The sequence below is a fragment of the Rhizobium terricola genome, assembly GCF_012927355.1.
Classification (GTDB): Bacteria; Pseudomonadota; Alphaproteobacteria; order Rhizobiales; family Rhizobiaceae; genus Allorhizobium; species Allorhizobium terricola.
Genome location: NZ_JABBGK010000002.1, coordinates 373756 through 430316, shown reverse-complemented (window position 1 = coordinate 430316; position 56561 = coordinate 373756). Strand labels below are relative to the sequence as shown.

54 protein-coding genes and 1 tRNA gene (2 of these 55 only partly in view) are annotated in these 56561 nt (G+C 64.2%); 34 read left to right on the top strand and 21 right to left on the bottom strand.

Annotated features, from left to right (window positions below; genetic code table 11):
• Positions 1-803, bottom strand: partial view of an ATP-binding protein gene (locus tag HHL25_RS11825; RefSeq protein WP_169592822.1) — the 5' portion only. The gene continues 3118 nt to the left of window position 1, outside the view; 803 of the gene's 3921 nt are visible here — the first part of the coding sequence; it begins with the start codon at positions 801-803; its stop codon lies off the left edge, out of view.
• A 271-nt stretch (positions 804-1074) separates the two neighbouring features.
• Here HHL25_RS11825 and HHL25_RS11820 point away from each other — a divergent pair, with 271 nt between their 5' ends.
• Together HHL25_RS11820 and HHL25_RS11815 are read left to right on the top strand one after the other, a co-directional pair.
• Positions 1075-1521, top strand: coding sequence for a phasin (locus tag HHL25_RS11820; protein ID WP_205927852.1), 447 nt, complete (start codon positions 1075-1077; stop codon positions 1519-1521).
• Positions 1522-1659: 138 nt separating this feature from the next.
• A tRNA-His gene (locus HHL25_RS11815) sits at positions 1660-1736 on the top strand.
• A gap of 194 nt (positions 1737-1930) precedes the next feature.
• On the opposite strand, the gene HHL25_RS11810 is transcribed toward HHL25_RS11815, so the two are convergent.
• The 3 genes from HHL25_RS11810 to HHL25_RS11800 form a co-directional block, all read right to left on the bottom strand.
• Positions 1931-5131 carry an efflux RND transporter permease subunit gene (locus HHL25_RS11810; RefSeq protein ID WP_169590633.1) on the bottom strand — a complete coding sequence of 1067 codons (3201 nt, stop codon included), beginning with the start codon at positions 5129-5131 and terminating at the stop codon, positions 1931-1933.
• 129 nt (positions 5132-5260) lie between these two features.
• Positions 5261-6451, bottom strand: coding sequence for an efflux RND transporter periplasmic adaptor subunit (locus HHL25_RS11805; protein WP_169590631.1), 1191 nt, complete (start codon positions 6449-6451; stop codon positions 5261-5263).
• A gap of 61 nt (positions 6452-6512) precedes the next feature.
• The gene (locus tag HHL25_RS11800) at positions 6513-7310 is read right to left on the bottom strand and encodes an alpha/beta hydrolase fold domain-containing protein (protein ID WP_169590628.1); all 798 of its coding nucleotides are present in this window, start codon (positions 7308-7310) and stop codon (positions 6513-6515) included.
• A 140-nt stretch (positions 7311-7450) separates the two neighbouring features.
• Between HHL25_RS11800 and HHL25_RS11795 the strand changes: the two genes are divergently transcribed.
• The 10 genes from HHL25_RS11795 to paaZ all read left to right on the top strand — a co-directional run bounded on the left by HHL25_RS11795 (position 7451) and on the right by paaZ (position 17437).
• Complete coding sequence (locus tag HHL25_RS11795; protein ID WP_169590626.1) at positions 7451-8356, top strand: LysR family transcriptional regulator; 906 nt, start codon at positions 7451-7453, stop codon at positions 8354-8356.
• A gap of 140 nt (positions 8357-8496) precedes the next feature.
• A complete protein-coding gene (locus HHL25_RS11790) occupies positions 8497-9105 on the top strand; it encodes a TetR/AcrR family transcriptional regulator (RefSeq protein WP_169590624.1) in 609 nt (202 codons plus the stop codon).
• A 175-nt stretch (positions 9106-9280) separates the two neighbouring features.
• On the top strand, positions 9281-10156 hold the full coding sequence (locus HHL25_RS11785) for a PaaX family transcriptional regulator C-terminal domain-containing protein (protein WP_169590621.1): 876 nt from the start codon (positions 9281-9283) through the stop codon (positions 10154-10156).
• Positions 10157-10328: 172 nt separating this feature from the next.
• On the top strand, positions 10329-11534 hold the full coding sequence (pcaF, locus tag HHL25_RS11780) for a 3-oxoadipyl-CoA thiolase (protein WP_169590619.1): 1206 nt from the start codon (positions 10329-10331) through the stop codon (positions 11532-11534).
• Between the two features lie 17 nt (positions 11535-11551).
• Positions 11552-12550: a 1,2-phenylacetyl-CoA epoxidase subunit PaaA gene (paaA, locus tag HHL25_RS11775; RefSeq protein ID WP_169590616.1), complete on the top strand. Its 999-nt coding sequence runs from the start codon at positions 11552-11554 to the stop codon at positions 12548-12550.
• A 63-nt stretch (positions 12551-12613) separates the two neighbouring features.
• Complete coding sequence (gene paaB, locus HHL25_RS11770) at positions 12614-12898, top strand: 1,2-phenylacetyl-CoA epoxidase subunit PaaB (RefSeq protein ID WP_169590614.1); 285 nt, start codon at positions 12614-12616, stop codon at positions 12896-12898.
• Entirely contained in the window at positions 12898-13674 is a 777-nt protein-coding gene (gene paaC, locus HHL25_RS11765) for a 1,2-phenylacetyl-CoA epoxidase subunit PaaC (protein WP_169590611.1), read from the top strand. Before paaB ends, paaC begins: the two co-directional genes overlap by 1 nt.
• 10 nt (positions 13675-13684) lie before the next feature.
• The gene (paaD, locus tag HHL25_RS11760; RefSeq protein WP_169590609.1) at positions 13685-14206 is read left to right on the top strand and encodes a 1,2-phenylacetyl-CoA epoxidase subunit PaaD; all 522 of its coding nucleotides are present in this window, start codon (positions 13685-13687) and stop codon (positions 14204-14206) included.
• Between the two features lie 20 nt (positions 14207-14226).
• A complete protein-coding gene (paaE, locus tag HHL25_RS11755; protein WP_169590606.1) occupies positions 14227-15303 on the top strand; it encodes a 1,2-phenylacetyl-CoA epoxidase subunit PaaE in 1077 nt (358 codons plus the stop codon).
• A 70-nt stretch (positions 15304-15373) separates the two neighbouring features.
• Positions 15374-17437: a phenylacetic acid degradation bifunctional protein PaaZ gene (paaZ, locus tag HHL25_RS11750; protein WP_169590604.1), complete on the top strand. Its 2064-nt coding sequence runs from the start codon at positions 15374-15376 to the stop codon at positions 17435-17437.
• 95 nt (positions 17438-17532) lie between these two features.
• Here the strand turns inward: paaZ and HHL25_RS11745 are convergent, their stop codons facing one another.
• The 4 genes from HHL25_RS11745 to paaG all read right to left on the bottom strand — a co-directional run bounded on the left by HHL25_RS11745 (position 17533) and on the right by paaG (position 20794).
• Entirely contained in the window at positions 17533-18132 is a 600-nt protein-coding gene (locus tag HHL25_RS11745) for a TetR/AcrR family transcriptional regulator (RefSeq protein ID WP_169590601.1), read from the bottom strand.
• A gap of 95 nt (positions 18133-18227) precedes the next feature.
• The gene (paaK, locus tag HHL25_RS11740; RefSeq protein ID WP_169590599.1) at positions 18228-19538 is read right to left on the bottom strand and encodes a phenylacetate--CoA ligase PaaK; all 1311 of its coding nucleotides are present in this window, start codon (positions 19536-19538) and stop codon (positions 18228-18230) included.
• 27 nt (positions 19539-19565) lie between these two features.
• Positions 19566-19997, bottom strand: coding sequence for a hydroxyphenylacetyl-CoA thioesterase PaaI (gene paaI, locus HHL25_RS11735; protein ID WP_169590598.1), 432 nt, complete (start codon positions 19995-19997; stop codon positions 19566-19568).
• A gap of 2 nt (positions 19998-19999) precedes the next feature.
• On the bottom strand, positions 20000-20794 hold the full coding sequence (gene paaG, locus HHL25_RS11730; protein WP_169590596.1) for a 2-(1,2-epoxy-1,2-dihydrophenyl)acetyl-CoA isomerase PaaG: 795 nt from the start codon (positions 20792-20794) through the stop codon (positions 20000-20002).
• 107 nt (positions 20795-20901) lie between these two features.
• Here paaG and paaN point away from each other — a divergent pair, with 107 nt between their 5' ends.
• From paaN to HHL25_RS11695, 7 genes are all read left to right on the top strand, one after another.
• Entirely contained in the window at positions 20902-22554 is a 1653-nt protein-coding gene (paaN, locus tag HHL25_RS11725) for a phenylacetic acid degradation protein PaaN (RefSeq protein WP_169590593.1), read from the top strand.
• Positions 22555-22594: 40 nt separating this feature from the next.
• A complete protein-coding gene (locus tag HHL25_RS11720; protein WP_169590591.1) occupies positions 22595-23737 on the top strand; it encodes an ABC transporter substrate-binding protein in 1143 nt (380 codons plus the stop codon).
• A gap of 102 nt (positions 23738-23839) precedes the next feature.
• A complete protein-coding gene (locus tag HHL25_RS11715) occupies positions 23840-24712 on the top strand; it encodes a branched-chain amino acid ABC transporter permease (protein ID WP_169590589.1) in 873 nt (290 codons plus the stop codon).
• Between the two features lie 2 nt (positions 24713-24714).
• Positions 24715-25671 (top strand): branched-chain amino acid ABC transporter permease, encoded by a 957-nt coding sequence (locus HHL25_RS11710; protein ID WP_205927814.1) that lies wholly within the window; start codon positions 24715-24717, stop codon positions 25669-25671.
• Positions 25668-26453: an ABC transporter ATP-binding protein gene (locus tag HHL25_RS11705; RefSeq protein ID WP_169590584.1), complete on the top strand. Its 786-nt coding sequence runs from the start codon at positions 25668-25670 to the stop codon at positions 26451-26453. The genes HHL25_RS11710 and HHL25_RS11705 overlap by 4 nt, the downstream gene beginning before the upstream one ends.
• Positions 26440-27141, top strand: coding sequence for an ABC transporter ATP-binding protein (locus HHL25_RS11700; protein ID WP_169590581.1), 702 nt, complete (start codon positions 26440-26442; stop codon positions 27139-27141). The genes HHL25_RS11705 and HHL25_RS11700 overlap by 14 nt, the downstream gene beginning before the upstream one ends.
• 6 nt (positions 27142-27147) lie before the next feature.
• Positions 27148-29091 carry a 3-hydroxyacyl-CoA dehydrogenase NAD-binding domain-containing protein gene (locus HHL25_RS11695; RefSeq protein ID WP_169590579.1) on the top strand — a complete coding sequence of 648 codons (1944 nt, stop codon included), beginning with the start codon at positions 27148-27150 and terminating at the stop codon, positions 29089-29091.
• An 84-nt stretch (positions 29092-29175) separates the two neighbouring features.
• On the opposite strand, the gene HHL25_RS11690 is transcribed toward HHL25_RS11695, so the two are convergent.
• The 5 genes from HHL25_RS11690 to HHL25_RS11670 all read right to left on the bottom strand — a co-directional run bounded on the left by HHL25_RS11690 (position 29176) and on the right by HHL25_RS11670 (position 34930).
• On the bottom strand, positions 29176-30114 hold the full coding sequence (locus HHL25_RS11690) for an FAD synthetase family protein (RefSeq protein ID WP_169590576.1): 939 nt from the start codon (positions 30112-30114) through the stop codon (positions 29176-29178).
• 89 nt (positions 30115-30203) lie between these two features.
• Positions 30204-31136, bottom strand: coding sequence for a putative B6 ABC transporter permease subunit 1 (locus HHL25_RS11685; RefSeq protein WP_169590574.1), 933 nt, complete (start codon positions 31134-31136; stop codon positions 30204-30206).
• 14 nt (positions 31137-31150) lie between these two features.
• Positions 31151-32242, bottom strand: coding sequence for a putative B6 ABC transporter permease subunit 2 (locus tag HHL25_RS11680; protein WP_169590571.1), 1092 nt, complete (start codon positions 32240-32242; stop codon positions 31151-31153).
• Positions 32239-33810 (bottom strand): putative B6 ABC transporter ATP-binding protein, encoded by a 1572-nt coding sequence (locus tag HHL25_RS11675; protein WP_169590569.1) that lies wholly within the window; start codon positions 33808-33810, stop codon positions 32239-32241. Before HHL25_RS11675 ends, HHL25_RS11680 begins: the two co-directional genes overlap by 4 nt.
• 76 nt (positions 33811-33886) lie before the next feature.
• Positions 33887-34930 (bottom strand): putative B6 ABC transporter substrate-binding protein, encoded by a 1044-nt coding sequence (locus tag HHL25_RS11670; RefSeq protein WP_169590566.1) that lies wholly within the window; start codon positions 34928-34930, stop codon positions 33887-33889.
• A 77-nt stretch (positions 34931-35007) separates the two neighbouring features.
• Here HHL25_RS11670 and HHL25_RS11665 point away from each other — a divergent pair, with 77 nt between their 5' ends.
• Both HHL25_RS11665 and HHL25_RS11660 read left to right on the top strand, forming a co-directional pair.
• Positions 35008-35424 carry a hypothetical protein gene (locus HHL25_RS11665; protein ID WP_169590564.1) on the top strand — a complete coding sequence of 139 codons (417 nt, stop codon included), beginning with the start codon at positions 35008-35010 and terminating at the stop codon, positions 35422-35424.
• A gap of 276 nt (positions 35425-35700) precedes the next feature.
• Complete coding sequence (locus HHL25_RS11660; RefSeq protein ID WP_169590562.1) at positions 35701-36468, top strand: SDR family oxidoreductase; 768 nt, start codon at positions 35701-35703, stop codon at positions 36466-36468.
• A gap of 39 nt (positions 36469-36507) precedes the next feature.
• Here the strand turns inward: HHL25_RS11660 and HHL25_RS11655 are convergent, their stop codons facing one another.
• The 6 genes from HHL25_RS11655 to HHL25_RS11630 all read right to left on the bottom strand — a co-directional run bounded on the left by HHL25_RS11655 (position 36508) and on the right by HHL25_RS11630 (position 42879).
• Positions 36508-37224 (bottom strand): GntR family transcriptional regulator, encoded by a 717-nt coding sequence (locus HHL25_RS11655; protein ID WP_169590559.1) that lies wholly within the window; start codon positions 37222-37224, stop codon positions 36508-36510.
• Between the two features lie 535 nt (positions 37225-37759).
• The gene (gene ppaT / locus HHL25_RS11650) at positions 37760-38944 is read right to left on the bottom strand and encodes a pyridoxamine--pyruvate transaminase (RefSeq protein WP_169590557.1); all 1185 of its coding nucleotides are present in this window, start codon (positions 38942-38944) and stop codon (positions 37760-37762) included.
• A gap of 24 nt (positions 38945-38968) precedes the next feature.
• On the bottom strand, positions 38969-40324 hold the full coding sequence (locus HHL25_RS11645; RefSeq protein ID WP_169590555.1) for an MmgE/PrpD family protein: 1356 nt from the start codon (positions 40322-40324) through the stop codon (positions 38969-38971).
• 1 nt (position 40325) lies between these two features.
• Positions 40326-41222, bottom strand: a complete 897-nt coding sequence (locus HHL25_RS11640) for an NAD(P)-dependent oxidoreductase (RefSeq protein WP_169590553.1) — start codon at positions 41220-41222, stop codon at positions 40326-40328.
• A gap of 29 nt (positions 41223-41251) precedes the next feature.
• Positions 41252-42034, bottom strand: a complete 783-nt coding sequence (locus tag HHL25_RS11635) for an SDR family NAD(P)-dependent oxidoreductase (RefSeq protein WP_169590551.1) — start codon at positions 42032-42034, stop codon at positions 41252-41254.
• Positions 42031-42879 carry an N-acyl homoserine lactonase family protein gene (locus tag HHL25_RS11630; RefSeq protein WP_169590549.1) on the bottom strand — a complete coding sequence of 283 codons (849 nt, stop codon included), beginning with the start codon at positions 42877-42879 and terminating at the stop codon, positions 42031-42033. The genes HHL25_RS11635 and HHL25_RS11630 overlap by 4 nt, the downstream gene beginning before the upstream one ends.
• 182 nt (positions 42880-43061) lie before the next feature.
• Here HHL25_RS11630 and HHL25_RS11625 point away from each other — a divergent pair, with 182 nt between their 5' ends.
• The 9 genes from HHL25_RS11625 to HHL25_RS11585 all read left to right on the top strand — a co-directional run bounded on the left by HHL25_RS11625 (position 43062) and on the right by HHL25_RS11585 (position 52312).
• Complete coding sequence (locus tag HHL25_RS11625) at positions 43062-43463, top strand: carboxymuconolactone decarboxylase family protein (RefSeq protein WP_147181963.1); 402 nt, start codon at positions 43062-43064, stop codon at positions 43461-43463.
• Between the two features lie 59 nt (positions 43464-43522).
• Positions 43523-45013: a 4-hydroxyphenylacetate 3-hydroxylase N-terminal domain-containing protein gene (locus tag HHL25_RS11620; protein ID WP_169590546.1), complete on the top strand. Its 1491-nt coding sequence runs from the start codon at positions 43523-43525 to the stop codon at positions 45011-45013.
• 68 nt (positions 45014-45081) lie between these two features.
• Positions 45082-45471 (top strand): nuclear transport factor 2 family protein, encoded by a 390-nt coding sequence (locus HHL25_RS11615; protein ID WP_169590544.1) that lies wholly within the window; start codon positions 45082-45084, stop codon positions 45469-45471.
• A 4-nt stretch (positions 45472-45475) separates the two neighbouring features.
• Positions 45476-46894, top strand: coding sequence for an amidase (locus HHL25_RS11610; protein WP_169590542.1), 1419 nt, complete (start codon positions 45476-45478; stop codon positions 46892-46894).
• A gap of 11 nt (positions 46895-46905) precedes the next feature.
• Complete coding sequence (locus tag HHL25_RS11605) at positions 46906-48204, top strand: amidase (RefSeq protein ID WP_169590539.1); 1299 nt, start codon at positions 46906-46908, stop codon at positions 48202-48204.
• Positions 48201-48716, top strand: coding sequence for a flavin reductase family protein (locus HHL25_RS11600; RefSeq protein ID WP_169590537.1), 516 nt, complete (start codon positions 48201-48203; stop codon positions 48714-48716). The genes HHL25_RS11605 and HHL25_RS11600 overlap by 4 nt, the downstream gene beginning before the upstream one ends.
• A gap of 138 nt (positions 48717-48854) precedes the next feature.
• Positions 48855-49898, top strand: a complete 1044-nt coding sequence (locus tag HHL25_RS11595) for a 2,5-dihydroxypyridine 5,6-dioxygenase (protein ID WP_169590534.1) — start codon at positions 48855-48857, stop codon at positions 49896-49898.
• A 3-nt stretch (positions 49899-49901) separates the two neighbouring features.
• Entirely contained in the window at positions 49902-51431 is a 1530-nt protein-coding gene (locus tag HHL25_RS11590; protein WP_246701786.1) for a GMC family oxidoreductase, read from the top strand.
• A 221-nt stretch (positions 51432-51652) separates the two neighbouring features.
• Entirely contained in the window at positions 51653-52312 is a 660-nt protein-coding gene (locus HHL25_RS11585) for a peroxiredoxin (protein WP_169590531.1), read from the top strand.
• A 107-nt stretch (positions 52313-52419) separates the two neighbouring features.
• Here the strand turns inward: HHL25_RS11585 and HHL25_RS11580 are convergent, their stop codons facing one another.
• Complete coding sequence (locus HHL25_RS11580; RefSeq protein WP_246701785.1) at positions 52420-53073, bottom strand: HupE/UreJ family protein; 654 nt, start codon at positions 53071-53073, stop codon at positions 52420-52422.
• Positions 53074-53239: 166 nt separating this feature from the next.
• Here HHL25_RS11580 and HHL25_RS11575 point away from each other — a divergent pair, with 166 nt between their 5' ends.
• The 3 genes from HHL25_RS11575 to HHL25_RS11565 are packed head-to-tail and all read left to right on the top strand — an operon-like array spanning position 53240 to position 55186.
• Positions 53240-53845 (top strand): HupE/UreJ family protein, encoded by a 606-nt coding sequence (locus HHL25_RS11575; protein WP_246701784.1) that lies wholly within the window; start codon positions 53240-53242, stop codon positions 53843-53845.
• Between the two features lie 7 nt (positions 53846-53852).
• Positions 53853-54587, top strand: coding sequence for a hypothetical protein (locus HHL25_RS11570; RefSeq protein WP_169590529.1), 735 nt, complete (start codon positions 53853-53855; stop codon positions 54585-54587).
• Entirely contained in the window at positions 54584-55186 is a 603-nt protein-coding gene (locus HHL25_RS11565) for a DUF1007 family protein (protein WP_169590527.1), read from the top strand. Before HHL25_RS11570 ends, HHL25_RS11565 begins: the two co-directional genes overlap by 4 nt.
• On the opposite strand, the gene HHL25_RS11560 is transcribed toward HHL25_RS11565, so the two are convergent.
• Entirely contained in the window at positions 55187-56068 is an 882-nt protein-coding gene (locus HHL25_RS11560) for a LysR family transcriptional regulator (protein WP_169590524.1), read from the bottom strand.
• A gap of 410 nt (positions 56069-56478) precedes the next feature.
• On the opposite strand from HHL25_RS11560, the gene HHL25_RS11555 reads away from it, so the two are divergent.
• Positions 56479-56561 carry the 5' end (the start) of a CoA-acylating methylmalonate-semialdehyde dehydrogenase gene (locus HHL25_RS11555; RefSeq protein ID WP_169590522.1) on the top strand. The gene runs 1414 nt beyond the window's last position, so the window shows 83 of its 1497 coding nt (coding positions 1-83); its start codon is at positions 56479-56481; its stop codon lies off the right edge, out of view.

Sequence of the window (56561 nt, the reverse complement as noted above, 5' to 3'; positions counted from 1 at the left end):
GAGGTGACGCCAGCGGCGATCACCGGAACGGCTTCGGGCGCGACGCTCGGTTGCGGTTCGCGCTCGCCCAACGGGGCGGCCGGCTGTGTTTCGATCGCCACCGCATCCGCTTCAAAGCTGTCGGTCGGATCCATGTTGCCGAGAATGGTCTCGACGGCGAAGAGCAGGTGCAGCGCCGGATCGTCGGAAAGCTTGCCGATCGCCGCCGGCAGGTGGCCACGGCCCGTCGGGATCGGCCGCTTCAGCAGGTGGTCGGCATCGGCGGAGACGAGATGGACGAGTGTGCGCGCGGTCTGTGGCGTGACGCCGAGCGCGGCGAAGCGGGGAGAGGCGGCCACGACCGCACCGTCGCCGTCGAGCACGGCCATGTGGGTATCCGGATCGTCGAAACCGGTCAGCATGTCGGCGGCGCGTTCTCCGATCGTGCCGGCCTTGCCCGTCGCCGGGACGGAGAGCAGCACGGCGCGCTCGCCCTTGCGGATCTCGACCATTTCGGCATTGGCATTGACGGGTACGCGCTGGAAGCCGGAGGCAATGCGGAGCACCAGCGAACGGCTGTCGCCGACGGCGGCGAGCTGACGGGCCACGGTTTCGATCTGGCGGAAGGTCACGTCTCCGCGGTTCGGACCTTCCTCGAGAAGGTCGTAGATCGAGGCATTGCCGAAGAAGCGCGCGCCGGCCCCGTTGGCCCACAAGACCTGGTCAAGCGCTGGCGAAAACAGCACCAGCGCTTCGCCACGGGCAAAGCGGGCGCGAACGTTCTCGTGAACGGCGACATCGATGAACGGGTAGGATGCGGGCATCGTCGGACCTGTCGTAGCCATTGCCACCTCATGCGGCAAATTAACAGATTTTTAATACCTAGCCACGCCTTTCGGGTCCAGCAATCGCCTCGGCTTTTGGCCAACAGGGTTAATCGCGGCGAGGGTTAAGAAGATGCTATCGGCATTTTTCATTGTGCACCGCACAATAATATTGCAATGCACAATAGACGGTGCTATATAGGCTTTATCGAATGCATCTGGGCGCGCCGATAAGCGAACGCCCCAACCAAGGATTACGCAAATGGCAGCCATGAACCCCAAGGACGTCTTCTCCTTCTCCGCTTCCTCCTTCGATCCGTCGAAGGTCTCCGAGACCTTCCGCGATTTCGCCGAAAAGGGCGCAGCCCAGTCGAAGGAAGCCTATGCCAAGATGAAGACCGCCGCTGAAGAAGCCACCAAGACGGTCGAGACCACCATGCAGACCGCCCAGGCTGGCACCGTCGAACTCGGCCTGAAGGCCATCGACGCGCTCCGCACCAATGCCGACATGTCGCTCTCGCACATGGAAGCCCTGCTCGGCGTCAAGTCGGTTGCCGAGCTCGTCGAGCTGCAGACCTCCTTCATCCGCAAGCAGGCCGAAGTGACGGTCGAGCAGGCCAAGGCCATGCAGGAAGCCGCCAAGAAGGTCGCCGAAACTGTTGCCAAGCCGACCAAGGAAGCTGCCGAAAAGGTCATGTCGACCTTCAAGGCCGCCTGATTTCTTCTTCATGATCCTCCCAGGGATAGCGAGGGCCGGACGTTTGTCCGGCCCTTTTGCATTTGCTGCAGAAAGGGCTTGAAAAAAGATCCGAGTGCTCGTATGTGACGCCTCACGACGTTTTCGGGCGTCGAATGTGCGGTTGTAGCTCAGTTGGTTAGAGCGCAGGTTTGTGGCACCTGAGGTCGGAGGTTCGAGACCCCCCAACCGTACCATTTTCTTCTTTTTTCCATCATCAGTCAGTATTTTCGACTCCGGCCCGCGAGCAGTCTGGCGCGATATTGCGTCGCTGCGCGCTTCGCCGCCGCCCTGATGTTGATGGGCGGCTTGTCGGCTGTTTGAACCTTGCCCGCAAAGAAAAATGGCCGGGCATGACCCAGCCATTTCGCTTTCGACTTCCGTTGCCGTCCTAGTGCGACGCGGCCTGGGCGTCCGGCTCCGCTACGTCGTCCAGGGTCGATGCCCCGTGCTGGATCAGCGGGCGATTGCCGGTCAGCCGGCGCAGCATCACGTAGAAGACCGGCGTCATGAAGATGCCGAAGAAGGTCACGCCGATCATCCCGGAGAACACGGCGAGCCCCATGGCCGCACGCATTTCCGCGCCGGCGCCGGTGGAAAACACCAGGGGCACGACCCCCATGATGAAGGCCATCGAGGTCATCAGGATCGGGCGCAGGCGCAGGCGGCTTGCCTCGACGGCTGCCTGTACCGGGGTCCGGCCTGAAAACTCCAGCTCTCGCGCGAACTCGACGATAAGGATCGCGTTCTTGGCGGAGAGACCGACAAGGACGACGAGGCCGATCTGGGTGAAGATGTTGTTGTCTCCACCGGTGAACCACACCCCGGCAAGCGCCGCCAGCACGCCCATCGGCACGATCATGATGATCGCGATCGGCAGCGTCAGGCTCTCGTATTGTGCCGCGAGCACGAGATAGACGAGCAGCAGTGCGAGCGGAAAGACGACGATGCTCGAATTGCCGGCAAGGATCTGCTGGTAGGTCAGGTCCGTCCATTCGAAGGATATGCCGGCGGGCAGGGTTTCCGCGGCAATCCGTTCGACCGCGGCCTGGGCCTGGCCGGAGGAGAAGCCGGGCGCCGGCCCGCCATTGATGTCGGCGGCGAGGAAGCCGTTGTAGCGCGTCGTGCGTTCCGGTCCGGTCGTGCCTTCCACCTTCATGAGGGCTGCGAGCGGGATCATCTCTCCCGACTGCGACCGCACCTTGAGCTGGCCGATGTCTTCCGGCTTGGCGCGGAAGGCCTGGTCCGCCTGCACGCGCACGCTGTAGGTCCGTCCGAGCGCGTTGAAGTCGTTGACGTAGAGCGATCCGAGATAGATTTGCAGAGTTTCGAACACGTCGGTCACGCGCACTCCGAGCTGCTGGGCCCTGACACGGTCAAGGTCGGCATAGAGTTGCGGCACGTTGATCTGGAAGCTCGAAAACAGCCCGGCGAGTTCCGGCGTCTGGTAGGCCTTGGCCAGAAACGCCTTGGTCGCCTCGTCGAGCGTCTTGTAGCCTAGCCCGGCGCGGTCCTCGATCTGCAGCTTGAAACCGCCCGTCGAACCGAGACCGTTGACCGGCGGAGGCGGGAACATGGCGATGAACGCATCCTGGATGCCGGCGAATTTCTGGTTGAGCTGCATGGCGATCGCCCCACCGGAAAGTTCCGGCGTCTGGCGATCCTCGAACTTGTCGAGCACGGCGAAGACGATCCCCGAATTGGAGCCGATGGTGAAGCCGTTGATCGAAAGACCGGGGAAGGCGATGGCATGCGCGACGCCCGGCTGTTCGAGGGCGATGTCGCTCATCCGCTTGATCACGTCCTCGGTCCGGTCGAGCGTTGCGCCGTCCGGAAGTTGGGCGAAGCCGATCAGGTATTGCTTGTCCTGGGCCGGAACGAAGCCGCCGGGAACGGCGCCGAACACCGCATAGGTGGCGGCGGCGAGCGCGAGGTAGACGCCCATGACCATGGTCTTGCGCGACACCAACCCGCCGACCGTGGCGCCATAGCCGTTCGATGCTGCGCCGAAGGCCCGGTTAAAGCCGCGGAAGAACCAGCCGAACAGCCCGTCCATGATGCGGGTCAGCCGGTCCTTCGGTGCGTCGTGGCCCTTGAGGAGAAGGGCCGCGAGTGCCGGGGAGAGCGTGAGCGAGTTCACCGCCGAGATCACTGTCGAGATCGCGATGGTCAGGGCGAACTGCCGGTAGAACTGGCCGGACAGGCCGCTGATGAAGGCGAGCGGCACGAAGACGGCGACGAGCACCAGCGCGATCGCGATGATCGGGCCGGAGACCTCGCGCATCGCCCGATAGGTCGCCTCGCGCGGCGAGTGTCCGTTTTCGATGTTTCGTTCGACGTTTTCGACCACGACGATCGCGTCGTCGACGACGATGCCGATCGCCAGCACGAGGCCGAACAGCGTCAGCGCATTGACCGAGAAGCCGAAGGCATACATCACCGCGAAAGTGCCGATGATCGAGACCGGGACGGCGAGCAGCGGAATGATCGAGGCGCGCCAGGTCTGGAGGAACAGGATCACCACGAGAACCACGAGCGCGACCGCCTCGAGAAGCGTGTCGATGACCTTGTCGATCGAGGCGCGGACGAATTCCGTCGTATCGTAGACGATCTCGAACTTCACGCCGTCCGGCATGGCGAGCTGCAGCTGGTTCATCGTCGAGCGCACATTGTCGGCGATCTCGATGGCGTTCGAGCCGGGGGCCTGGAGCACGGCGATGGCAACGGCCGGCTTGCCGTCGAGCAGGGAGCGGAGGGTATAGTCGGCGGCCCCCATCTCGACGCGGGCGACATCCTTGAGGCGCGTGATCTGGCCCTGCTCGCCGGTCTTGACGACGATGTCGCCGAACTCTTCCGGCGTACGAAGACGCCCCTGGGCGTTGACGTTGAGCTGGAGGTCGACATCATTCATCGTCGGCGAGGCGCCGATGATGCCGGCGGCGGCCTGCACGTTCTGTTCGCGGATCGCATTGGTGATGTCGCTGGCGGCAAGCGCGTGCTCGGCCGCCTTCTGCGGATCGATCCACACGCGCATCGCATAGTCGCCCGCGCCGAACACCTGGACCTGTCCGACGCCCTCGATGCGGGCGAGCCGGTCCTTTATGTTCAGCGTCGCATAGTTGCGCAGGTAGGTGACGTCGTAGCGATCCGTGGTGGAGACGAGATTGACCACCATGATGAAGTCCGGCGAGCTCTTGACGGTGGTGACGCCGAGCGCCCGCACCTCCTGCGGAAGCCGCGGCTCGGCCTGCGAGACGCGGTTCTGCACGAGCTGCTGTGCCTTGTCGGGATCGGTGCCGAGCTTGAAGGTCACCGTCAGCGTCAGCACGCCGTCGGACGTCGCCTGGCTGTTCATGTAGAGCATGTCCTCGACGCCGTTGATCTGCTCTTCGAGCGGTGTCGCGACAGTCTCGGAAATAACGACGGGGTTGGCGCCCGGATAGACGGCGCGCACCACGATGGAGGGCGGCACCACCTCGGGATACTCGGTGATCGGCAGCGATCGCATGCCGATCAGGCCGGCGACCACGATGAGGATCGACAGCACCGCGGCAAAGACGGGACGGTCGACGAAGAAGCGGGAGATATTCATTTTGGCACCCTCTCCGGGATGAAAACGAGACGAACGAACCCTTCCGGCGGGCTCTCGCTCCGCCGGCGGATCAATGATTTCGGCAATGTCGGCTCAGGGCGCCGCGTCGGCGCCCCGCTGCGCCTTCGGCTACTTCGCCGAGGCGACCTTTTCTTCCACCTGCGGAGCGACCACCGCTCCGGGGCTCACGCGCTGCAGGCCGTTGACGACGATGCGGTCGCCGGCGGCAAGCCCGCTCTCGATGATGCGCTCGCCTTCGGCCGACGCACCCACCACCACCGGCCGATAGGAAACTTTGTTCTCCTGGTCGACGACGAACACGAATTTCTTGTCCTGATCGGTGCCGATCGCCCGCTCGCTGACGAGGATCTTGCTCTGGGCGCGCGGCTCGCCCATCCGGATGCGAACGAACTGACCGGCCAGAAGGCGGCCGCCGGGATTGTCGAGGACTGCGCGAACCGCCACGGTTCCGCTGGCCTGATCGACCTCGTTGCCGATAAGCTGCAACTGTCCCTTGATCGGCGTCCCCTCGTCGGCGAGCGTACCGACCTCGACCGGGATCTGCTCGATCGGGGCAAGTGCGTCACCCGAGGCAGGCAGGCTTGCGAGCGCTGCCGCGACCGTCTCCTCGCTGACATTGAAGGCGGCATAGATCGGATCGACCGAAACGAGCGTGGTGAGGGCGGGCGAGGCGGAGCCTGCCGCGACAAGGTTTCCGGTCGTGATCTCCACCTTGCCGACGCGGCCCGAAACGGGCGCGCGGACGGTCGTGTAGCCCAGTTCGAGCTGGGCCGCGTCAAGTGCCGCCTCGGCGGTCTTCAGCGCTGCCCGCGCCTCGGCCAGCGCGTTGCTTCGCTGGTCGAAGTCGCTTCGCGAGATGCTGTTGCCCTCTGCGAGCTTGCGGCCGCGCTCGAATTCGGTCGTGGCGAGCCCGAGCCGTGCCTCGGCAGACGAAACCCCGCCCTCGGCCTGGGCTACGGCCGTCTTGTAGGGCTCCGGATCGATCGTGAAGAGCGGATCGCCTGCCTTGACCAGCGCACCCTCGCGGAAATGTATCGACTGGATGGCCCCGGCCACGCGCGAGCGGATCTGGACGCGTTCGATCGCTTCCAGCCGGCCGGAGAATTCCTGCCAGGACGTCACGTTGCGGTTCTCCACGACGGCCACGGTGACGGGCATCGGCGGCGGTGCCGCGGTGGCGGCGGCAGCGGCGGGCGAAACCCCGCCCGGCATTTGATAGACGAAGGCCGCCACGGAAATGGACACGGCCAGTCCCAGGCCGGTGCCCGTGAGGGCCCAGCGCTTGCGCTTGGATATCATTGCTGTTCTCCTGACGGCCCTGAGGCCGCGCGTTATCGGGTAGTGGTCAAATCAGTTCAGTTCAATGAATGCGTATATCGTGGAGGAAGTCCGAAAACTGGCGGCAGAGGTCATCCTGCCAGGTCCGGGCCTCACCCGAAGTCCCGCCGTAAATCGATGGCCAGCCTGTCCCAGCGGGAAAGACGTGCTGGCGAACCATGACGCCCGCCTGTTTCAGGCGGTCCGCATAGGCATTGGTCTCGTCAAGCAGCGGATCGTCGGCAGCCGAGACGAGAAGGGCCGGTGCAAGATCGGAGAGGCGCGAGCACATGCGGGGTGCCGCATAAGGGTGACAGGCCCCGCCACTGAGATAGTGGCTCCAGCCGTCGGCCCAGCGCTGGCGCATGCCGATCTGATCGGCGCTGCGAAAGGAAACGGTCCCCATGAAGGGATCGAGCAACGGGGAGAGCAGGACTTGCCCGTCCAGTTCGTTGGCAAAATGGTCCCGCGCCTTCAGCGCGACGCCGGCGGCGACATTGCCTCCGGACTCCTCGCCTCCGATCAGCAGTTGCGACTTGCGATCGCCCAGCCCCGCGCGCTTCTTGGCGAGATAGGAGAAAATCGAGAAACCGACCTCGAGCGGCTTCGGGAAGACCCCGCCGAGGGGCGCGTTGTAGTCGGGAACGACGACGATGGCGCCGGTCGAGGCCAGGCATTCCGCAAGCGGGCAGTGCCTTGGTCCGGATTCGAGAAAGGCGCCGCCATGAAAATAGAGCAGGACGGGCGGCCCCTTGGCGAACTCCTCGCCCTGGTAGATGCGTGCCGATACGGGGCCGATGGCCACCTTGTCCAGCATCATGTCCTTGATCTCTACCGTCATCGCTTTCGCCCTGATCCATGAATCGGATCGTTTGTGGTGATAACCATTTATATCTCTATTCAGTCTATCCATATAAGTAGACGAAAACTGGTTTCACTGTCCAAGATTTCGGACAATGATAGCGTTGAACGGAGGTTGGAATGGATCAGCTTTCAGCCATGCGGGCTTTCATCCGCGTCGTGGAGACCGGAAATTTCACCCGGGCGTCCGCGGCGCTCGGCATGCCGAAGGCAACCGTCAGCAATCTCATCCAGAATCTCGAGGCCCACCTCCAGACGAAGCTTCTGAACCGCACGACGCGCCGGGTCATGGTGACGACCGATGGCGCGCTCTATTACGAGCGGGCGGTCCAGATCGTGACCGAACTCGACGAGCTGGACGGAAGTCTCTCCCATTCCCGTGCCAATCCGGGCGGTCGCCTGCGCGTCGAGATGGCGGGGGCCTTCGCCGACCTGCTGGTCATCCCCTTTCTCGGTGATTTCCACGCCCAGTATCCGGATATCCGGATCGACCTCGGCGTCGGCGACCGCACCGTCGACTATCTTGCCGAAAACGTGGATTGTGCCCTGCGCGGCGGGCCGCCGGGAGACCAGTCACTGATTGCCCGACGGGTCGCCGAGATCGACATGGTGACCTGTGCGGCACCGGGATACATCGAGCGCTTCGGCGTGCCCGGGCATCCTTCCGAACTCGCCACCGTTCATCACTGCGTCAACTACTTCATGGCACCGACGAACCGGGTCATGGCATTCGAATTCGAAAAGGGCGGCGAGACATTGGAAATCAACAGCCGCTACATTGTTTCCGTGAACGATGCCCGAAGCTATTTCGCCTCGGCGCTTTCCGGGCTTGGCGTGGCCCCGCTTCCGCGCTTCATGGCGGCAGAGGCGCTGGCGAGCGGGCAGCTCGTCCGGGTCCTTGATGACTGGCGCACGGAGCCGATCCCGCTCTACATCGTCTATCCGCCCAACCGGCACTTGAGCAACAAGGTGAGGGTGTTCGTCGATTGGGTGGTCCGCCTGCTGGCGCAGGCACGGCTGAGCTAGAACGGGCCGTACCGCGTCTATAGAGTATGGTGGCCGCGGCTGGCTTTTGATGCGTGGCATGGGAGCGAACAGGTGCGCCGGCGGCACCGAAGTGTCGGCGATGAGGGCTCTGCGAGTGCCCGGATGGAGAGGAGAAGGGAATGGAAATGTCTGGAGGACGGCGAAGCGAGGCGGAGGACGTCATGGACGTCAGGGAGAACCTCTTGTCGACGGCTGTCGGGATGTTTTCGGAAAAGGGTTTCAGCGGCACGTCGATCCGCGATATCGCCAAGGTACACGGCGTCAGCCTCTCCAACATCTACTATCACTTCGGCAACAAGGACGGTCTGTGGCGGGAGATCCTCGACCGTTCGGTCCGGCTGCTGCCGGATCGCCTGCGGGCGGCGGTTGCCGCGGCCGGAACGCCGCGGGCAGCGCTTGAGGCGCTGGTCAGGGCGCATCTGGCGGCTGCGGTCGAATATCGGCGGGAATTGCTGATGCTGCTGGCGCAGCGCGCCCAGCTGGCGGAGGACGTCGGCAACGAGACGGCCGAGATCCAGCGCGAGGTGCTCGACATCTATTCCGAGGTGCTCGACAGGCTCGGCGCCGAGGGGGCGCTGAATTCCGGGCATGCGCGGGTCACCGCCTTCAACATGCTCGGCGTCATCAACTGGCATCTGCGCTGGTACCGTCCCGACGGCCCCCTGCCGGCGGAGACCGTGCACCAGGAAATCGTCGACTTCATCATGCGCGGCGCCTGCCGCGACTGACATCACGACAGACCCGCCTCGCCGGCGGAACGAACGGAGTGGCAGGCCGGCAACGCGCTGACTGGTCTTCGGCGCCGATTTGACAATCAACTGTCACAGTTTTACCTCGTGCAGCCGGGATCCTGTAATATTTTCCTCCGGCGTTTAGCCTGCCGGGCGGATGTCGTGAGGTTGAATGACCGTTGCCGTGGGCGTGTCCGAGGCCCTTTCCCATATTCGACAGCAGTTCGAGGTCCGGGCCTCGGCGATGATCGTGACGATCTACGGTGACATCGTTGTGCCGCGGGGTGGCGTGCTGTGGATGGGCACGCTCGTGGAGATCTGCGCGCGCCTGGGGATCAGCGAGTCGCTTGTTCGCACCGCGGTTTCGCGTCTCGTCGCTGCCGAACAGCTGGTCGGGGAGCGGGACGGCCGGCGTTCCTACTATCGCCTCGCATCGGGCGCACGGATCGAGTTCTTGGCCGCGGCACGGCTTCTTTATGGTCCCTGGGTGCCGCCGGACGGCTTTCTGATCCACCATGCGCCGGGACTTGCGGACGAAGTTGTGCGCCGCATGAGCCTTGGGCGTATGGGGCCGGATCTCTATCTGCGCCCCGATCATCCGGAAAACGTCGCGCTTCTCGGGCTGACCTTCCACGCCGCCGTCCCGCGGGATGGCGCTGCGCTGGCGGCCTATGCAGCGACCCTGTGGAACCTGCCGTCCTTTGCCGATGCCTACCAGGCCATGATCGAGCTGTTCTCGCCGCTGGCGGACGCGCTTGACCGGGGTGAACGTCTGGCCCCGGTCGATGCGGTGAGTGTGCGGCTCATGCTGGTGCAGGCCTACCGTTCCGTGCTCTTGCGCGACCCGCGGCTGCCGCCGGATGCGCTTCCGCCGACCTGGCCGGGTCCCGTCGCGCGTCGTCTCTTCCGTTCGCTTTACCTGGCGCTCTCTCCTTCGGCGGATGCGCACATCGCTGCCCATTTTGAGGGGCGCGACGGCCATCTCGGCGCCGAAACGGATGAAACGCGAGCGCGGCGGCAATCGCTCGCAGGCGAAGAGATCCTGTAAGTGTCAGAAAAATAAATGATATTTTTTTCCGCCCTTTTCGAGTATCTCAAAACATCACGGGAAAATGCAAAAACCGCTTTTCAGTGTGACGTATTGACGCTATAAATCGACCGTTCGGTCAGCCAATGTGGAGTTAGGCTCGACCACGGAAATGCTCAGGGAGGCCGATTTCATGCAGCATGCCTTTATCTGCGACGCCGTGCGCACACCTGTCGGACGATATGGCGGGGCGCTTGCAGCCGTGCGGGCGGATGACCTCGCAGCGCTGCCGCTGGTCGCCCTCATGCAGCGCAATCCCGGTGTCGACTGGTCGAAGGTCGATGACCTGATCTTCGGCTGCGCCAACCAGGCCGGCGAGGACAACCGCAATGTCGGCCGCATGGCGGTGCTGCTCTCCGGTATGCCGATCAATGTTCCGGCAACCACCGTCAATCGCCTTTGCGGTTCCGGCATGGACGCGGTCGGCATGGCCGCACGCGCCATCCGTGGCGGTGACTGCGATCTGGTGATTGCGGGTGGTGTCGAGAGCATGACCCGCGCGCCCTTCGTCATGCCGAAGGCGGACGCGGCCTTTTCCCGCTCGAACGCCGTCTACGACACGACGATCGGCTGGCGCTTTCCCAATCCCGAACTGAAGAAGAAGTTCGGCACCCATTCTATGCCGGAGACGGCGGACAATGTCGCCGAACAGTACAATGTGAGCCGCGCCGATCAGGATGCCTTTGCCGCGCGCAGCCAGGCGCGCTGGGCGGCCGCCCAGGCCGCCGGTGTCTTTGCCGACGAGATCGTTCCGGTGACGATCCCGCAGAAGAAAGGCGAGCCGCTGGTCGTCTCCGTCGACGAACATCCGCGTCCCGGCACCACCGCCGAGCAGCTGTCGAAGCTCAAGGGTGTGAATGGCCCCGATCTCACCGTGACCGCCGGCAACGCGTCAGGCGTGAATGATGGCGCAGCCGCGCTGGCGATCGCGTCCGAGGCCATGGCCAGGGAGCAGGGTCTGGTGCCCCGCGCCCGGATCGTCGCCATGGCCGCAGCCGGCGTCGAGCCGCGGATCATGGGCGTCGGTCCGGTTCCGGCGGTACGCAAGGTTCTGGCACGCGCCGGCCTCTCGCTTGCCGATATGGACGTCATCGAACTCAACGAAGCCTTCGCGGCCCAGGCGCTTGCTGTCCTGCGCGAGCTCGGGCTTCCCGACGACGCTGCCCACGTCAATCCGAATGGCGGCGCCATCGCGCTCGGCCATCCACTCGGCATGTCGGGCGCGCGCCTCGTTACCACCGCCATGTACCAGCTTCACCGCACCGGGGGGCGCTATGCGCTCTGTACCATGTGCATCGGAGTCGGACAGGGCATCGCCATCATCATCGAACGCATCTGAGCAGGGAGGAGCCCGCCATGTACGCGCAAATGGTCAAGACCGACAGTGATCGGGTGAAATCGCTGAACGAGATGTCGGAGGAAGAGCGCGCCTTTCAGGAGCGCATCGACCGGGGTGAGAAGATCGAGCCCAAGGAATGGATGCCGGAAAGCTATCGCAAGACGCTGATCCGCCAGATCGGCCAGCACGCCCATTCGGAGATCGTCGGCCAGCTGCCGGAAGGCAACTGGATCACCCGCGCCCCGACGCTGGAGCGCAAGGCGATCCTGCTCGCCAAGGTCCAGGACGAGGCCGGCCACGGTCTCTATCTCTATTCCGCCGCCGAGACGCTCGGCGTCAGCCGCGACGAGCTTCTGGCGCTGCTGCATTCCGGCAAGATGAAGTATTCGTCGATCTTCAACTACCCGACGCTCAACTGGGCCGATATCGGCGCGGTCGGCTGGCTGGTCGATGGTGCTGCAATCATGAACCAGGTGCAGCTGCAGAAGACCTCCTACGGTCCCTATAGCCGCGCGATGATCCGCATCTGCAAGGAAGAGAGCTTCCACCAGCGCCAGGGCTACGACATCATGATGAAGATGGCGGCCGGCACGCCCGAACAGAAGGCCATGGCGCAGGATGCGCTCAACCGCTTCTGGTATCCGTCGCTGATGATGTTCGGCCCGTCCGACAAGGATTCGGTGCATTCCGCGCAGTCGATGCAGTGGAAGATCAAGATCAACACCAATGACGAACTGCGCCAGAAATTCGTCGACCAGACGGTGCCGCAGGCCAAGTATCTGGGCTTGACCATTCCCGACGAAAACCTGCGCTGGAACGAGGAGAAGGGCGGTCATGACTTCTCCGAGCCGGATTGGGAAGAATTCTTCAACGTCATCGCCGGCAATGGCCCCTGCAATGCCGAGCGCCTCGGAGCGCGCGTCACGGCCTGGGAAGAGGGCGCGTGGTTCCGCGACGGCCTGATGGCCCATGCCGACAAGCAGGAAGCGCGCCGCGCCGGTCGCAAGGCTGCCTGATCGATCCAATTCGGGAGCGGCGCACCCGCTCCCGTCCGTCACCTGAACTTGGGAGGAATAGCAATGTCCAGCGAATGGCCCCTTTGGGAAGTCTTTATCCGCGGTCAACATGGCCTCAACCATCGCCATGTCGGCAGCCTGCATGCCCCGGACGCCGAGATGGCGATCCGCAACGCCCGCGACGTCTACACCCGTCGCAACGAAGGCGTGTCGATCTGGGTGGTGAAGTCGGTCGACATCACCGCGTCCTCGCCGTCGGAAAAGGGGCCGCTGTTCGAGCCGTCGAACGCCAAGGTCTATCGTCATCCGACCTTCTTCGACATCCCGGCTGAAGTGGGGCACATGTGATGGCGACCGCGATCCCGGCGGTCGATCCGGCCGCATTCTTCGAATGGCTCCTGAGAATGGGAGACAATACGCTGATCCTCGGGCACCGCGTTTCCGAATGGTGCGGGCACTCGCCCGTGCTCGAGGAGGACATTGCGCTTGCCAACACGGCGCTCGACCTGATCGGCCAGACACAGTTCTGGCTCGGCCTGGCGGGCGAGGTCGAGGGCAAGGGACGCAGCGCCGATAATCTCGCCTACCTGCGGGACGCGGCCGCCTTCCGCAACGTGCTCCTCGTCGAGCGCCCCAATGGCGACTTCGGCAAGACGCTGATGCGGCAGTTCCTGTTTGATGCCTATCACATCGAGATGCTGAGGGCGCTCGTCGCCTCAAGCGATCCGCGTGTGGCGGAAATCGCCCAGAAGGCGCTGAAGGAAGTGTCCTACCACTTCGAACGCTCGGCAGACCTCGTCATCCGTCTCGGCGACGGAACCGAGGAAAGCCATCGCCGCATGCAGAAGGCGCTCGATGATCTCTGGCCCTACACCGCGGAGATGTTCCTGGCGGATTCCGCCGATGAGGCGGTCGCCGCAGCGGGTATCGCCCCGCTTCCCTCGGCATTGAGAGCGGCATGGGACCGTTCCGTCGGCGAAGTGCTCGCAGAAGCGACACTCGTCGTTCCCGAAGGCAGCTACCAGCACAAGGGCGGCAAGCGCGGGATCCACACCGAGCATCTCGGCTACATCCTCGCGGACATGCAGTTCCTGCAGCGGGCCTATCCGAACTCGGTCTGGTGAGGTTCGCGCCATGGATGCCAGCACACTGCCCGCAACTGAAGAGGTCTGGCGCTGGCTGAGCGAAGTGCCGGATCCGGAGGTCCCGGTCATCAGCCTGACCGATCTCGGCATCATCCGTGACGTCTCCTGGGACGGCGACACACTCGTCGTCGCCGTGACCCCGACCTATTCGGGCTGTCCGGCGACGACGGTGATCAATCTCGATATCGAGACGGCCCTGAAAGGTCACGGCATCGAGAAGCTGCGCCTCGAACGACGGTTGTCGCCCGCCTGGACGACGGATTGGATCAGTGCCGAGGGGCGCGACAAGCTTCGCGCCTATGGCATTGCTCCGCCGATCGATGGCTCGGCTGCCGACGGTCGGCTGATTGCCCGGGTCAACCGGCTCGCCGGATCGAACCTTGAAGTCGCCTGTCCGCGGTGCGGCTCGATGAAGACAGAGAAAGTCAGCCAGTTCGGCTCGACGCCCTGCAAGGCGAGCTATCGATGCCGCGACTGCCTGGAACCCTTCGACTATTTCAAGTGCATCTGAGGATGCGGAGGACATAACTCATGGCACGTTTCCATCCCCTGACCGTGACCGACATCCGCCACGAGACCCGTGACGCGGTCGTCGTGACACTCAAGCCGCGCGAGGAGGATCGCGCCGCATTCGACTTCACCCAGGGCCAGTACCTGACCTTCCGCCGCGATTTCGAGGGAGAGGAACTGCGCCGCTCCTACTCGATCTGTGCCGGCAAGGACGAGGGCGTTCTCAAGGTCGGCATCAAGCGCGTCGACGGCGGCGCCTTCAGCAACTGGGCCAATGGCAATCTGGCGCCGGGCGATGTGATCGAGGCCATGCCACCCATGGGTCGCTTCTACATGGATATCGACCCGGCTGCCGGGAAGCAGTATCTCGGTTTCGCCGGCGGTTCCGGCATCACGCCGCTGCTGTCGATCATCAAGACGGTGCTTGCCCGCGAGCCGAAGTCCCAGTTCACGCTGGTCTATGCCAACCGCCAGATCAACTCGATCATGTTCCGCGAGGAACTGGAGGATCTGAAGAACACCTATCTCGGCCGCTTCTCCGTTCTGCATGTGCTGGAAAGCGAAGTGCAGGAGATCGACCTGTTCACCGGTCGTCTCGACGAAAACAAGCTCTCTGCGCTGTTTAGCACCTGGATCGATCCGAAGTCGGTCGACGCTGCCTTCATCTGCGGCCCCGAGCCGATGATGCTGACCATCGTCGCGAGCCTCAAGGCTCACGGGCTGAAGGACGACCAGATCAAGTTCGAGCTGTTCGTCTCGGGCCAGCCGGGCCGCGCCAAGAACCGCGTCGCCTCGGTCAGCGCCGAGGAGGCCGCGGCCGTGGTCGAGGCGACCATCACGCTCGACGGCACGACCCGGACCTTCAACATGCCCAAGCATGGCGTGAGCATACTCGAGGCGGCAATCGCCCAGAGCATGGACGCGCCCTTCTCCTGCAAGGCGGGCGTCTGCTCCACCTGCCGGGCGAAGGTGCTGGAAGGCGAGGTCGAGATGGACACCAACCATGCGCTCGAAGACTACGAGGTCGAGGCCGGTTACGTGCTGACCTGCCAGTGTCACCCGCTGACCGAAAAGGTCGTGCTCTCCTACGACGAATAACCTCCCAGGCGGCGGGGCCATCGCGCCCCGCCGACCGCACTGAATAAACCGATCCAGGAAGGATGACTTCATGAATGTTTCGGCTCGCGTTCCGCGCCGTCTCGAAAGCTATGTCTGCGGCCGCTGGACACCCGGCGAAAAGCAGGGCGTTCCCTTGCTCGACGCCTCGACGGGCAATCCGGTCGCATTCATCGACTCGACCGGCATCGATTTCGCGGCGGCGCTCGCCTATGGCCGCGAGGTTGGCGGTCCGAAGCTGCGCGCCCTGTCCTTCCATGAACGCGCGCAGATGCTGAAGTCCCTCGGCCAGGTCCTGATGGACATCAAGGAAGAGTTTTATCTCGAGAGCGCCTTCACCGGTGCCACGCGTGCCGACGGCTGGGTCGACATCGAAGGCGGGATCGGCACCATGCTGTCCTATTCTTCGAAGGGCCGCCGCGAACTGCCGAACACCCGCGTCCTGATCGATGGCGACGTCGAACTGCTGTCCAAGGACAACAGCTTCTCCGCCCAGCATATTCTCACTCCGCTGCATGGCATCGCGGTGCACATCAACGCCTTCAACTTCCCGGTCTGGGGCATGCTGGAAAAGATCGCCCCGACGCTGATCGCCGGTATGCCGTCGCTGGTCAAGCCCGCCAGCCAGACCGCCTATTTGACCGAACTCGTGGTCCGGCGGATCATCGAGACCGGCATCCTGCCGGAAGGAGCATTGCAGCTTGTTTCCGGTTCGGTCGGCGACCTGCTCGACCATGTCGAGGGACAGGATGCCGTTACTTTCACCGGCTCGGCCTGGACCGGCCGCAAGCTCAAGTCGCATCCTGCGGTCGTTGCCAATTCGGTGCGCTTCACCATGGAAGCCGACAGCCTCAATGCATCGATCCTCGGGCCGGATGCCGGCCCGGGCACCGAGGAATTCGACCTGTTCGTCAAGGAAGTCGCGCGCGAGATGACCTCGAAAGCGGGTCAGAAGTGCACGGCGATCCGCCGCGTGATCGCGCCGAAGGCCCATGTCCAGGCCTTGGTCGAAGCGCTGGGCGACCGTCTTGCCAAGACGACGCTCGGCAACCCTTCCGACGAGGGCGTACGCATGGGTCCGCTGGCGAGCCTTGCCCAGCGCGACGAAGTCCGCGAGCGCATCCGCGACCTGTCGGCCGACGCGGAGATCGTCGCCGGCGACCCGGCCAATGTCCGCATCCACTCCGGTGACGCCGACAAGGGCGCCTTCCTCAATCCGGTGCTGCTCTATTGCGACAAGCCCTTTACGGCCAACGCTGTCCATGACGTCGAGGCCTTCGGTCCGGTGTCGACCGTGATGCCCTATGACGGGCTCGACGAAGCCATCGCCCTCGCCCAGAAGGGCAAGGGTTCGCTCGCCGCTTCCGTCTTCACCAACGATCCGCGGGTTGCCGAAGAGATGGTGATCGGCATGGCGCCGTATCACGGTCGTATCCTGATCGGCAACCGCGCCTCGGCCAAGAGCTCGACCGGCCACGGGTCACCGCTTGCGGGACTGGTGCATGGTGGCCCGGGCCGCGCCGGCGGCGGCGAGGAAATGGGCGGCATGCGTGGCGTCAAGCACTACATGCAGCGCACTGCGGTCCAGGGAACGCCGCGCCTTCTGTCCGCGGTCACGGGCCGCTGGCTCGAAGGCGCGGGCGCCGCAGATACCAGCGTTCACCCGTTCCGCAAGTCGCTGGCCGAACTGAAGATCGGCGACCAGATCGTGACAGCCAGCCGCATGGTGACGCTCGAAGACATCGAGCATTTCGCCCATTTCACCGGCGACACGTTCTACGCCCACATGGACGAGGCGGCCGCCAAGGCCAATCCCTTCTTCGAGGGACGGGTCGCCCACGGCTACCTGATCGTCTCGTTTGCAGCCGGCCTGTTCGTCGATCCGGATCCGGGTCCGGTGCTTGCCAACTATGGCGTCGACAATCTGCGCCTGCTGACCCCCGTCTATCCCGGCGATGCCCTTAAGGTCCGCCTGACCTGCAAGGAAATCAACCCGCGGATCAATGCCGAGCACGGCGAGGTGCGCTGGGATTGCCAGGTGACCAAGCAGGACGATGCGGTCGTGGCGCAATACGATGTGCTGACCATGGTCGCAAAGACCTGGAAGGCGCAGTGACGACAAAATGGAACGGCGGCCCCGAGAGGATCGAGGCCGCCGTTCAGCTAGGAAGTAGAGAAGGCAAAGGCCTTGGATGAGCAGGTGGAAAAGGCTCAGCGAACCGCTTTTATTCCCTCAAGGATCAGGGTCGTCGCCACGTCGGCATAATCCTCGCGGCTGATGCGGCCGCCGTCGCGGAACCACATGTAGACCCAGTTCATCATGCCGAACAGTGACATGGTCACCGGCATCAGCAATGGCCGCTCCTTGCTGTCCAGCTGGGGATTGATTTCCTTCAGCAGACTTGAGAAATGCCGCACGATACGGCGCTCGACCGCTGTGATGCCGGCCTTCTGCTCGTCGGAGAGGGCGGAGGTCGCATTGAGCTGGACCTTGTGTTGGTTGTCGGCGCCGCGATAGTTTTCGAGCACCGCGCCGACCAGCCGGCGAAGCCGTTTTTCCGGTGCCTCGTCCGGCACGTCCGCCATCTCGATCGCCTCGTCGAGCTCCTCGAGATGGGTGATGATGATCGCATAGATCAGCGCATCCTTGCTCGGATAGTAGTGATAGAGCAAGGATTTCGAGACCGCACAAAAGCTCGCGATCTGGGACATGGAAGCCTTCTCCATGCCCTGTTCAGCGAAGACTGCCGCCGCATGATCGAGAATGCCGCGGCGTTTTTCGTCAAAATCTGTCGCCCGGGTTCGAGCCATCGTTCCACTTTCGTGCCTGTCGCACAGCTATGAGAGGGGGCATATTTGCCCCGCCTAAATATATCGAGTGCCCTTGTCCTGTCACGGGTGACCCGTCAGGTCTTCGGGCGGTTGTCCACCACACGCTTGGCCTTGCCCTCCGATCGCGCGATCGCGTTCGGGTCCTTGACCTCGATCTTCGTGCTGATCCCCACCACGCTCTTGATGTGATGGGCGAGTTCCTTCGCGGAATGCGCCCTGGCCGCCTCGTCCGTGCTGCCGGCCGCGCATTCGACGTGGACGGTCATGTTGTCCAAGCGGCCGGCGCGGGAGAGCTCGATCTGGAAATGCGGGGCAAGGCCTGCGCATTTGAGGATCTGTTCTTCGATCTGTGTCGGGAAGACGTTGACGCCGCGCAAGATGATCATGTCGTCGCTTCGGCCGGTGATCTTCTCAATGCGCCGCATCGAGCGCGCCGTGCCGGGCAGCAGGCGGGTCAGGTCGCGGGTGCGGTAGCGCACCATCGGCAGGCCTTCCTTGGTCAGCGTCGTGAACACCAGTTCGCCGAGTTCACCATCGGGCAGTACGGCACCGGTGACCGGGTCGATGATCTCCGGGTAGAAATGGTCTTCCCAGACATGCAGCCCGTCCTTGGTCTCGACGCATTCGTTGGCGACGCCCGGTCCCATCACCTCCGATAGACCGTAGATGTCGACCGCGTGCATGTTGAAGGCCTGTTCGATCTCGCTGCGCATCGCATTGGTCCACGGCTCCGCGCCGAAGATGCCGACCTGGATCGAGCTTTCGCGGGGATCGATTCCCTGGCGGCGGAACTCGTCGAGGATAGAGAGCATGTAGGAAGGCGTGACCATGATGATGCGCGGCTTGAAGTCGTTCATCAGCGTGACCTGCCGCTCTGTCATGCCGCCCGAGATCGGCACGACCGTGCAGCCGAGCCGCTCTGCGCCGTAATGCGCGCCGAGACCGCCGGTGAACAGGCCGTAGCCGTAGGCGATATGCACGATGTCGCCCGGCCGACCGCCGGAGGCACGGATCGAGCGGGCCACCACGTCGGCCCAGACATCAATGTCGTGTTTGGTGTAGCCGACCACGGTCGGCTTGCCGGTGGTGCCGGACGAGCCGTGGATGCGCACCAGTTTCTCGCGCGGGACGGCGAACATGCCGAAGGGATAGGTGTCGCGCAGGTCGGTCTTGGTGGTGAAGGGGAACTTCGACAGATCCGCAAGCGTCTTCAGATCTTCGGGGTGGACGCCGTGCTCGTCGAAGCGTTTACGGTAGAACGGCGAATTCTCGTAGGAGTGCTTCAGCGAGCGCTTCATCCGATGGAACTGAAGCGCTGAGATTTCATCGCGCGAGGCGATTTCGATCGGGTCGAGATTCTGCGGTCGGGTGACGAAGTCGAGCATGATTTCCTCCCTGGAATGCATGGTGGTTCAGGCCGGTTCGGGCAGATGGGTGCCCTTGACCGTCCGCGACAGGCCGCGGAATTCCGCGATGGTGTCGCCGTTCTGATTTGAAATGCTGATGTCGTATATACCTGAGCGCCCGCGGCGAGAGAGCTCGCGCGCCTGCGCCGTCAACCGATCCCCGATCCTCCCGGGATTAACATAGGTGATCGAACAGCCCTGCGCGACGGTCAGTTGATTGTAGCCGTTGCAGGCAAAGGCAAAGGCGCTGTCTGCAAGCGTGAAGATGTAGCCGCCGTGGCAATTGCCGTGGCCGTTGGACATCGCCCGGGTGATTTCCATCGACAGCACTGCTTCGCCGGGCGCAATCCGTTCGATGCGCATCCCGAGTTCCTGCGACGCGGTGTCGAGATCCCACATGGCCTTGGCGCAGGCTTCTGCCATTTCCTGAGCGTTCATGGTCATTTGCCTGAAAACTCCGGTTTGCGCTTTTCGAGAAAGGCGGTGACGCCTTCGGCATAGTCGGCGGTGCGACCGGCTTCGCGCTGGCAGTCGCGCTCCATGTCGAGTTGCGCGTCGAGACTGTTTGTGGCCGCCGCCTGGATCAGCCGTTTGGTGAGGCCCAAACCCCTCGTTGCGCCTTCGGCCAGCGAGCGCGCCAGCGCATCGGCATCCTCGATCAGGCGGTCGTCGTCGACGGCCTTCCAGATCAGGCCCCATTCGGCGGCACGCTCGGCCATCAGCGGTTCGGCCGTCATGGCAAGCGCCTTGGCACGCGGTTCGCCGAGGATCCGCGCAAGGCTCCAGCTTCCGCCGGCGTCCGGGATGAGACCGATCTTCGAGAATGCCTGGATGAATTTCGCCGAACGGGCCGCAAGCACGATGTCGCAGGCAAAGGCGATGTTGGCGCCGGCGCCGGCCGCCACGCCGTTGACCGCGCAGATCACCGGCTTTTCCAGTGACCGGATCAGGCGAAGCGTCGGATTGTAGAAGGTCTCGAGCGTATGTCCGAGATCGGGCGCCGGCCCGCCCTTGCGGGGGTCGCGATCGCCGAGATCCTGTCCGGCGGAGAAGCCGCGGCCCGCACCGGTGAGCAGGACGGCGCGCACTTCGGCATCGTCATGGGCGCGCTGAAGTGCTGCCCGCAAGGCGAGGTGCATCTCTTCATTGAACGAATTGAGTTTGTCCGGGCGGTTCAAAGTCAGCCGCAAGACGCCGTGATCCATCGTCACCAGAACGGTGTCGGATTGGTGCATCGCTCTCTCCCTCGGCCCGCTCCACATCTTCCCGGGGCCGCAAAAAAAGTTCTTGCATAGACCGACCGGTCGGTCAATTATAAATCGCAAGCAGGGAGGAAATTGCAGTGAGTGCTTTGTTCGATCGTCATCGTGGTCTGCTGGAAGATGCCGTGAAGGCGCTCTCCACGCGTGGCTTCTGGTCTGCGTTTCCCGAGATCCCGAGTGGCAAGATCTACGGCGAGACGGCGAAGGACGACGGAGAAGCATCGTTCAACGCTCTCCTTGGCAAGTCCTTCGAGATCGCCGGCCATCCCGAAACCGGACGTCTCGGCGCGGAGATGTCGCCGTGGGGGCCCGCACTTGGAATTTCCTATCCGGCATCAGACAGTGCGGCTCTTGCCGCGGCATCGCGGGCAGCCGGTGATATTTGGGCCGATGCCTCACCCGAGCGTCGGGTCGGCGTGTGCCTGGAAATCCTCACACGGCTGAACCGCCTCAGCTTCGAGATCGCCAATGCCGTCATGCACACGACCGGTCAGGCCTTTGCGATGGCCTTCCAGGCGGGCGGTCCACATGCGCAGGACCGCGGTCTCGAGGCCGTCGCCACGGCCTGGGTCGAGATGACGCGCACGCCGGGCGAAGTCGTCTGGGAAAAGCCCCAGGGCAAGGCGCCCTCGATCGTCCTGCAGAAGAACTGGCAGGTCGTCCCGCGCGGGGTTGCCCTCGTGATCGGCTGTCAGACTTTCCCGACCTGGAACAGCTATCCGGGCTTGTTCGCCAGCCTCGCGACCGGAAACACCGTGATCGTCAAGCCGCATCCGGGCGCCATCCTGCCGCTTGCGCTGACCGTGAAAGTGGCGCGCGAGGTGCTCGTCGAAGCCGGCCTTCCCGCCGACGTCGTGCTGCTGGCGGTCGATGCCGTCGGCGCCGAGATCACCCGGGACCTGGTCACGCATCCGGACATCGGCATCATCGACTACACCGGCTCCAGTGCCTTCGGCGACTGGGTGCGCGACAACGCCCGTTCCGCCCAGGTGTTCACCGAGGAGGCTGGCGTCAACTCGATCGTCATCGCCGCGACCGACGATTTTGCCGGCATGTGTGCCAACATCGCCTTCTCGCTGTCGCTCTATTCCGGGCAGATGTGCACGGCGCCGCAGGATATCTTCATCCCGCGCGACGGCATCGTCACGAATGAGGGGCACAAGTCTTTCGACGAGGTGGCGGCATCGATCGGCGCGGCGGTGGATGCCCTGCTGAGCGACCCGGCCCGGGCCGCCGGCGTCTGCGGCGCGATTGCCAACCCGGCGACGCTTGAGTGCATCGGCAAGGCGCGCGCGTTCGGCCGTGTCGTCCGCGACTCCGCGCCGCTCGCCTCGGGCCGTAGCGCGACACCGCTGATCGTGGCCGTCGACGCCGCCGGGACGAAGGCTCACGAGGAGGAGTGCTTCGGACCGGTTGCCTTCGCGGTTGCGGTCGACAGCGCCGAGGCCGGCATCGAGGCAGCGGCTGGCCTTGCCCGACGCAAGGGGGCCATCACCGCAGCCCTCTACGACACCGACGAGGCACGCATCGCCGGAGCGGCGAAGGCGTTTGCCCGATCCGGCGTCAACCTGTCGATCAACCTGACCGGCAACATCTTCGTCAATCAGTCAGCCGCCTTCTCGGACTTCCATGTCACGGGCGGCAACCCGGCCGGCAATGCCAGCCTCACCGACTCGGCCTTCGTGACCAACAGGTTCCGGATGGCTATGTGGCGCCGCCCCAAAGCGGCGTGAGCCAGCTCTATTTTTCAATGTTCTCAGGGAGGAGACAGGAATGAGGATCAAGACGACGACGGCACTCGCCGTGCTGATGGCAATGGGTGTCGCAACCGCTTCCAGAGCGGAAATCAGGATCGGCGCAACCGTATCTGCAACGGGCCCGGCCTCGTTCCTCGGCGACCCGGAAGCAAAGACGCTGGAAATGCTGGTGGAGGAAATCAACGCCGCGGGCGGCGTGAACGGCGAACCGCTCAAGCTTGTCCTCTATGACGACGGCGGCGATCCGAACAAGGCGCGCACCTTTGCGACGCGCCTGGTCGAGGACGACGAGGTTGTCGCCATCATCGGCGGAACGACCACGGGCACGACCATGTCGATCATCCAGGTCGCCGAAGATGCGGAAGTGCCCTTCATCTCGCTTGCCGGCGCGATCGAGATCATCGATCCGGTCAAGCACTGGGTGTTCAAGACCCCGCACACCGATCGCATGGCCTGCCAGAAGATCTTCGAAAACATGAAGAAGAATGCGATCAGCAAGATCGGCATGATTTCGGGCACGGATGGCTTCGGCGCCTCGATGCACAAGCAATGCGTCGCGGTCGCAGGTGACTATGGCATCGAGATCGTCGTCGACGAGACCTACGGCCCGCAGGATGCCGACGTGACGCCGCAGCTCACCAACATCAAGGGTGCCGCCGGCGTCCAGGCCGTGCTCAATGCCGGCTTCGGCCAGGGCCCGTCGGTCGTCACGCGCAATTATGCGCAGCTCGCCGTCGGCCTGCCGCTCTATCAGTCCCACGGCGTCGCCTCCGACGGCTTTATCGAACTCGCCGGCGCGAAGGCGGCCGAGGGCGTTCGCCTTCCGGGCACCGCGCTGCTGGTCGCTGGCATTCTCGCCGACGGGGATCCGCAGAAGTCTGTCGTGACGGCATACAAGGCCGCCTACGAGAAGAAGACCGGCGCTGCCGTGTCGACCTTCGGCGGCTATGCCCATGACGCTTTCCGTATCCTTGTGGATGCACTCGGCCGGGCCGGCTCGGCCGAACCCGAAGCGATCCGCGACGCGATCGAGGCAACCTCCGGCCTCGCTGGCACCACCGGTGTCGTGACCATGAAGGCGGATGACCATCTCGGCCTCGATCTCTCGGCATTCCGTATGCTCGAGATCAAGAACGGTGGCTGGACCATCATCGAATAAGCACCCGAGCCGTCCGCTTCGGCGGACGGCCAGCCTTGGCGAGGGAACCCGCAGCCGCTGCGGGTCCCGACGCCGAAACGTTCGGCCACAACGGGGATTTCGATGCCTGAACTGATGCAGTTTCTCCTGTCCGGCCTGACGGTCGGCGCGGTCTATGCGCTCGTCGCGCTGGGCTTCACCATCATCTACAACGCCTCGGACGTCGTGAACTTCGCCCAGGGCGAGTTCGTCATGCTCGGTGGCATGATCACCGTCTTCGCCTTCGATGCCGGCCTGCCCCTGCCGCTGGCGGCCCTGATCGCGATTGGGCTCACCGCCGCGATCGGCGTTGCCCTCAACCGCCTGGCGATCGCGCCGGCGCGCGGCGCACCGGTGGTGTCGCTGATCATCATCACCATCGGAGCGTCGATCTTCATTCGTGGGGTGACCCAGCTCGTTTTCGACAAGCAGCTGCACCGCCTGCCGGCCTTTTCCGGCGATGAGCCGATCCAGATCCTGGCCGCGACGATCCTGCCGCAGAGCCTGTGGGTCATCGCCGGCGCGATCGTGATCTTCGTGGCGCTCTATCTCTTCTTCACCCGTACGCTGACCGGCAAGGCGGTGCTCGCCACGTCGAACAACCGCCTGGCGGCCCAGCTGGTCGGCATCAACACCAATTGGGTGATGACGATGTCGTTTGCCCTGTCGGCGGCGATCGGCGCGCTTGCGGGAGTGCTGGTCACACCGATAACGCTGACTAGTTACGACCTCGGTATCGCGCTTGCGTTGAAGGGATTTGCCGCGGCCATGCTCGGCGGCATGGGCAATCCCAAGGGCGCGCTTGTCGGCGGCATCCTGCTTGGCTTGTTCGAGGCGCTGACTGCGGGCTTCCTCAGTTCGCAATACAAGGACGCGGTCGCCTTCGTCGTCATCCTCGCGGTGCTCTTCGCCATGCCGCAAGGCATCTTCGGACGCAACTCGGTCAATCGGGTGTGATCATGCGGCTCACGACAAAACAGACCACGCTTCTCGTTCTCGCGCTGCTCATAGCCGTGACACCTTTCTTCTTTCCATCCTCTTATTATTTCCGCGTCGGTGCGCTGCTTTTCGTCAATGGCGTCGCGGTGCTCGGCATCGTCATCCTGACCGGCTTCGCCGGCCAGATCAGCCTCGGCCATGCGGGTTTCGCCGGGATCGGCGCCTACGCCTCCGCACTGGCTCCTGCCCATCTCGGCCTTCACCCGGCCCTGGCGGCGGTGCTCGGCGCGGTCCTGTCGGCGCTCATCGCCTACGCGGTCGGCCGCCCGATCCTAAGGCTCAGGGGGTACTATCTCGCCGTGGCCTCCCTCGGCTTCGGCATCCTGGTGTCGATGGTGCTGTCCAACGAGGCCTGGCTGACCGGCGGGCCGGACGGCATCGCGGTTGCCGATCTCGGTCTGCGGCAGGCGCTAAAGGGCGTCGGCCTCGACCTCTCCACGGCGGAATTCTGGTACTTCTTCTGCGGCTTCTGTTTGATGGTCGGTGCATGGCTGGTGCTCAACCTGCACGCCAGCCCGACCGGCCGTGCCCTGCGGGCGCTCCACGGTTCGGAAATCGCCGCCAGCACGGTCGGCGTCGACGTCGCGCGGCTGAAGCTCCAGGCTTTCGTCATCTCGGCCGTCTTTGCCTCCGTCTCCGGCTCCCTGCTTGCGCTTCAGAACAAGTTCATCACGCCGGATGTCGCCGGCTACATGCATTCGATCGAGCTGGTCACCATGGCGGTGCTCGGAGGGGCGGGCTCCGTGCTCGGTGCGATCCTGGGCGCAGGCATACTCACCCTGTTGCCGCAGGTGCTGACAGTCTTTGCGGAATACGAGCAGGTCATGCTCGGTCTGGTGATGATGCTGGTGATGATCTTCCTGCGTGACGGCCTGCTGCCGTCGCTGGTGCGTCAATTCTCGGGGAGGGGAGCATGAGCCTTCTCAGTGTCGAGGGATTGGGGATCTCCTTCGGTGGCCTGCGCGCCGTCGACGATGTGAGCTTTTCCGTCAATCCAGGTGAAATCGTCTCGGTCATCGGCCCGAACGGGGCTGGCAAGACCACGCTGTTCAACATGATTTCCGGCGTCTACACGCCGAAATCCGGCAAGGTGCGGCTCGCCGGCGAAGAAGTCACCGGTCTGTCGCCGCATCTTCTGGCGCGGCGCGGCATGTCGCGCACCTTCCAGAACCTGCAGATCTTCCAGAACATGACGGTTCTGGAAAACGCCATCGCCGGCTTCCATCTGCGGGAAAGCGGATCCGTGCTGGCCGACCTCCTCGCGCTTCCGGCCTCCCGCCGACGCTCGCGCGAGGCGGAAGAGGGCGCGCGCAAGCTGCTCGCCCGCGTCGGTCTTGCCAATGCGGCCGAACTGGAGGCGGGCAGCCTCTCCTACGGCGCGCTGAAGCGGCTGGAGATCGCCCGAGCGCTGGCGCTCGATACCAAGGTTCTGTTGCTCGACGAACCGGCCGCCGGCTGCAACGCGGTCGAGACCGACGAGATCGACCACCTGATTGCCGAGGTCGCCGCCTCGGGCGTTGCCATACTCCTGGTCGAGCACGACATGAAGATGGTCATGCGGATCTCAAACCACATCGTCGTCCTCGATCACGGGGTGAAAATCGCCGAAGGCGATCCCGCCGCCGTCTCGCGCAATCCGGATGTCATCGCGGCCTATCTCGGAACCCAGGCAGAGGAGAAGTCCCATGCTGACAGTTGAAGGCCTGCGGTCGCGCTATGGCCGCATCGAGGCGCTGCACGGCATCGACCTCACCATCGAATCCGGCGAGATCGTCACCATCGTCGGGGCGAACGGGGCGGGCAAGACCACGCTTCTGCGCTGCCTGTCCGGTCTCCAGCCGGTGAGCGGTGGGCAGATCATCTTCCGCGGTGAATCGATCGTCGCGACACCCGCCTACAAGCGGCTGAAGCGCGGACTGGCCCAGTCGCCGGAAGGAAGGCAGATCTTCACCAACCTGTCGGTGGAGGAGAACCTGCGTCTCGGCGCCTTCCTCTTTACCGACGACCGGGTCGAGCGCGACATGGAGAACGCCTTCCAGATGTTCCCCATCCTGCGCGAAAAGCGCAACTTGGCCGCCGGCGGTCTCTCCGGTGGACAGCAGCAGATGCTGGCGATCGCCCGCGCTCTGATGGGTCGCCCGTCCTGCCTGCTGCTCGACGAGCCGTCGATGGGCCTGGCGCCGATCCTGGTGCAGCAGATCTTCGACGTGGTGAAAAGCATGAAGGACCTCAAGGTCACTGTGCTTCTTGTCGAGCAGAACGCCTTCGGTGCCCTGTCGGTCGCCGATCGCGGTTACGTCATGGAAACCGGCAGGATCACCATGGGTGGACCTGCCGAAGCGTTGCTTGCCGATCCGCGGATCCGCGAAGCCTATCTGGGAATATGAAATCTCATGCCAGTCGTCAGCATCGCCCGTGAGGGCAACGTCGCCGTCGTCACCATCGACAACCCGCCCGTCAACGCGTTGAGCCAGGCCGTGCGGCAGGGCCTGCTCGACGCTGTGACCGCACTCGACGCGGATCCCGCCGTCGTGGCCGTCGTCCTGCAATGCGCGGGGCGCACTTTCGTGGCCGGGGCCGATGTCAGCGAATTCGGCAAGCCACCGCAGGAACCGCATCTGCCGGACGTCGTGTCGGCGATCGAAAACACAGCCCGGCCATGGATCGCGGCGATCCACGGTTCGGCGCTCGGCGGTGGTTTCGAGTTGGCGCTTGCCTGCCGTTTCCGCCTCGCGTTGGCTGATGCCTCGGTCGGTTTGCCCGAGGTGACGCTCGGCATCGTTCCGGGCGCCGGCGGAACGGTTCGAACGATCAGGCTTGCGGGTGTCGAGGCGGCCGTGGACCTCGTCACCACGGGCAAGCCGGTGCGTGCCGGCCGGGCGCTGGAACTCGGCCTGATCGACGAGGTGGTGGATGCTGACCTGCTTGAGGCCGCGGTCGCCCTGGCGAAGGACCTACCGAACCGAACGCTTCCCGAACCGCTGCCGCAGCGGCCTGCCCCTGTGGCGGACGATGCCTTCTGGACGGATGCCGAGGCCCGGATCACCAAGCGGGCCAGGGGAGAGATCGCGCCGCTCCGGGCGCTCGCCTGCCTGCGCCGGGCGACAGAAAGCGATTTCGTCACCGCCATGACGTTCGAACGCGCCACCTTCCTGGAACTGCGCGCCGGCCCACAGGCATCCGCGTTGCGCCACGTCTTCTTCGCCGAACGGGCGGCGCCGAAGCCCGCCGCCCTTTCCGGTGTGCCGGCCCTGCCGCTCCGCACCGCCGCAGTGATCGGCGGCGGCACGATGGGCGCGGGGATTGCTGCCGCCCTCCGCGACGCCGGCCTGCCGGTCATCCTCATCGAGCGGGACGAGGCGGCGGTTGCACGCGGCATCGCCAATCTCTCCGACATCTTCGCCGGAGCCGTGAAGCGCGGCCGCCTCACGGACGCCGCTGCCGAGGCGCGGATCGCCGGGGTCGCAGGCTCGACCGACTATGCGGCCCTTGCCGATGTCGACCTGGTGATCGAGGCGGTGTTCGAGGATCTTGCGGTCAAGCGCGACGTGTTCGCCAAGCTCGGCCGTATCTGCCGGACTGACGCGATACTGGCGACCAACACCTCCTATCTCGATCCTCGGGAAATTGCCGAGGGCCTCGCCAACCCCGCCCGTTTCATCGGCCTGCATTTCTTCAGCCCGGCGAATGTGATGAAGCTGCTGGAGATCGTCCCGACCCCTGAAACCGGTGACGCCACGCTCGCATCCGCCTTCGCGCTCGCGCGCATGCTCGGCAAGATACCCGTCCGTTCGGGCATCTGCGAAGGCTTCATCGGCAACCGCATCCTGAAGCGATACCGCGCCGAGGCCGAAGCGCTGGTGCGCCAGGGCCATGCCATCGCCAGTATCGACGCGGCCATGCGGCACTACGGCTTTGCCATGGGGCCGTTCGAGGCGCAGGATCTCGGCGGTCTCGACATCGCCTTCCTCCAGCGTGAAGGCGCACGCGCCGCCGGCAGGAACGTGCCCGAAACCCTCGGCGACACGTTGGTCCGGGCCGGACGGAAAGGGCAGAAGTCGGGTGGCGGCTGGTATGATTACAACGTCGGTGATCGCCGGCCCCTGCCGTCGGACGAGGTCGCGCGCCTGCTTTGCCTAGACCCTGCCACTGCCGTTGAAGCGGATCTCGGCTCCATCGCCGATCGCCTGGTCGGCGCCATGGCCGACGAAGGCGCCACCATCCTGTCGGAAGGGATCGCCGAAAAGTCCTCCGACATCGATCTCGTCGAAATCCATGGCTACGGCTTCCCCCGCTGGCGCGGCGGGCCGATGTTTCAGGCAGCATCGGATCACTAGTGTCCGGGTAGGCGAAATCAAAATACGGTCGGGATCTGTCGATCGTTTGGCTCGGGAGCGATTGCCCCGGCCCGTCGGGCTCGTTCAGGGCTCGACATGCGTGAAGGCTTGGTCCGCAAGGGGGATATGCGGCCCCGACGCGCCCGCAACCGCGTCTAATGCATGGTCATCCGCTGTTGCAGCAAAGGGCAGGCCGACGGCGTATCGGGATGCCAGGAAGACAGCCGGCAACCGCGTCAAAAAAGCAATACGATCGGTCTGCTCGTGGATGCCGTCGAGCCGCCCGCAGGCATCCAGCCGGATCGTGAAGGTTTCTCCGCGGTCGGGATCGTGGACAAGATATTGTCCCTCGGCCGGGCGCATCAGCCCGCTTGCCAGCACATGGCCGTTTTCGCTCTGATCGATCTTGGCTTCCCAGGTGCGGCCGAGGCAGTCGTGCACCGTGTCGAGATCGCCGCATGCGAGCGCATCGCGAATTCTGCTGGATGAGAAGCGGCCCTGAAGGCTCACGACTTCGACACCGATCCCCAGATCGGCCGAGAGTTCGGTGAGCATGGCGCAATCGCCAGCCCGTCGGGCGCCGAAGCGGAAGTTTTCCCCGACCACCACATTCGACACCTGCAGCATGTCGTGCAGGACCTCGCGAACGAAGGCATGGGGCGTCAGCGACGCAAAGCTTCGATCGAAACGGGGTTCGAACACGTAATCCAGGCCGAGTTCTCGAGCCAGGCGATGTTTCTGCGTCGGCAGGGCAAGCCTCTGGAGCGGCGTGCCGGGATTGAAGAACTGCCGTGGATGCGGTTCCGCAGACATGATCGCGACCGGCAGTCGTCGAGCAGCGAGCCGATGCGCCTGTTGCAGAAGGAACCGGTGGCCACGGTGAAAGCCGTCGAAGTTGCCGAGGGCGATGACGGCGCCGGCGAGCCTCGAATTCGAGGGGAGCGCGCTTCGCACGATCTCGACGGACTGGCTGTCGTCGCGGCCATGCTGAGGGTGGGCTTCTCTCGGCAAAGGTGCGTTCATGCGAGTTGTTCTCTACGACAAGAGCAGAAATTGTGGTGGCACGTCTTTCCAGGGGCCGGACATGTCCGGCCCCTGAGGATATCTGCGGCTCAGCGAGCCCCGCGCACGAAACTCTCGCCCAGCGCCTGCGGCAGGCTCGCCTTGCGGCCGGCGACGAGCAGCACGATCATCACCATCGCGAACGGCAACATCTGGATGACGTCCGTCGGGACATTCACCCCCGCGACCTGCAGGGCTGTCGCGAGCGAAAGGCTGGCCCCGAACAGCAGTGCGCCTCCGAGAACCCAGAACGGACGTCCGCGAGCGAGCATAGCGAGAACGATGGCGATGAAGCCGTTGCCATGGCTCATGAAGGGGATGAAGACACCGGCGACGGCGACCGACATGAACGCGCCGCCGAGCCCCGCCAGCGCACCCGTCACCAGAACGGCGAGGCTGCGGGTGCGGACGACGTCGACGCCCATCGCGTCGAGGGCTGCGGGCTTGTCGCCTGCGGCCTGGAGCACGGAGCCGAGATGCGTCATCCGGTATACCCAGGCGAAGAGCGCGACGAAGGCGATTGCCAGATAGACGACCGGATTGTGGTTGAAGAGGATCGGCCCGAGCACCGGAATGTCGGAGAGCGGCCATATCGGCCACTTCGCGACGCCGTCGAGACGCGGGTAGCTCCGGGAAAACTGCACGAAATGCAGGAGTGCGGTCAGCCCCTGGACCGCAAGCGTCAGGGCGATGCCGATGACGATCTGGTTGAGGCCGAGGCGCACGCAGAACAGCACCATGAAGGCTGCGATCAGCGCACCGGCGGCAGCACCGCCGAGGAAGCCCAAGGCAGGGCTTCCGCTCACCCATGCGAGAAGGAAGCCGGCATACGCACCGGCGAGGATCATGCCCTCGAGACCGATGTTGAGCACTCCTGCCTTTTCGGAGAGCTGTTCGCCAAGGCCGGCGAGCAGAAGCGGGGTCCCGGCCGAGATGGCGCCGAGGAACAAGGTAATGATGAAACTTTCGGTGAAGAGCGACATGTTTCAAACCTTCCTCAGGATTTCGTGCGGTAGTGGCGGCGTTTGTCGAGATATTCGGCTAGCGCGAGCGTGATCAGCAGCAGTGCCACGATGACGAGCGAGAAGAAGCTTGGCACGCCGAGCCGCCGGGCCGCACTTTCGCCGCCGATGGTCAGGGCCGAGAACAGGAAGACATAGGCGATCGAGCCGAAGCCGTTGAGCCGCGCGAGAAACACCAGCGGCACGACGGTGAGGCTGTAGGCGGGGTTCCAGTCGGCCCGAACGTTGCCCTGCGTGCCGAGGATATCGACCGCTCCAGAAAGGCCTGCAAGGCCCGCCGATATGGCGAAGACCGCGATCGTCAGCTTCGGGACGGAAAGCCCGGCATGGACCGCGGCGCGCGGATTGGCGCCGACAAGCCTGAGGCGCATGCCGAACGAGGTGCGCGTCATCATCAGGTGCACGGCGACGATGACGACCAGACCGACGATCAGGCCGGACGATACGGTCGTGTCGAAGAGTTTCGGCAGGCGTGCTTCCACCGGCAGCGTACGGGTCTGCGGCGTCGTCGTGCCGGGATCGAGGAAAGCGAGCTTGACCAGCACATTGGCGAGCGACACGCCGAGGAAGCTCATCATCAGCGTGGTGATGATTTCGTTGATGCCGTGCCAGGCCTTCAGCAGGGCTGGCAGGACGCCCCAGAGCGCTCCGATCACCGCACCGATCACGAGGCCGATCGCGAGGTTGATCCAGATCGGCATGCCGGCCGCGAACATCAGCGGCGTTGCCGCAGCGACGATGACGGCGGCCAGCAGGAACTGGCCGTCACCGCCCAGGTTCCAGATGCCGGCGCGAAATGCGACGATCAGGCTGGCTGCAATCAGCAGGAACGGGCCCATCCTGGTGAGGGTCGCCGAAAGGCCGGAGGGCGACAGGATCGCCCGTTCCACCACATAGGCGTAATAGCTGAAGGGGTTGACGCCCATTGCCAGAAGAATGATCCCGCCGAGTGCCAGAGCAGCGAAGAGCGGTCCGATGCTGATGGCGAGCATACGACCCCAGGCGGGGAACGCCCTCGATCTGACGGTGGTTGTCGCCGAGACGGCGGTCGCCTGTGGTTCACTCATTCTTCTTCTCCGGTACTCATCAGGCGGCCGACTGCGTCGCGCGCACCCGGGCCATTCGGGACGGCGCCCAGCAGTTTGCCTCTGTCGATCACGCTGATCCGGTCGGCCAGCTCCAGAAGTTCGTCGAGATCCGTCGAGATCAAGAGAACCGCCTTGCCGGAATTTGCCGCCTCGCGGATGCGATCGCGTGTCGCGCGAATGTTCTTCACGTCGAGACCGTAGGTCGGCTTGGCGAAGATCACCGCCTCTGCCGCCCCGGTTAGCTCGCGTGCCAGCAGAACCTTCTGGATGTTGCCGCCGGACAGCGTGCCGACCGGCGTCTGGATGCTTGGGGTCCTGATGTCGAAATTGCGCACATGCTCGGCGGCCTGCGCATTGATTGCCTTCGTCTTTTCCAGGCCCCTTTGCCAGAACGGGGTGGCGCCGATGTCCTTCAGCAGGAAATTGGTGGCGACCGCGAAGATGCCGACCGTGCCTTCGCCCAGACGGTCGTCCGTCACGTATCTGAGCCCGGCGGCGCGGCGTGCGCCGACATTCTGCCCGCCGATTTCCGTTCCGTTGAGCTCGACACTGCCGGATGCTTCCGTCTGGCCCGCCAGCGCCTCGGCAAGCTCCTTCTGACCGTTGCCGTCGATGCCGGCGATCCCCAGGATTTCGCCCGCCCGCACACTGAGCGCGATATTGTTGAGTGGAATGCGACCGGCCTGGGAATTGAGTTCTTCGACCTTCAGTACCACCGGCCCGAAGTCACGCGTCGGGCGCGGCTGGTCGCCCGTCTTGCCGACGGCGGCCTGGCCGAACATCAGGCCGATGATGTTGGCTGTGTTCTGCTCGTCAGATTGTGCCTTGAGCTCTTCCGGGGCGATCGAGCCGGCATTGCGGCCGAGCCTGAGGACCGAGATCCGGTCGCCATAGGCCAGGGCCTCGTTGAGCTTGTGGGTGATGAAGATGACCGCGAGACCGTCGGCGGCAAGCCGGCGCATCAGCGCGCCGAGCGCGGTGGCCTCGTGCGGCGTCAGCATGGCGGTCGCCTCGTCGAGGATCAGGCACCGGCTTCCGCGCATCAGCGCCCGAAGGATCTCGACCTGCTGGCGTTCGCCGAGCGAAAGCGTGGAGACTAGTGCGAAAGGGTCGACCCGCAGGCCGACGCGGTCCGCGGTCTCGTGAATGCGCTTCGCAACGCCGCTGCGATCCGGCTTGTGCCACCACACGCCGTCGAGCGTGAAATTGTCGACGACGCTGAGGCTCGGTACCAGCATGGAGTGCTGGAAGACTGTTCCGATGCCGAGCGAAAGGGCCTGCCGAGGCGAAGTGATGGTAACGGCGGTTCCGTCGATCTCGATTGCGCCGTCGTCCGGCTGCTGCAGGCCGGACAGCATGCCGACCAGGGTCGACTTGCCGGCGCCGTTTTCGCCGAGCAGGACATGCACCTCGCCGGGCCAGATATTGATATTGACGTTGTTGTTGGCGATGACGCCTGGAAAACGTTTGGTAACGCCGCGCAGACCGATGAATGGTCTCCCGGGCGCGTGTGACGGAGAGGCGGAAGCCCCGATTGTCGCCTGCATCTCAAATTCCTTCATGAAAGTCCGTATTGCCGCAGGCGTCATGCCTGCGGCAATACGGGTTTCGCAGTAGGATGGCTCAGTTGGAGCCGACCGTCTTCACCAGCGCATGAACGCTGTCGGCATCGAATTTCGGCTCGACCTTGATCTTGCCGGAAACGATGTCAGCCTGGAGTGCCTCGATTTCCGTCCAGACGGCATCGGGAGCATTGGCGGTCTTGAGCAGGCGGAGGCTGCCGTCTGCGAGCTTGATGTCGTAGTTGTGGCTGCCGTACTTGCCGTCCTTCAGATCCTGGATCATCGCGGCATAGACGGGTTCGAGGTTCCAGATGACCGAGGACAGCAGGTGACCCTTGTCGATCGAGGTCTTGTCACCGATCACGTCGATGAAATAGGCCTTGCCGCCGTCGGTTGCCGGGGTGGTTTCGACGGCCTGCAGCATGCCGAAGCTCGATCCGTTGCCCTGGCCGAAGATGATGTCCGCGCCCGAGGCGATGACCGTTTCGGTCACGCGCTTGCCGCCGGCCGCATCCGCATAGGCTGCCGGGCCGATGACCGCATAGCGGACTTCGACGGCCGGGTTCTCGGCCTTGACGCCTTCGGCGAAGGCGACGGACATGTTGTTCCACGACGGGGGTTCACCGGAAACGACGATACCGACGACCTTGGTGCGGGTTACCTTGGCGGCCAGACGGCCGGCCAGGTAGGCGCCGTCGCTGCCGGCTGCGGTGTAGTCGGCGATCTTGCCGGCGGCCAGCTTGTCGGGGCTGTCGACGATGGCGACCGGAACGCCGAGTTCCGCGCCGATTTCCGGTGCGGCGGTGTTGTAGCCGGAGGCGTGGGCGATCAGGAGATCCGCGCCGTCTTCAGCCAGTTCGCGCAAGGTCGGACGAACGTCGCCGTAGCCGAGGTTTTCGGCCACGACCACCTTCACGCCCGCGGCTTCACCGGCGGCCTTGGCGGCGTCGACGCCCTGCTGGTTCCAGCCCATGTCGGTGCCCATTTCCGGGGCGAGAATGGCAATAGAGTCCAGGTCCGCGGCCAGAGACGCACCCGAAGTAAATCCATTTACAGCAAATATAATCGCAGCAATACTTACTGACGATCTGATTTTCTTCCGCATTATATTGTTCCCATTCTTGATTGTTGTTGACGGTAGGTTGAAGTCTGCTAGGTTTTATTTATCACAAAACCGCAGAATTGGGTCACGATATGAAAGTCCACCTCCTTCTCATTCCCGCATTCGTCTCGATCTTCGCCGCCACTCCAGCCCTGTCCGCCGCGCAGGCGCTGGACTTTGCGGTCGAGAATACGGGCAAGACTGCGTTGAAATGCAGCGCGGCCATTGCGCACTGGTTTTCCGCCGATCTCGGGGAAGCCGCGCCCGGCGCGAGCATTTCCTTCAGCCTGGGCGTCGACGTTGATTCCGGAACGGTGTTCCAGAAGAATTCGGTCGGCGACAGGATGGCGGTGCAGCGGGTATGGTGCGGCCGGAAGGGTGACGACTGGCGGACCAGAAACGAGATCCCGCTGGAACGTCGCGCAGGCGTCGCGCCCGAGCCGGTTCGCCTGCGCTGCGCGGCCGAGGGTGCCAAGACCCTTTGCGTCGCGCAGTAGACGTTGTTGCTGCCTGGTGTCTTCCATCCCGTGCGATGCGCAATCCGGCTCTCCTCTTCGGGAGGGCCGGGCTGGCAGAGCAAGGACTCAAAGATTGCCAGGAAAGCCATAGCGATGTTCTCGATTGACAGCGTGAGAATACGATAGCATGATCATACCGTAATACAATAATGAAAAAGGGCGGTGAGGGCGAATTTTCGTTTCCTTAACTTAACCATATGATTTCAAATGCGTTATTGTAAGGCCTGATCGCTGGACTCGAGAGGAAAAGTGAATATGCGGACTGCAATTGTCACCGGAGCCAGCCGTGGATTGGGGCGAGCTTTCGCGATCGGCTTGGCTAGGGACGGCTTCGCGCTGAGCCTGTGCGCACGCGATGCGGAAGGCCTCGAAGCCACCGCCGAATTGGCTCGGGCCGCGGGTTCGCCGAAGGTCATCATTGTCGCGGCTGATCTCTCCCAGGCGGGGGTCGCGGAAAAGGTTGTCGCCGCCACATTGGAGGCGACGGGCCGCATCGATGCCCTGGTCAACAACGCTGGCGCGACCAAGCGGGGCGATTTTTTTGCGCTGACCGACGAGGATTTTCTCGACGGTTTCGCCCTCAAGTTTCACGCCACGGTGCGCTTCTGCAGGGCCGCCTGGTCCGCCCTCGCCGAGAGCAAGGGCGTGATCATCAACATTTCGGGTGTCGGCGCCCATACCCCGGAACCGGACTTCACCATCGGCGGCTCGGTCAACTCGGCGCTGATCAACTTCACCAAGGCGATCTCAAAGCGCGCCGTCGATACGGGAATGCGGATCAATACGCTCTGCCCCGGCCACATCGTCACGGATCGCCTCGCCAAGCGGATCGAAACGCTGGCCCGGGACCGGGGAATTTCGTTTGAGGATGCGCGCGAGGAAATGCGCCTCGAACAGGGAATCCAGCGCTTTGCCGATCCCGACGAGGTGGCAAACGTGGTCCGTTTTCTCTGCAGCCCGGCCGCCTCATACGTTCATGGCACCGTGATCAACGTGGATGGTGGCGCGACACCGGGAATCTGAACCAGGATCTGAGGTTCGGCCCGCGAGCGGGCCGAACGTTTACTCTTCGCCTTCTTCGGCCAGGCGCTCGCGCAGGATGGCAAGCGCGGTCTTGCCGGCATTCATCACATGGCGCGCGGCGGCCTTGCGGGCTTCCTTGCCGCGCCGGGCGGCGAGATGGCCGACGACCTCCTCCAGTTCCTCGAGGCTTTCGCGCGTCCGTCCGGGTGCGCCGAGAGACGTGGCACGCAGAACCATCACACGCGCGTTGAGCGAGGAAAGCGTGTGCCCCAGGGCCTCGTTGTGCGCGCCGTAGATCAGGCAGTCGTAGAAGGCGTTCTTCGCGGTCAGCCGCTCCAGCGGGTCGGTGATGTGCTCGCCGCGCTTCAGGACCTCGAACGCGGCCTTCAAGGCTTCGATGTCCTCGTCCGTGGCGTTGCGGGCGAACAGTTCACAGGCAAGGCCCTCGAGCTCGACGCGGACCTGGTAGATGCCTTCGGCCTGTTCGGGGAGCAGACGCGCGACGATCGGCCCGCGATGCGGAACGACCTGCACCAGGCCCTCGCTTTCGAGCTGGCGCAGGGCTTCACGCACGGCGGTCCGGCTGACGCCCGTCATTTCGCAGAGGTCGCGTTCGGTGATGCGTTCCCCGGCCTTGAAATATCCGACCGCGATCGAATCGCGGATGCTTTCGGTGACGCTGTGGCGAACCGGTGCCGCGGCCTTGACGACCCTGAAGTCGCTGGGCGGTGTCTTCCGTTGCAAGAGCTTGGCCATCAGTTTGTGCCCCGTTCGCGAACTGAGAATTGATAATACGGTATTACTACACACAAAATGCCTGCTTTAAAAGCGGTAGATTGCCGAGGTGCCTGTTTTGGATGCAGCGCCGCCTCCATCCACGCGTCTGGCCAGCTGGCTTGCAGATGCCTTTGCCTTGAGCGTTCGGTTCTCATCGCGCCGAATCATCCAAGCAACGGCAGCGATGGTGAGAATATGCGAAAAGTTCGAAATGGAATAACATTCTCGATCCGGGATGTTAGTGAGTATGATTACAGTATCGGCACGTCGAAGCGACGAATCGCTCTGCGGCAGGGGCGGATACATAATCGATTTTGCTCGAATCCGAAGCGGTGGTTACTCCCCCAATTTTAGGACTTCCGGTGATCTTCAACAGCTTTCCGCTCCCTACGGTCTCTGCGCTGAGCCGTTTGGCGGAAGGCGGGGCAGGCACCGGCTGGAGAGCCTCCGGGAAGGCCGCATGGTTCCCGGAGGCTTCGGTCAAGAGGCAGGGACTTGGATGCCGGGCCAGCCCTTACGCCTGGGCCTGGTCGATCACCGCCATGGCGGCGGCAACGCCGGCCCCGACATCGATCCCCTTGACGCCGGCTGCCTGGAGCCCACCGGCAATCGCCGCGACGGAGATGAGCGAGTAGGTCGGGCGGGCGGTCGGCCCCATGTGCCCGATGCGGGTCAGCTTGCCCAGCGTCTCGGCCCGGCCCGACGAGAAGACGACGCCGTAGCGCGCCCGGATGGATGCCCTGAGTTTGGATTCGTCGACGCCTTCCGGAATTGCGACTGCGGTGCAGGTCGGCGATGCGATCTCCTCGCGCGCCGCCCAGAGCTTGAGGCCTGCAGCCTGGATGCCGGCCCGGCAGGCCTTGGCCGTCAGCGCATGGCGGGCCCAGACCGCCTGTTCCCCTTCGGCCAGGTAGAGATCGAGCGCGGCATCCAGGGCATAGATCTCGGATACGGACGGCGTGAAGGGAAACGGCTGGCTCGCCTCATGGGCCCGTTTCCAGTCGCTGATCGAGAGGATCGAAGCGGTCGGCGCGTCGGGGTTGGCGGCGATCTTTTCCCAGGCGGCCTCGCTCACATGCAGGAGCGACAATCCCGGGGGGCAGCCGAGGCACTTGTTCGGCCCCGTGACGAAGATGTCGGCGCAGGACGTTTCAGGCAGGACGTCCATGCCGCCGAAGGCCGAGACGGAATCGACGATCAGCAGCTTGCCGGCGGCCCGCACGACCGCACCGATTTCCGCGACCGGATTGATCGTGCCGGATGGTGTGTCGTGGTGGCAAAGGGAGACGATCGCGATGTCGGGGCGCTTCTTCAGCATGTCCGCCACGGCATCCGCCGTCAGGGCTTCGTTGTAGGGGACTTCGAGCTCGACCAGTTCCTTGGCGTAGCGCGCCGCCCAGAAGCCGAAGCCCTTGCCATAGACACCCGAGACGAGGTTGAGCACCACGTCGTTCTTGGCGATCAGCGAAGCGGCGGCGGCTTCCAGTCCCAGCACCGGTTCGCCCTGCAGGATCACCGGTGGCGTGCTCGTGTGGAAGACCTGCCGGACCTTGGCATTCGTCGCCTCGTACTGCTCGAGGAAGGCCGGATCATAGTCGTAGAGCACCGGGCGGGACAGTGCGCGCAGCACGGACGGGTAGGCGTCCACCGGGCCGGTCGTCAGCGTGAAGATCGGATCCGAATATGTTCTCTGGCTCATGAATTCCTCCTGTAATGTCTGGTCTTAAAAGGTTGAGGGGCGTGTTGCGCGCAGGAATGCGGCACCGTCTGAGGTGTCCTCGAGCCCCTCGATCGCAGCGATCAAGGCATCGCCATCCACCGAAAGGCGCCGCCATGCGATCTGGTCGCGGAATTTTCCGGCAAGGTCGGCGTCGCTCATCGGATGTCCGAGCCCGCCCTTGGCGGCGGAGACGGCATGCAGGATTTCCTGCCCGTCGGTGAGGCGAAGACGAACCTCCACCGCATCGAGAGCGGAAGCCGGGTCGTCGCGGAAGGCGAGTTTCTGACCGAAAGCCCGGATCTCCGGATCGGCGACCGCCGCATCGGAGAATGCTGCCAGATCGGCACGCCCGCGCAGCAGGCTGACAGCGACGGCGTGTTGTGCACTGACCTGTGCCGATCGTCCGGTGGTCACGCCGGGCCTGTCGGTGCGCTGGCGCAGCAGCGGATGGCCGGTCAGTTCCACCGAGGCGACGTCGGCCGCGTCGAAGCCGCCCTTCGCATGCAGCGCGAGGCATGCCTCGATCACCGGGTTCAGCACGACGCCGCAGGGATAGGGCTTGAAGGTATTATTGAGGATCTCCCACCGACTACCGAGTTCGCCCGTGATGGCAACAAGGTCCGGCTGATCGGCGTGAAGCGCCAGGAAGCCGCGCTTGCCCTCGAGCGGTTCTGCGGGGCCGGTATAGCCATCGGCCGCCAATAGCGCCGCCATCAGGCCGCCGCGTGCAGCCTGGCCCACCGAGAGGCTTTTTGACATGGTGCCGAGCGTTTCGACGGAACCCGCCCCTTGCGCCAGCGCATTGCCGAGCGCGTCGACCAGTTGCGAAGGCGAAAGATCCAGCAGGCGCCCGGCCGCCATGGCGGCGCCGAACACCCCGCAGGTCGAGGTGATGTGCCAGCCGCGCGCATAATGCGTCGGATGGAGGGCGTTACCCAGGCGGCAGGTGACCTCCGCACCGAGCACGAACGCCTCGATCAGGGCCTGGCCGCTGACCGGGCGCCCTTGGGCAGAAAGGGTTTCCGCGAGCGCCAGCACGGCCGGGCCCACGGGTGCCGAGGGGTGGATCACGGTTGGGATATGGGTGTCGTCGTAGTCGAAGATGTTTGCTGCGGCCGCATTGATATAGGCGGCCCACAGCATGTCGGCCCGTTCGGTGCGTCCGATCAGCGTGTTGGTCGGCGCGCCGGAGAAGACCGGCAGCAACGCTGCCAGCTTGTCGATCGCCGCCTCGCCGGAGCCGCCGATCGCCGTTCCCACCATGTTGAGCAGCGAGCGCCGCCCGGCAGCTATGACGGCGTCGGGCAGCGTTGGCGGAGTATGAACGAAGGCGGCGACGGTGGCGCTGATGCTGGCCATGTCAGGCGCCGGCGGCCTTGCCGCGAACTTCCGTATCGGCCCACTTTTCCAGTGGACGGATGATCGCCGTCATGTCGGCCGTCGGGCCGCAATCGGCCTTGGTGATCGAAAACAGCATCCGCACCGCATTGCCGACCAGCATGGGCACGCCGAGGCGATCGGCTTCCTCGAGGCAAAGGCGGATGTCCTTGAGCGACAGGGCGATCGCAAAGCCGAAGTCGAAGCCACGCGGCAGGACGAAGCGCGGAATCTTGTCGACGCTCGCCGATGTGCGGCCGGAGCCGGCATTGAGGACCTCGATCATCACGTCGGCGTCGAGGCCGGCTTTTGCGCCCATCACCATCGCCTCGGAGGTGATCGCGAGTGCCGCGGCCGAGCAGATATTGTTGATGAGCTTCATCACCTGGGCCTTGCCAGGCTCCTCGGCGACGCGGATCACCTTGCCGAGCGTAAGAAGCATTGGCTCGACGACGGCGAAATCGGCCGACGGTCCGGCCGCCATCAGCGCCAGCGTGCCCTTCGTTGCGCCCGCGACGCCGCCCGATACCGGGCTGTCGATCAAGGCAATCCCGGCAGCCGACAGGATCTCCGCCAGATCCATCTCGGCTTTCGGACCGGTGGTCGAAAGATCGACGACGCGCTTCACGATGCCGGGGGTTTCGGCGATGCTCCGGCCGACGGCCAGCACCACTTCAGGCGTGGGCAGCGACAGGAAAAGCGTTTCGGCGCGAGCGGTCAGCTCGGCAATGGTTGCCGCAGCGCCAGCACCGGCGGCCGTCAGCGCAGCGACCGCCGCGTCGGCGCGATCATTGACGACAAGCGTGTAGCCTGCGCCGATAATGCGTTCCGCCATCGGCCGGCCCATGTTCCCGAGGCCAATGAAACCAATCTCAGTCATTCAACTCTCCTGTTGTCGCGGTCCGCCGTTCAAGCGAAGGACCAGCCATTGTCCACGGGGATGGCTGCACCATTGATGCCCTCGCTGGAGGGGCCGCAAAGGAACTGCGCAAGCGCCGTCACCGTTTCTATCGGAATGAACTTGCCCCCCGGCTGCCGGGTGGAAAGGAAAAGCCGCTCCGCCTCGTCGCGGGAAATGCCCTTGTCGTCCGCGAGCGTCTTGATGCGATCGAGCGCCGAATCGGTCGCCATCAGGCCCGGGCAGATTGCATTGCAGGTGATGCGCGTCGCTGCGAGTTCGAGGGCGACGGTGCGCGTCAGGCCGATCATTGCATGCTTGGTCGTGACATAGTCCGCACGCCCGGCCAGTGCCATCAGGCTGTAGACCGAGGCCATGTTGATGATGCGGCCCTGGTTGCGCTCCCGCATCTTTGGCAGGCATGCCCGGATCAGCCGGAAGGGCGCTGAAAGATTGACTTCGATCGCCCGATCCCAGTCCGCATCGCCGAGCGTCTCCACCGGCGACATCTTGCGGACAACGGCATTGTTGATCAGCACGTCGATCGTGCCGAGATGACTTTCCGCTTCATCGACGAGGCAGGCGGCGGCACCTGCTTCCGAAAGGTCGATTTCGACCGCGCCGACGGGGCGGCCGATTTCCTCGGCCAGTGCATCGGCTGTGTCTTCAACATCCGGCAGGATGTCGGTCAGAAAGACCCGATCGCCGGCCTTCGCAAAGGATCGCGCCAGTTCCAGCCCGAGGCCGACGGCCGAACCGGTAATCAGAACACCTCTTCCGCTCGGTGACTTCATCGCGAAAGCTCCTCCCACGATAGCGAGGGCGCGACATCCAGCCGAACGACGACCCCTTCCAGTTCCGTCGAGGCCGCCGGGTAGGCGCGCATCACCGCCGGGTCGTGCCCCGGCACAATGTGATCGAGGCTGGGCGCCAGCTCTGTCAGCCTCGAGTAACCGCGAATGAGTGCAGCTTCGTCGAAGAGCACGGGGAAGGGATTGCGGCGTTCCATGTTGGCGTAGAAATGCGTGGCGTCGGATGCGAGCACCACCCATCCGCGTTCGGTCATGACGCGCACAGCCTGAAGTCCGGCGCTATGGCCCGGCACCGCATGGAGCCAGAAACCCGGCGCCAGTTCGCGGTCGCCACGATGGAACTCGATCCTGCCGGCATAGAGGCTTCGGATATAGGCGACGATGTTCTCGACGTCGAAAGGCGCGCGCGCCTTCGCGTCGCACATGCAGGGGCCGGTGGCGTGTCCGGCCTCATCGACCTGGAGGTGGAACCGTGCGACCGGAAAGTCCCCGAGGGTGCCCGCGTGGTCATAGTGCAGATGGGTGAGCACGACCTGCGAAACCGTGCGGGCCTCGACACCGAGCAGGGCGAGCGCGTCCTTCGGATCGCGCAGCAGCGTCCGTCCGCGTGCCTTGGCCGCATTGCTGCCAAAGCCCGTGTCGATCACGAATACCTCGTCTCCGCGCCGGGCAAGCCATATGAAATAGTCGAGATTGGCGCCTGACTCATGTGGGTCGGCATAGAGAAAATTGTCCTTGGCGGTGCGCCCGCCATGCATTGCATAGCGCAGGGCATATAGCTCGAATGGCGCAATTCCCGCGTTCGGCTCCCCCGTCTGGTCAATCATTGTCGTTCCAATCCTCGTCGCCATCCGATGACGGATGTCAAAAACGGCTCCTACAATATGACCGTAATCTTGTCATACAATCTATTGACAGGTCAAGTCCGGCATGTCTAGATCGGTGCCATCAGGACGGCAGGGCCCCCGGCTCGAAGACTGCCTTCCTGTCCACCTTAACGGAGAGATGCATGACTCGTCCTGAATTCAGCGGTGAACAATTCCAGAAAGGTCTGCAGGTAAGGCGTGAAGTGCTCGGCGATGCCTATGTGGCGCCGTCGCTGGCCAGCGCCGACGACCTCACCGCTCCCCTTCAGAAGCTCGTGACCGAGTGGTGCTGGGGAGAAATCTGGACCCGCCCGGGACTGGAACGCAAGACCCGCAGTTTCCTCAATCTCGCGATGTTGACGGCCCTCAACCGTCCGCACGAGGTCAAGATCCACGTCCGCGGCGCGCTGAACAACGGCGTGACGGAGGAGGAGATCGTCGAGGTCATCCTGCAGGCGGCGATCTACTGCGGTGTTCCGGCCGCACTGGACTCGATGCGGGTCGCCTCGGAAGTGATCCGCCAGGTGCGCGAAGAAAAAGCTTGATTTGGCCTTGGCGCCCGAGGGGGCGCGATCGGCAATTCGAATTTCAACAGGAGGCCTAAATGACAGAGACGGGAACGAAAAAGTCCGTAAAGGACGTGCCGCACAAGCTCAAGACTGGTGAGCAATACAAGGAATCGCTGAAAGATAATCGTCAGATCTGGGTTGGCGGCGAAAAGCTGAACTCGGTCTATGACGAACCGGCGCTGGCACGCGGCATCGACCTTCTCGCGTCGATGTTCGACGACCAGTTCACCGAGGAACATGCCGACGCGACGACTTATTACGACGAAAAGGCCGGTGCCGTGCTCAGCCGTTCCTGGCAGATCCCGCGCACCAAGGAAGACCTGGCGGCGCGTCGCAGGATGATCGAGTACACCTCGCTCAAGACCGCCGGCACCTTCGGTCGCCCGCCGGATCTCGCGCCGTCCATCGTCGTCGGCCTCTATGCCTATCTCCCGACCTTCAAGAAGAAGAAGTCGCTGATCGAAGGCATCGATCCGGATTTCGCCGAAAACATCGAACGCTACATGGAATACGGTCAGAACAACAACCTGACCGCATCGGAAAGCCTTGCCGGTCCCCAGGCCGACCGCTCGTCGCCCAAGGCTTCCGAGGCTTCGCTGCTCAAGGCCCGCAAGGTCACCAAGGACGGTGTCTACATCTACGGCGCGAAAACCGTCGGCTCCATCGCCGCACAGGCGAACGACATCTTCTTCACCAATCTCGGTGGTATCCAGGAAACGCCGGCTGATGCCTGCATCTGGGGCTCCGTGCCGATCGACACCCCCGGCATCAAGATGATCTCGCGCGAAATGGTATCGCAGCCATTGTCCAGCAAGTTCGATCATCCGGTCTCCAGCCTTGGTGAGGAAGCCGACCAGTTCATCGTCTTCGACAACGTCTTCGTTCCGAAGGAGCGGCTCTTCAATCTCGGCGATCCGACCGCGATGAGCTATTACGGCCCGGTCTGCGTCTTCGCGCACTGGCACGTGCTCACCCGTCTGGCCGTCAAGGCCGAGCTTTTCGTCGGGGCAGGGCAGATGGTCCTCGACTATCTCGGCACCGGCAAGATCCCCGCCGTGCAGATGATGCTCGGCCAGCTCGTCGAATACGCCCAGACGCTGCGCGCCTTCGTGACGGCGGCCGAGGCTCTCGCCGTGCCGACGGAAGGCGATGTCATGCGCCCGGATGTCGGGATGCTGACGGCCGGCCGTCTCTACTCGATCGAGAACTACCCGAAGATCATCCATATCCTTCAGGAAATGTGCGGTCAGGGCCTCGTCATGCGCTTCGGCAAGAAGGCATTCGACAACCCCGATGTCGGCCACTTCCTGCATGAACTCCTGCCCGGCCACGGCGTCTCGGCCATGGTCAAGGAACAGCTGATGAACTTCATCTGGGACATGACCTCCGGTTCGCTGGCCGGTCGCGTCGCACTGTTCGAGAACGTCAACGCCACGCCGGCTCCTGCCCTTCGCGCGAGGCTTTACAACGAAGTCAAGCGTGACGGATACGTCGCCCAGGTGAAGAAGATCGCCGGTATCGAGTGAACCCAAGTCGACCCCGCCCGACCCGAAGAAGGGCGGGGTTCTCTTTTCCGACAATGCGGGAGCCCGCGATGGATCACGCCACGCTCATTGACTGCCTCTATCAGGCCTACGCGTCACGCGATGCGGACCAGGTGGCCTCCCTCTATCATCCCGACGGCTGGCACGAGGAAGTCGCGATGGGCAAGCGCCGCGAAGGGCGTGCTGCACTTGCCGAAGGGCTGGTCGGGTTCTGGCGGATGCTGCCCGATGTCGCCTGGGACCGTCGCGGCTATGTCCGTGCGGCCAATCAGGTGGCAGTTCCCTATTTGATGACCGGAACCTTCACGCCTCGCGGCGGCGACGGAACCCCAAGGCAGATCACGCTTGAGGGTCTGCATATCTTCGAGATCCACGACGGTCTGATTGCATCGAGCAAGGACATGTGGGACCTCGACCTTTTCAAGGCGCAGATGGGCTGAACCGATGGATGACCTTGCGACACTGGACGGCATCGCCCTGTCGGGAATGATTGCCAAACGCGAAGTCACGGCCGGCGAGGTTCTCGAGGCGGCGATCGAGCGGATCGAACGGCTGAACCCCAAACTGAACGCCGTCGTGCACGCGCATTTCGACCTCGCCCGCAAGCAGGTGGCGGACGGATTGCCGGCGAGCCCCCTGTCGGGTGTTCCCACACTGCTGAAGAATACCGGGTTCGAAGCCGAGGGCATGATCCTGTCGACCGGATCGGAGCTGCTGCGTAACAATGTCAGCAAGCGCGATTCCACCATCACCGCGCGCTACAAGGCCGCGGGCATGGTGATCCTCGGCAAGTCCAACACGCCGGAATTTGCCCTGAGCTTCACCTCGGAGCCCGATGCCTTCGGCCCCACGCGCAATCCCTGGGATCTTGCCCGCACGGCCGGCGGTTCGTCAGGCGGCTCGACCGCCGCCGTCGCAAGCGGCATGGTCCCGATTGCCAACAGTTCCGATGGTGCGGGCTCGACGAGATTGCCGGCCAGTCATTGCGGGCTGTTCGGCTTCAAGCCGTCACGGCTCGTCAACCCGGTCGGCCCGGCCACGGCCGAGGCGATCGGCGGCATGTCGACCCCTCATGCGGTGTCCTGGTCGGTTCGCGACAATGCCGCGATGCTGGACCTTTCCGCCGGCGCGGATGCGGGTGATCCCTGGGCGTCGCCGGCCGTTCCCGGCAGCTATCTTTCGGCTGTCGACAAGGCGCCGCCCCGTTTGAAGATTGCGTTGATCACCGGCTCGCCGACCGGCAGTCTTATCGAACCGGACATGGTTTCGCGCGTCGACGAGACCGCGCGCCTTCTCGAAGGCCTTGGGCATCATGTCGAGACGGTTCCCGATGCCGGCTACGACGCCGAGGCGCTGAAGACCGCCTGGCGCATCGTCGTCGGGGTCAATGTCTCTCTCGGCGTGACTGGCGGCGACCCGGCTTCGCCGAACCTCTCGAAGCTCGAGCCGGTCAACCAGGAATGGGTCCGTGAGGCGCTCGCCGTTCCCGGCACGCGCTATCTCTGGGCGATCAACCAGCTGCACGCCTCGTCGCGTGCGATGGCGGCGTTCTTCAGCCGGTATGACGTCATGCTGACGCCTGCGGCGGCAGAGCCAGCACCCCTGTTGGGCAAGCTCGCCGGTCGCGGCAAGACGCTCGACGAATTCTACGACCTGTTCTGGTCCCATTCACCCTTCACCGCGGTGTTCAACACCTCGGGCTGCCCGGCCATGTCGGTGCCGCTGGGCATGAGCGCGAATGGGCTGCCTGTCGGGTCGCATTTCGGTGCGGCCTTCGGAAAGGATGCCCTGCTTCTTTCCCTGGCCGGGGAACTGGAGCGTTCCGCCCCGTGGATCAACCGGCGACCCGCCCTGTTCGGCTGAGGAGAAATTGCGTGCAAGACCATGAAGTCCTCGCATTGACCGCTCGTGACATCGCCTCGGCCGTTCGTTCGCGTGCGCTTACGGTGCGAGCCGTTACCCAGGCCTATCTGAAGCATATCGATGAGACCGACGGGCCGGTGATGGCCTGGCAGCATCTCGATGCCGAACAGGCGCTTGCCTCTGCCGACGCCATGGACCTCCAGGGTGCGACGGGCCCCCTTGCAGGCGTGCCGATCGGCGTGAAGGACGTGATCGACACCGCCGACATGCCGACGGGCTATGGCACCTCCATCTATGATGGCTTTCAGCCACCGTGGGATGCGGCCTGCGTGCAGAACGCCCGGAATGCCGGCGGGCTGATCCTCGGCAAGACCATCAGCACCGAACTGGCGATGGCGAGCCCCAACAAGACCCGCAATCCGCACAATCCGGACCATACCCCCGGCGGTTCCTCGTCGGGCTCCTGCGCCGCGGTCGCCGCCGGAATGGTGCCGGTCGCCTTCGGAACGCAGACCTCCGGCTCGGTGATCCGCCCGTCGAGCTTTTGCGGTGTGACGGCGTTCAAGCCGAGTTTCGGGCTGATCAACACGGTCGGCATCAAGGTGCTCTGCCACGGGCTGGACACGCTCGGCATCATCACGCGCAACATTGGCGATGCGGCCCATTGCGCCGCCGCCCTCAGCGGCCGGATCGACCTGGAAAACCCGACGCCGCCGACGCGTCCGCGCATCGGCATCCTGACCGGAACCCGTCTCGACAAGGCCGAAAGCTGCGCGATCGAGGCGGTCGAACGCCTTGCGGCCATGGCGGAAGCTACCGGTGCGGAAACGACCGTCATCCCGGCACCCGCCTGGTATGACGGCATCTTCGATCTGCACGAGGCCGTCATGGGCTGGGAAGTGACCCACTCGCTGGCGTCTGAAATCGCCCGCAACTGGGACGGCCTGACCCCCGTTACGCGAACCATGCTGGAAGACCAGGGACGCGTCGACGAGATCCGCTACCGCTCCGCCATGGCCGAAATCCCGGGTATCCGCCATCTGATGGATGCGATCCTGTCGCGTTTCGATGCCGTGCTGACGCTCGCGGCTCCCGGCGAGGCGCCGAAGGGCATGGCGACGGGCGATCCGATCTTCAACCGGCTCTGGAGCGTGCTTCAGGTGCCGCTGGTCTGCCTGCCGGTGATGAAGGGTCCGCAGGGCTTGCCCGTCGGCGTCCAGTTGGTCGGCGCCCGCGGTTCTGACCATCGCCTGGTCTCCGCCGCGCAATTCCTGGAAACCGCCATTTCTGCCAAAGGAGGCATCCAATGACCCAGTTTCCCACGGATCCGTTGGTGGACGACTTTCGTTCGGCCATGCGGCAGCTCGCGGCCACCGTCAACATCATCACGGCAGGCGAGGGGGCGACCCGCCGCGGGCTCACCGCGACCGCGGTTTGCTCGATGTCGATGACGCCGCCGTCGATGCTGGTCTGCGTCAACCGTTTCGGCGAGGCGCACAAGGCCATCACCGCGGCAGGAAGTTTCTGCGTCAACATTCTCGCTGACGATCAGCGCGAGATCGCCATGCGCTTCGCCGGCCAGGTCGGCGAGATGGGGGAGGACAAGTTCGCCCCTTATGGCTGGACGTCTCTGGCGACCGGCGCTCCGGCCCTCGATGGCGCGATGGCCAATCTCGACTGCGAGATTGCCTCGGTTTCGGAAACGTCGAGCCACTCCATTTTCATCGGCAATGTGAAGGCCATCCGCTTCGGGCCGGAAACCTCGCCACTGCTTCACTACAATCGCAACTTCTTCTCGCTGGCCAATCAGACGGCACTCTGAACGGCCAGCCGAAATCGGGAACCGGCTCTTCGACCACAAGACAAAAAGCAGAGAGCGCCCTCGATCCGGCCCGACCGGATCCGCGCCTGGTCGCAGCCACAAATTCAACGGGCAATGGCCCAACGGAGGTATGACATCATGGCAATCAGCGACGCGCAGTTCTTGAAGGGCTGGAGACAGGTGCTCGAAATGTGCAACCTGAAACAGGGTGAGCAGGTCACCATCCTGACCGGCGACGACAGCAACAAGCAGATCGCCTACATCGCCAAGCTCGCCGCATCGGATCTGGGGGCCGTGGTCACGGAACTGAATCTCGCGCCGATGAATGGTGAAAAGGCGCTCTCGCCCGACAAGTCCGGCTATGTCGGCAAGACGCCGCTCGAAGGCAACAGCGCCGCACTGGCCTGCCTCCAGGCTTCGGACCTGGTGATCGACACCCTGCAGCTCCTGTTTTCCAAGGAGCAGGAAGAGGTGCTGAAGGGCGGAACACGCATGCTGCTGGCGGTCGAGCCACCGGAAATCATGATGCGCCAGATCCCGCGTCCGCAAGACAAGGCCCGTGTTCTCGCGGCCGCCCGCAAGATCGGCGCGGCAAAGGAGATGCACGTGACCTCGAAGGCGGGCACGGATTTCCGTTGCCGCCTAGGCCAGTATCCGGTGCTCACCCAGTACGGCCTCGCCGACGAACCCGGCCGCTGGGACCATTGGCCGAGCTGCTTCTCGGCCCGCTGGCCCGACGAAGGCAGCGCCGAGGGCACGATCGTGATCGACGAGGGCGACATCCTCCTGCCGTTCAAGAAATATGCGCGCGCGCCCATCACCGTGACGATCGAGAAGGGCTACATCGTCGACATCAAGGGTGGCTATGACGCTGAATTCATGCGCAAGTTCATGGACAGCTTCAACGATCCGCGCGCCTATGCGATGGCGCATGTCGGCTGGGGTCTCGAGAACCGCGCGAACTGGACGGTTCTCGGTCTCTACAATCCGGAAGCGCAGCTCGGCATGGACGCCCGTTCCTTCGCCGGCAATTTCCTCTGGTCGTCCGGCCCGAACACCGAGGCGGGTGGCGATCGCGACACGCCGTGCCATCTCGACATCCCGCTCCGCAACTGCTCGGTCTCGCTCGACGGCGAAGTCATGACCCTGGACGGCGTGGTCATCCCTGAAGATCAGAAATAAGCCATGACACACTATGACATGGTCATCATTGGCGCCGGCTCTGCCGGTACCCTTCTCGCGGCGCGCCTGAGCGAGGATCCCTCGCGGCAGGTTCTGCTGATCGAAGCCGGCGGCGAGCCGACCGATCCGGATATCACAAAGCCTGCCATGTGGCCGGCGATCCAGCATCGCAGCTACGACTGGGACTACCGCACCCTTCCCCAGAAGGGCACGGCGGGGCGCAGTCACGCCTGGGCACGCGGCAAGGCGCTCGGTGGATCGAGCCTGCTACACGCCATGGGCTACATGCGCGGTCATCCCGCCGACTTCGCCGTCTGGGCGGAAGCGACGGGCGACGAGCGCTGGAGCTGGGACGGCCTGCTTCCGGCCTTTATCGCCATCGAGGACCATTCGCTCGGCGGCGACGGCATCCACGGCAAGGGCGGGCCGATGCCCGTCTGGATCCCTGACGATGAGGTGAGCCCCGTGGCGCAGGCCTATATGCGGGCGGGCGAAGCCCTGGGCCTTTCTCGTATCCCTGGCCACAACACCGGGAAGATGGTCGGCGTCACCCCCAATTCCCTGATGATCAGGGACGGCAAGCGCGTCACCGTGTCGGAGGCCTGGCTCACGCCGGCAGTGCGCGCACGGCCGAACCTGACGATCATGACGGAGACGCTCGTCCGCAAGCTCGTCCTCGACGGACCGAAGATCTCGGGCCTCGAAGTCGTCGGACCGAACGGCAGCACCGGCATCAGCGCCGACACGATCGTCCTGTCGGCCGGTTCGCTGGAGAGCCCGGCGCTGCTGATGCGTTCCGGGATCGGTCCCGAAGACGTCCTGAAACAGGCTGGCGTCACCTGCCGGGTCAAGTCGCCGGAGCTCGGGCGCAACCTGATGGACCATCTGCTCGGAGCGGGAAATCTCTACGCCGCGCGCAAGGAGGTGCCCCCGTCGCGGCTCCAGCATTCCGAAAGCATGGCCTATATGCGTGCCGGCGATTTCGGCGCCGACGGCCAGCCGGAAATCGTGGTCGGCTGCGGCGTCGCGCCGATCGTCTCGGAAAGCTTCACGGCCCCTGCACCGGGGACGGCCTATTCCTTCCTGTTCGGCGTGACGCATCCCACAAGCCGGGGAGAGCTGCGCATCTCCGGACCGGAGATGACCGATCCGTTGCAGATCGACCCGTGCTACCTGCAGACCGAGCATGACCGCCGCATGTTCCGTGCAGCCCTTGCCGCCGCGCGCGAAATCGGACACCGGCCGGAGCTCGACGAATGGCGCAGCCACGAGCTTCTGCCCGGGCCGCTCGACACGGAGGGGGAAATCGACGCCTTCATCGCCAGGGCAGCGATCACGCATCACCATCCCTCCGGCACCTGCCGCATGGGCAAGGATGATGCCGCCGTCGTCGATGCCAGCTTGCGCCTGCGAGGTCTGGACAACCTTTATGTCGTTGACGGTTCCGTGCTGCCGGGCTTGACCGCGGGACCGATCCACGCAGCCATCCAGGCGATCGCGGAGACCTTTGCGAGGCAGATCGAAGGGACGTGAACGGAGCCTCTCCGCCTGTTTCACGGTTGGGAGATCCTGTTTGACAATGAGCACCGGGCGGGCGCCGTGAAGGGAAGGCGTCCGACCGGACCACTATTTCGCCCGTGCCATCATTCGGAGCACAATTTCGCGGAAACGCTTCCGAAGAGAGACAAACCTTCGCCGACAGGTCGCGGCGAAACTGCAAATATCCGGCATCTGTTCTTTCCCGGAGATTTGCCATGACCTTGCGTATAAATCAGACCGCCCCCGATTTCACCGCCGACACGACGCAGGGGCCGATCAGCTTTCATGACTGGATCGGCGACAGCTGGGCCGTTCTCTTTTCCCATCCGAAGAATTTCACGCCCGTCTGCACCACGGAGCTCGGCGCAATGGCAGGACTTGACGACGAGTTCCGCAAGCGCGGCGTCAAGGTCATCGGCATTTCCGTCGATCCGGTCGAAAGCCATGTGAAGTGGAAGCAGGACATCCGCGTCGCCACCGGCTTCGACGTGGAGTATCCGCTGATCGGTGACAAGGATCTCAAGGTCGCCAAGCTCTACGACATGCTGCCGGACGATGCCGGCGAAAGCTCGGAGGGTCGTACCCCGGCCGACAACGCGACCGTGCGCTCGGTCTACGTCATCGGCCCGGACAAGAAGATCAAGCTGATCCTGACCTATCCGATGACCACCGGACGCAATTTCGAGGAGATCCTGCGCACCATCGACTCCATCCAGCTGACGGCCCGCCACCAGGTGGCTACCCCCGCCAACTGGAAGCAGGGCGAGGATGTCATCATCACCGCGGCCGTGTCGAACGAGGATGCGCTGAAGCGCTTCGGCTCCTACGAGACCGTGCTGCCTTACCTTCGCAAGACGCGTCAGCCGCAGGCCTGATCGCCCAGCCTCTGGCAGGCAGCGTCGGATTGGAAACGGCCCGCTCCTTGGGGAGGCGGGCCGTTATCGTTTTTTTGGGGTTCGGTCGTTCGGAGTGAAGCCGCTGCTCAGAAGAACAGGAAATAGATGCCACAGGCGACGATCGCCGCGCCGAGTGCCTGGACGAGCCTTCCGTTCCAGATGCGGCCGAGCCCGTAGCCGACCGCGATGCCGAGAATGTGGATCGCGCCCGTCGACACGACGAACCCGACGGTGAAGGCGGCGGGATCTGCGGCGCGCAGGGTCAGCTGGCCGTGCGGATAGCCGTGGAAGATGGCAAAGAAGGCGACGATCACCAGTGCGGCCCATTCCGGCGCCACCCAGCGTGCGGCAATCACGCCGCCGAGCACGACCAGAGAAATCGCGATCGCCAACCGGATGGTCTCGTCCGGCATCAGTCCGAGCATGCCGGCCACGCCGCCGATGCACATGATGAGCGGGAAGGTGGCCGGAAGCGACCAGACCGATCGCCCGCCCATCTGAGCCCCCCAGAGGCCGACGGCCAGCATGGCGAGGAAATGGTCGAAGCCGGCGAGAGGATGCCCGAAACCGCTGCCGAAACCACCCATCGGCCCACCGAGGTCGTGTGCCGAGGCTGCCGTGGAAAAGCTGCACCCGACAAGCAAGGCGAGCCCGACTGTCCGGATCGCAAGCATCGAACCACCAGGCCGTGAATGGGCAGGCGTCAGGACCTGATGGAGCAGCATCGAAAAACGGGTCATTCAATATCTCCGGAAGCCGCCCGCGGATCGCTCCGCCACGGCGGCGACACAGATCCATCTACAATCATCGGCGATTCGGATATAGTCCGAACACCTCGCGGAGAAGACGGAGGTCGGGCGATCGTCCGCCAAGCAGGCGCGGGGATCGATTTTGGAGATTTTGACGATGCCGATTTCAAGAATGCCTCGAGCCCTCGTCATTCCGGCTCTGACCGGGCTTGCCGCCTCGCTGCTTCTTCCCGCCGTTGCCGAGGCCCACATATTGCAGGGAGAGACAGGCGGCTTTCTCCGTGGTTTCGAACATCCTCTGTCCGGGGCCGACCACCTGCTCGCGATGTTTTGCGTTGGTCTCTGGGGTGCCCAGATGGGCGGCCGTTCGGTCTGGAGCCTGCCGATCGCCTTCCCTCTGATCATGGTCATCGGGGGCATGCTGGGTATTGTCGGTGTGTCGTTGCCGGCGGTCGAAAGCGGCATCGCCCTGTCGATCGTCGTTCTCGGTGCCGCGATCGCCTTCGTCTGGCGTCCGCCGGAATGGCTCGCCGTGCTGGTGATCGGCGTCTTCGCGATCTTTCACGGCTATGCCCATGGCGCCGAACTGCCGACGGCGACCGATCCGGCCGACTACGCGATCGGCTTCGTCGTGGCCACTGGCCTGATCCACATTCTCGGCATTTCCGTCGGTCTTGCCTTCCAGCGTTTCCGGGGTGGCGAGCTTTCCCGTGCGCTGGGCGGCCTGATGGGCCTCGGCGGCCTCTATTTCCTCGTCGCCTGAGATCATCGTGCCGGGCACCGCGTCGTCCTTGAGGCCGCGCCGGGGCGCAATCGGGCTGGCCCTGGCCGGTCTGGTGGTCCTTGCCGTGAGTTTCCTTGTCTCCGGTAGCGGCTGGGCCGATTTTCCCCCGTCCACAGTGCTCACGGCCGAACGCCTGCTGCCTCTGGTCGGTCTCGGCATGCTTCTCGGGCAGTTGCCGCGTCGCGCGGCTGCCCTTTCCGTCACGCTGCTTCTCGCCGGAGCATTCCTCGGGGTCGCCTTCAGGGAGCGTGCCTTCGAGCTGATGGCGCCGGTTCCGGGGGCGGCGGCCCACATGTTCCTGACCGGCCCGCTCGCCTGCATTCTGATCGGCGTGCCGCTCGTCCTGTCGCTGGGGCTTCGTCCCTGGCTCGCCGTACCGCTCTGCGCCCTCGCCGGTGCCGCGCTGGCGATTGCCACCCTGCTTGCAGACCCGACATTGCACGCCTCGAGCTATCTGCCGGCGACGTTTGCGGCGCAAGTCTGGCTCGTCGCCGCCCTTGCGGCCATCGTTGCCGCGTTCGACCGGCCCTGGCTCTCCGTTGCCACGCGGATCTTTGCGAGCTGGCTCGTCGCCATCGGCCTACTCTATGGCGGCGCCCACTTGGCGGCGCGACGGATTGCGCTCGAACCTCCGCCCTTCCCGACGCTTCCGCTCGAGGACGACGAGGCTGGTTTCTCGCCGATCCTCGAACAGCTTGACGAGACCGGGGGCGCACGATGAGCCGTCGCGCGTCGATACGCCTTGCCCTTGGCGGCGGCCTCGTCTGGCTTGCCTCGACCCTTGCCGCGGTGGCCCATCCGGACATCGCCGTCAGTGCCCGCCTGCTCTTCGATTTCAGGCAGGAAAGGCTCGTTTCCTTCGCCGAGCGCTTTGCCTTCGACGCTGCCTACAGTGCCCGGCTGACGGCGCGGTACGACATCGATGCCGACGGTTCCTTCGATGCCGGCGAGACGGAGGCGCTGCGTCAGCGACTGACCGCGGATCTTCAATCGGTCGGCTTCTTTACCGAGCTTTCTCAAGGCGGCCGGTCAGTGTCGCTGCCGGCCCCCACCGCATTCCATATCCTTATTTCGGCTGGTATCGTCACCGTAACCTTCGGCTTCCCTGTCGAGCCGGGCCTTGACCCGGAACCCGGCCGGGATCTGTCGGTGATGCTGCGCGACCGTGACTATACCGCAGCTTTCAAACTCGCTTCCGAGCGGCCCGTCGTGATCCGCGGCGCGGACGGCCGTTGCGCTGCCCGCATCGAGGATCGGCCGGATGAGGCCTATTTCGGCAGGCTCGTCGTGCCGCAGGCGGTTGTTCTCTCCTGCCGCTGATCAGACGAAGATCTGCCGGTGTTCGTCTGCCAGTTCCTGGAGGAATTGGACCACGGTGCGCACCCTCACCAGCTCGCGTGCGCTTTCGTGATAGGTTGTCCAGTAGGCGCGGCGGATGGTGACCTCGGGCAGGATGCGCACCAGGTCCGGATGCTTGCGGGCGATGTAGTCGTGCAGGATGCCGATGCCGGCACCCGCGGCGACCGCCTCGGTCTGACCGATGGCCGACGAGATCTCGAAGGAGCTCTCCCAGCCACGCATCACCTCACCGGTATAGGATAGCGAGGCCGAGTAGACGAGATCTTCGACATGGCCGATCAGCGTATGGGCGCGAAGGCCCTCGACGTCCTCCGGCACGCCTGCTTCCGCCAGATAGGCTTTCGAGCCGTACAGCCCGAGCGTATAGTCGGTGAGCTTCGAGGATATGAGACGCCCCTGTTCCGGTCGCTCGATGGTGATCGCGATGTCGGCCTCGCGCTGGGAGAGCGAAAAGGCGCGCGGCACGGGCACCAGCTGGATCTTGAGCGCCGGATAGCGCCTGGTCAGCGTGCCGAGATGCGAGGCAAGGAATGCGACGCCGAAACCGTCCGGCGCGCCGATCCGGACCGTGCCTGCGACCGCGCTGTCGACGCGGCCGATGTCGGACTGGGCGGCCAGCATTTCCGTTTCCATGCGTTCCGCTGCCCGGCTGAACACCTCGCCCTCGGGGGTCAGTTCGCAGCCATTGGTCCGACGGATGAGAAGCCGCGTCTTCAGTGCCTCCTCAAGCGCCGTGATACGGCGCGACAGCGTCGCGTGGTTGACCCCGAGCCGCCGCGAGGCGGCAAGGATCTGGCCCGAACGCGCGACGGCGAGGAACATGCGTACGTCATCCCAATTCATGGGTAGCTCTCCTGAGCTGGTCGATTGGTGCCGGGGTCACCCCCCTCTGCCCTGCCGGGCATCTCCCCCTCAAGGGGGGAGATCGACTTGGGGCCGGCCGCATCGCCAAAGAACGGCATTGGTCGGGGGCATCCCCCATTGGCCGGCCGCACTTCTCGTTCAATTGCGGCGAGTCGACGAAGTGAGCGGGGGCGAGATGCGTGGAGGCTGCCGATCTCCCCCCTTGAGGGGGAGATGTCACGAAGTGACAGAGGGGGGTGAACCGCGGGTTCGTCTGCCAGATCAACGGGGATCGCCTTTCGATAGGGCTTCAATTTTTGCACAACGGATGCGTAGAACATCTTGTTGCGTTGTGCAAATCAAGGCGCATACTCAAGACCAGTCAAAAAGACCCTTGAGGAGGCACATCCATGCGTGAAATCGGCCATTTCATCGGCGGCAAGCACGTCGCCGGCACGAGCGGACGCTCGAGCAACGTCTTCAACCCGGCAAC

Bases quoted from the DNA above. Each gene is read 5' to 3' on its own strand.
- HHL25_RS11820 (WP_205927852.1), top strand. From the start codon at position 1,075: ATGAACCCCAAGGACGTCTTCTCCTTCTCCGCTTCCTCCTTCGATCCG.
- HHL25_RS11810 (WP_169590633.1), bottom strand. From the start codon at position 5,131: ATGAATATCTCCCGCTTCTTCGTCGACCGTCCCGTCTTTGCCGCGGTG.
- HHL25_RS11805 (WP_169590631.1), bottom strand. From the start codon at position 6,451: ATGATATCCAAGCGCAAGCGCTGGGCCCTCACGGGCACCGGCCTGGGA.
- HHL25_RS11800 (WP_169590628.1), bottom strand. From the start codon at position 7,310: ATGACGGTAGAGATCAAGGACATGATGCTGGACAAGGTGGCCATCGGC.
- HHL25_RS11795 (WP_169590626.1), top strand. From the start codon at position 7,451: ATGGATCAGCTTTCAGCCATGCGGGCTTTCATCCGCGTCGTGGAGACC.
- HHL25_RS11790 (WP_169590624.1), top strand. From the start codon at position 8,497: ATGGAAATGTCTGGAGGACGGCGAAGCGAGGCGGAGGACGTCATGGAC.
- HHL25_RS11785 (WP_169590621.1), top strand. From the start codon at position 9,281: ATGACCGTTGCCGTGGGCGTGTCCGAGGCCCTTTCCCATATTCGACAG.
- pcaF (WP_169590619.1), top strand. From the start codon at position 10,329: ATGCAGCATGCCTTTATCTGCGACGCCGTGCGCACACCTGTCGGACGA.
- paaA (WP_169590616.1), top strand. From the start codon at position 11,552: ATGTACGCGCAAATGGTCAAGACCGACAGTGATCGGGTGAAATCGCTG.
- paaB (WP_169590614.1), top strand. From the start codon at position 12,614: ATGTCCAGCGAATGGCCCCTTTGGGAAGTCTTTATCCGCGGTCAACAT.
- paaC (WP_169590611.1), top strand. From the start codon at position 12,898: ATGGCGACCGCGATCCCGGCGGTCGATCCGGCCGCATTCTTCGAATGG.
- paaD (WP_169590609.1), top strand. From the start codon at position 13,685: ATGGATGCCAGCACACTGCCCGCAACTGAAGAGGTCTGGCGCTGGCTG.
- paaE (WP_169590606.1), top strand. From the start codon at position 14,227: ATGGCACGTTTCCATCCCCTGACCGTGACCGACATCCGCCACGAGACC.
- paaZ (WP_169590604.1), top strand. From the start codon at position 15,374: ATGAATGTTTCGGCTCGCGTTCCGCGCCGTCTCGAAAGCTATGTCTGC.
- HHL25_RS11745 (WP_169590601.1), bottom strand. From the start codon at position 18,132: ATGGCTCGAACCCGGGCGACAGATTTTGACGAAAAACGCCGCGGCATT.
- paaK (WP_169590599.1), bottom strand. From the start codon at position 19,538: ATGCTCGACTTCGTCACCCGACCGCAGAATCTCGACCCGATCGAAATC.
- paaI (WP_169590598.1), bottom strand. From the start codon at position 19,997: ATGAACGCTCAGGAAATGGCAGAAGCCTGCGCCAAGGCCATGTGGGAT.
- paaG (WP_169590596.1), bottom strand. From the start codon at position 20,794: ATGCACCAATCCGACACCGTTCTGGTGACGATGGATCACGGCGTCTTG.
- HHL25_RS11720 (WP_169590591.1), top strand. From the start codon at position 22,595: ATGAGGATCAAGACGACGACGGCACTCGCCGTGCTGATGGCAATGGGT.
- HHL25_RS11715 (WP_169590589.1), top strand. From the start codon at position 23,840: ATGCCTGAACTGATGCAGTTTCTCCTGTCCGGCCTGACGGTCGGCGCG.
- HHL25_RS11710 (WP_205927814.1), top strand. From the start codon at position 24,715: ATGCGGCTCACGACAAAACAGACCACGCTTCTCGTTCTCGCGCTGCTC.
- HHL25_RS11705 (WP_169590584.1), top strand. From the start codon at position 25,668: ATGAGCCTTCTCAGTGTCGAGGGATTGGGGATCTCCTTCGGTGGCCTG.
- HHL25_RS11700 (WP_169590581.1), top strand. From the start codon at position 26,440: ATGCTGACAGTTGAAGGCCTGCGGTCGCGCTATGGCCGCATCGAGGCG.
- HHL25_RS11695 (WP_169590579.1), top strand. From the start codon at position 27,148: ATGCCAGTCGTCAGCATCGCCCGTGAGGGCAACGTCGCCGTCGTCACC.
- HHL25_RS11690 (WP_169590576.1), bottom strand. From the start codon at position 30,114: ATGAACGCACCTTTGCCGAGAGAAGCCCACCCTCAGCATGGCCGCGAC.
- HHL25_RS11685 (WP_169590574.1), bottom strand. From the start codon at position 31,136: ATGTCGCTCTTCACCGAAAGTTTCATCATTACCTTGTTCCTCGGCGCC.
- HHL25_RS11680 (WP_169590571.1), bottom strand. From the start codon at position 32,242: ATGAGTGAACCACAGGCGACCGCCGTCTCGGCGACAACCACCGTCAGA.
- HHL25_RS11675 (WP_169590569.1), bottom strand. From the start codon at position 33,810: ATGCAGGCGACAATCGGGGCTTCCGCCTCTCCGTCACACGCGCCCGGG.
- HHL25_RS11670 (WP_169590566.1), bottom strand. From the start codon at position 34,930: ATGCGGAAGAAAATCAGATCGTCAGTAAGTATTGCTGCGATTATATTT.
- HHL25_RS11660 (WP_169590562.1), top strand. From the start codon at position 35,701: ATGCGGACTGCAATTGTCACCGGAGCCAGCCGTGGATTGGGGCGAGCT.
- HHL25_RS11655 (WP_169590559.1), bottom strand. From the start codon at position 37,224: ATGGCCAAGCTCTTGCAACGGAAGACACCGCCCAGCGACTTCAGGGTC.
- ppaT (WP_169590557.1), bottom strand. From the start codon at position 38,944: ATGAGCCAGAGAACATATTCGGATCCGATCTTCACGCTGACGACCGGC.
- HHL25_RS11645 (WP_169590555.1), bottom strand. From the start codon at position 40,324: ATGGCCAGCATCAGCGCCACCGTCGCCGCCTTCGTTCATACTCCGCCA.
- HHL25_RS11640 (WP_169590553.1), bottom strand. From the start codon at position 41,222: ATGACTGAGATTGGTTTCATTGGCCTCGGGAACATGGGCCGGCCGATG.
- HHL25_RS11635 (WP_169590551.1), bottom strand. From the start codon at position 42,034: ATGAAGTCACCGAGCGGAAGAGGTGTTCTGATTACCGGTTCGGCCGTC.
- HHL25_RS11630 (WP_169590549.1), bottom strand. From the start codon at position 42,879: ATGATTGACCAGACGGGGGAGCCGAACGCGGGAATTGCGCCATTCGAG.
- HHL25_RS11625 (WP_147181963.1), top strand. From the start codon at position 43,062: ATGACTCGTCCTGAATTCAGCGGTGAACAATTCCAGAAAGGTCTGCAG.
- HHL25_RS11620 (WP_169590546.1), top strand. From the start codon at position 43,523: ATGACAGAGACGGGAACGAAAAAGTCCGTAAAGGACGTGCCGCACAAG.
- HHL25_RS11615 (WP_169590544.1), top strand. From the start codon at position 45,082: ATGGATCACGCCACGCTCATTGACTGCCTCTATCAGGCCTACGCGTCA.
- HHL25_RS11610 (WP_169590542.1), top strand. From the start codon at position 45,476: ATGGATGACCTTGCGACACTGGACGGCATCGCCCTGTCGGGAATGATT.
- HHL25_RS11600 (WP_169590537.1), top strand. From the start codon at position 48,201: ATGACCCAGTTTCCCACGGATCCGTTGGTGGACGACTTTCGTTCGGCC.
- HHL25_RS11595 (WP_169590534.1), top strand. From the start codon at position 48,855: ATGGCAATCAGCGACGCGCAGTTCTTGAAGGGCTGGAGACAGGTGCTC.
- HHL25_RS11590 (WP_246701786.1), top strand. From the start codon at position 49,902: ATGACACACTATGACATGGTCATCATTGGCGCCGGCTCTGCCGGTACC.
- HHL25_RS11585 (WP_169590531.1), top strand. From the start codon at position 51,653: ATGACCTTGCGTATAAATCAGACCGCCCCCGATTTCACCGCCGACACG.
- HHL25_RS11580 (WP_246701785.1), bottom strand. From the start codon at position 53,073: ATGACCCGTTTTTCGATGCTGCTCCATCAGGTCCTGACGCCTGCCCAT.
- HHL25_RS11575 (WP_246701784.1), top strand. From the start codon at position 53,240: ATGCCGATTTCAAGAATGCCTCGAGCCCTCGTCATTCCGGCTCTGACC.
- HHL25_RS11565 (WP_169590527.1), top strand. From the start codon at position 54,584: ATGAGCCGTCGCGCGTCGATACGCCTTGCCCTTGGCGGCGGCCTCGTC.
- HHL25_RS11560 (WP_169590524.1), bottom strand. From the start codon at position 56,068: ATGAATTGGGATGACGTACGCATGTTCCTCGCCGTCGCGCGTTCGGGC.